Source organism: Glycomyces tarimensis, assembly GCF_054776215.1.
On record NZ_BAAHCB010000002.1, the window covers coordinates 181076 to 237087 of the forward strand.

The 56012-nt window shown below is 70.2% G+C and carries 55 protein-coding genes and 2 pseudogenes (1 of these 57 cut by a window edge); 20 read left to right on the plus strand and 37 right to left on the minus strand.

Annotated features, from left to right (window positions below; genetic code table 11):
* Positions 1 to 39: 39 nt before the first annotated feature.
* From ACYVK3_RS02925 to ACYVK3_RS02935, 3 genes are all read right to left on the minus strand, one after another.
* Positions 40 to 1161, minus strand: a complete 1122-nt coding sequence (locus ACYVK3_RS02925) for a GuaB3 family IMP dehydrogenase-related protein (RefSeq protein ID WP_460495755.1) — start codon at positions 1159 to 1161, stop codon at positions 40 to 42.
* Between the two features lie 26 nt (positions 1162 to 1187).
* Entirely contained in the window at positions 1188 to 2678 is a 1491-nt protein-coding gene (gene guaB / locus ACYVK3_RS02930; protein ID WP_460495925.1) for an IMP dehydrogenase, read from the minus strand.
* A 171-nt stretch (positions 2679 to 2849) separates the two neighbouring features.
* Entirely contained in the window at positions 2850 to 3014 is a 165-nt protein-coding gene (locus ACYVK3_RS02935; protein WP_460495756.1) for a hypothetical protein, read from the minus strand.
* A gap of 122 nt (positions 3015 to 3136) precedes the next feature.
* On the opposite strand from ACYVK3_RS02935, the gene ACYVK3_RS02940 reads away from it, so the two are divergent.
* Positions 3137 to 3517: a DUF5319 family protein gene (locus ACYVK3_RS02940; protein ID WP_460495757.1), complete on the plus strand. Its 381-nt coding sequence runs from the start codon at positions 3137 to 3139 to the stop codon at positions 3515 to 3517.
* Entirely contained in the window at positions 3514 to 4653 is a 1140-nt protein-coding gene (locus ACYVK3_RS02945) for an amidase (protein WP_460495758.1), read from the plus strand. Before ACYVK3_RS02940 ends, ACYVK3_RS02945 begins: the two co-directional genes overlap by 4 nt.
* Here ACYVK3_RS02945 and ACYVK3_RS02950 read toward each other — a convergent pair.
* A complete protein-coding gene (locus ACYVK3_RS02950; RefSeq protein WP_460495759.1) occupies positions 4636 to 5256 on the minus strand; it encodes a helix-turn-helix transcriptional regulator in 621 nt (206 codons plus the stop codon). The genes ACYVK3_RS02945 and ACYVK3_RS02950 overlap by 18 nt on opposite strands.
* A gap of 191 nt (positions 5257 to 5447) precedes the next feature.
* Between ACYVK3_RS02950 and ACYVK3_RS02955 the strand changes: the two genes are divergently transcribed.
* Positions 5448 to 7187: a P-loop domain-containing protein gene (locus ACYVK3_RS02955; protein WP_460495760.1), complete on the plus strand. Its 1740-nt coding sequence runs from the start codon at positions 5448 to 5450 to the stop codon at positions 7185 to 7187.
* Positions 7188 to 7398: 211 nt separating this feature from the next.
* On the opposite strand, the gene groL is transcribed toward ACYVK3_RS02955, so the two are convergent.
* Positions 7399 to 9045 carry a chaperonin GroEL gene (gene groL / locus ACYVK3_RS02960; protein WP_460495762.1) on the minus strand — a complete coding sequence of 549 codons (1647 nt, stop codon included), beginning with the start codon at positions 9043 to 9045 and terminating at the stop codon, positions 7399 to 7401.
* A 70-nt stretch (positions 9046 to 9115) separates the two neighbouring features.
* Entirely contained in the window at positions 9116 to 9415 is a 300-nt protein-coding gene (groES, locus tag ACYVK3_RS02965) for a co-chaperone GroES (RefSeq protein ID WP_026924764.1), read from the minus strand.
* Between the two features lie 229 nt (positions 9416 to 9644).
* Here groES and ACYVK3_RS02970 point away from each other — a divergent pair, with 229 nt between their 5' ends.
* On the plus strand, positions 9645 to 10829 hold the full coding sequence (locus tag ACYVK3_RS02970; RefSeq protein ID WP_460495763.1) for a class I SAM-dependent methyltransferase: 1185 nt from the start codon (positions 9645 to 9647) through the stop codon (positions 10827 to 10829).
* A gap of 194 nt (positions 10830 to 11023) precedes the next feature.
* Here the strand turns inward: ACYVK3_RS02970 and ACYVK3_RS02975 are convergent, their stop codons facing one another.
* Positions 11024 to 11413 (minus strand): Rid family hydrolase, encoded by a 390-nt coding sequence (locus tag ACYVK3_RS02975; protein WP_460495764.1) that lies wholly within the window; start codon positions 11411 to 11413, stop codon positions 11024 to 11026.
* Positions 11414 to 11550: 137 nt separating this feature from the next.
* On the opposite strand from ACYVK3_RS02975, the gene ACYVK3_RS02980 reads away from it, so the two are divergent.
* Entirely contained in the window at positions 11551 to 11991 is a 441-nt protein-coding gene (locus tag ACYVK3_RS02980; RefSeq protein WP_460495765.1) for a DoxX family protein, read from the plus strand.
* On the opposite strand, the gene purE is transcribed toward ACYVK3_RS02980, so the two are convergent.
* The 3 genes from purE to ACYVK3_RS02995 all read right to left on the minus strand — a co-directional run bounded on the left by purE (position 11988) and on the right by ACYVK3_RS02995 (position 14008).
* Positions 11988 to 12506, minus strand: a complete 519-nt coding sequence (purE, locus tag ACYVK3_RS02985) for a 5-(carboxyamino)imidazole ribonucleotide mutase (RefSeq protein WP_460495766.1) — start codon at positions 12504 to 12506, stop codon at positions 11988 to 11990. The two genes, ACYVK3_RS02980 and purE, sit on opposite strands and share 4 nt — an antisense overlap.
* Before the next feature lie 46 nt (positions 12507 to 12552).
* Positions 12553 to 13683 carry a 5-(carboxyamino)imidazole ribonucleotide synthase gene (locus ACYVK3_RS02990; RefSeq protein WP_460495767.1) on the minus strand — a complete coding sequence of 377 codons (1131 nt, stop codon included), beginning with the start codon at positions 13681 to 13683 and terminating at the stop codon, positions 12553 to 12555.
* Between the two features lie 73 nt (positions 13684 to 13756).
* A complete protein-coding gene (locus ACYVK3_RS02995) occupies positions 13757 to 14008 on the minus strand; it encodes a helix-turn-helix domain-containing protein (protein WP_460495768.1) in 252 nt (83 codons plus the stop codon).
* Between the two features lie 53 nt (positions 14009 to 14061).
* Here ACYVK3_RS02995 and map point away from each other — a divergent pair, with 53 nt between their 5' ends.
* Entirely contained in the window at positions 14062 to 14835 is a 774-nt protein-coding gene (map, locus tag ACYVK3_RS03000) for a type I methionyl aminopeptidase (RefSeq protein WP_460495769.1), read from the plus strand.
* Position 14836: 1 nt separating this feature from the next.
* On the opposite strand, the gene ACYVK3_RS03005 is transcribed toward map, so the two are convergent.
* From ACYVK3_RS03005 to ACYVK3_RS03020, 4 genes are all read right to left on the minus strand, one after another.
* Positions 14837 to 15466 carry a GNAT family N-acetyltransferase gene (locus ACYVK3_RS03005; RefSeq protein WP_460495770.1) on the minus strand — a complete coding sequence of 210 codons (630 nt, stop codon included), beginning with the start codon at positions 15464 to 15466 and terminating at the stop codon, positions 14837 to 14839.
* Between the two features lie 37 nt (positions 15467 to 15503).
* Entirely contained in the window at positions 15504 to 16742 is a 1239-nt protein-coding gene (locus tag ACYVK3_RS03010; RefSeq protein WP_460495771.1) for a molybdopterin molybdotransferase MoeA, read from the minus strand.
* Positions 16743 to 16803: 61 nt separating this feature from the next.
* On the minus strand, positions 16804 to 17694 hold the full coding sequence (locus ACYVK3_RS03015; protein WP_460495772.1) for a UTP--glucose-1-phosphate uridylyltransferase: 891 nt from the start codon (positions 17692 to 17694) through the stop codon (positions 16804 to 16806).
* Positions 17695 to 17754: 60 nt separating this feature from the next.
* The gene (locus tag ACYVK3_RS03020; protein WP_460495773.1) at positions 17755 to 19797 is read right to left on the minus strand and encodes a diguanylate cyclase; all 2043 of its coding nucleotides are present in this window, start codon (positions 19795 to 19797) and stop codon (positions 17755 to 17757) included.
* Positions 19798 to 19964: 167 nt separating this feature from the next.
* Here ACYVK3_RS03020 and ACYVK3_RS03025 point away from each other — a divergent pair, with 167 nt between their 5' ends.
* Positions 19965 to 20576, plus strand: a complete 612-nt coding sequence (locus ACYVK3_RS03025; protein ID WP_460495774.1) for a 5-formyltetrahydrofolate cyclo-ligase — start codon at positions 19965 to 19967, stop codon at positions 20574 to 20576.
* A 104-nt stretch (positions 20577 to 20680) separates the two neighbouring features.
* Positions 20681 to 20998 carry an FmdB family zinc ribbon protein gene (locus ACYVK3_RS03030; protein WP_460495775.1) on the plus strand — a complete coding sequence of 106 codons (318 nt, stop codon included), beginning with the start codon at positions 20681 to 20683 and terminating at the stop codon, positions 20996 to 20998.
* Positions 20999 to 21005: 7 nt separating this feature from the next.
* On the opposite strand, the gene ACYVK3_RS03035 is transcribed toward ACYVK3_RS03030, so the two are convergent.
* From ACYVK3_RS03035 to ACYVK3_RS03050, 4 genes are read right to left on the minus strand one after another with little or no spacing between them, the layout of a single operon-like run.
* Positions 21006 to 21953 (minus strand): complex I subunit 1/NuoH family protein, encoded by a 948-nt coding sequence (locus ACYVK3_RS03035; RefSeq protein ID WP_460495776.1) that lies wholly within the window; start codon positions 21951 to 21953, stop codon positions 21006 to 21008.
* Complete coding sequence (locus tag ACYVK3_RS03040) at positions 21946 to 22530, minus strand: NADH-quinone oxidoreductase subunit C (RefSeq protein WP_460495777.1); 585 nt, start codon at positions 22528 to 22530, stop codon at positions 21946 to 21948. Before ACYVK3_RS03040 ends, ACYVK3_RS03035 begins: the two co-directional genes overlap by 8 nt.
* A complete protein-coding gene (locus ACYVK3_RS03045; protein ID WP_460495778.1) occupies positions 22523 to 23050 on the minus strand; it encodes an NADH-quinone oxidoreductase subunit B in 528 nt (175 codons plus the stop codon). Before ACYVK3_RS03045 ends, ACYVK3_RS03040 begins: the two co-directional genes overlap by 8 nt.
* A complete protein-coding gene (locus tag ACYVK3_RS03050) occupies positions 23041 to 23409 on the minus strand; it encodes an NADH-quinone oxidoreductase subunit A (RefSeq protein WP_460495779.1) in 369 nt (122 codons plus the stop codon). The genes ACYVK3_RS03045 and ACYVK3_RS03050 overlap by 10 nt, the downstream gene beginning before the upstream one ends.
* A gap of 429 nt (positions 23410 to 23838) precedes the next feature.
* Between ACYVK3_RS03050 and ACYVK3_RS03055 the strand changes: the two genes are divergently transcribed.
* The 5 genes from ACYVK3_RS03055 to ACYVK3_RS03075 all read left to right on the plus strand — a co-directional run bounded on the left by ACYVK3_RS03055 (position 23839) and on the right by ACYVK3_RS03075 (position 28820).
* Positions 23839 to 24432, plus strand: a complete 594-nt coding sequence (locus ACYVK3_RS03055) for an RNA polymerase sigma factor (RefSeq protein WP_460495780.1) — start codon at positions 23839 to 23841, stop codon at positions 24430 to 24432.
* Positions 24432 to 25313 carry a hypothetical protein gene (locus ACYVK3_RS03060; RefSeq protein WP_460495781.1) on the plus strand — a complete coding sequence of 294 codons (882 nt, stop codon included), beginning with the start codon at positions 24432 to 24434 and terminating at the stop codon, positions 25311 to 25313. Before ACYVK3_RS03055 ends, ACYVK3_RS03060 begins: the two co-directional genes overlap by 1 nt.
* 269 nt (positions 25314 to 25582) lie before the next feature.
* Entirely contained in the window at positions 25583 to 27373 is a 1791-nt protein-coding gene (locus ACYVK3_RS03065; RefSeq protein ID WP_460495926.1) for a 2-oxoacid:acceptor oxidoreductase subunit alpha, read from the plus strand.
* Entirely contained in the window at positions 27366 to 28388 is a 1023-nt protein-coding gene (locus tag ACYVK3_RS03070) for a 2-oxoacid:ferredoxin oxidoreductase subunit beta (protein WP_460495782.1), read from the plus strand. The genes ACYVK3_RS03065 and ACYVK3_RS03070 overlap by 8 nt, the downstream gene beginning before the upstream one ends.
* A 42-nt stretch (positions 28389 to 28430) precedes the next feature.
* Entirely contained in the window at positions 28431 to 28820 is a 390-nt protein-coding gene (locus tag ACYVK3_RS03075) for a phage holin family protein (protein ID WP_460495783.1), read from the plus strand.
* A gap of 23 nt (positions 28821 to 28843) precedes the next feature.
* On the opposite strand, the gene ACYVK3_RS03080 is transcribed toward ACYVK3_RS03075, so the two are convergent.
* Positions 28844 to 29584, minus strand: coding sequence for an IclR family transcriptional regulator (locus tag ACYVK3_RS03080; RefSeq protein ID WP_460495784.1), 741 nt, complete (start codon positions 29582 to 29584; stop codon positions 28844 to 28846).
* A 564-nt stretch (positions 29585 to 30148) separates the two neighbouring features.
* Between ACYVK3_RS03080 and ACYVK3_RS03085 the strand changes: the two genes are divergently transcribed.
* The 5 genes and pseudogenes from ACYVK3_RS03085 to ACYVK3_RS03105 form a co-directional block, all read left to right on the plus strand.
* Positions 30149 to 31363, plus strand: coding sequence for an MFS transporter (locus ACYVK3_RS03085; RefSeq protein WP_460495785.1), 1215 nt, complete (start codon positions 30149 to 30151; stop codon positions 31361 to 31363).
* 12 nt (positions 31364 to 31375) lie between these two features.
* Positions 31376 to 32368 carry a polyprenyl synthetase family protein gene (locus tag ACYVK3_RS03090; RefSeq protein ID WP_460495786.1) on the plus strand — a complete coding sequence of 331 codons (993 nt, stop codon included), beginning with the start codon at positions 31376 to 31378 and terminating at the stop codon, positions 32366 to 32368.
* A gap of 10 nt (positions 32369 to 32378) precedes the next feature.
* Positions 32379 to 32870 carry a DUF1990 family protein gene (locus tag ACYVK3_RS03095; protein WP_460495787.1) on the plus strand — a complete coding sequence of 164 codons (492 nt, stop codon included), beginning with the start codon at positions 32379 to 32381 and terminating at the stop codon, positions 32868 to 32870.
* A gap of 219 nt (positions 32871 to 33089) precedes the next feature.
* Positions 33090 to 33656: a hypothetical protein gene (locus tag ACYVK3_RS03100; protein WP_460495788.1), complete on the plus strand. Its 567-nt coding sequence runs from the start codon at positions 33090 to 33092 to the stop codon at positions 33654 to 33656.
* Between the two features lie 99 nt (positions 33657 to 33755).
* Positions 33756 to 33959 (plus strand): annotated as a pseudogene (locus ACYVK3_RS03105) (hypothetical protein); the annotation flags it as partial.
* A 159-nt stretch (positions 33960 to 34118) separates the two neighbouring features.
* On the opposite strand, the gene ACYVK3_RS03110 reads toward ACYVK3_RS03105, so the two are convergent.
* From ACYVK3_RS03110 to ACYVK3_RS03185, 16 genes and pseudogenes are all read right to left on the minus strand, one after another.
* Complete coding sequence (locus ACYVK3_RS03110) at positions 34119 to 35984, minus strand: HNH endonuclease signature motif containing protein (protein ID WP_460495789.1); 1866 nt, start codon at positions 35982 to 35984, stop codon at positions 34119 to 34121.
* 452 nt (positions 35985 to 36436) lie between these two features.
* Positions 36437 to 37975, minus strand: a complete 1539-nt coding sequence (gene nuoN / locus ACYVK3_RS03115; RefSeq protein ID WP_460495790.1) for an NADH-quinone oxidoreductase subunit NuoN — start codon at positions 37973 to 37975, stop codon at positions 36437 to 36439.
* On the minus strand, positions 37968 to 39509 hold the full coding sequence (locus ACYVK3_RS03120; protein WP_460495791.1) for an NADH-quinone oxidoreductase subunit M: 1542 nt from the start codon (positions 39507 to 39509) through the stop codon (positions 37968 to 37970). Before ACYVK3_RS03120 ends, nuoN begins: the two co-directional genes overlap by 8 nt.
* A complete protein-coding gene (gene nuoL / locus ACYVK3_RS03125; protein ID WP_460495792.1) occupies positions 39506 to 41407 on the minus strand; it encodes an NADH-quinone oxidoreductase subunit L in 1902 nt (633 codons plus the stop codon). Before nuoL ends, ACYVK3_RS03120 begins: the two co-directional genes overlap by 4 nt.
* Before the next feature lie 10 nt (positions 41408 to 41417).
* Positions 41418 to 41717: an NADH-quinone/ubiquinone oxidoreductase subunit 4L family protein gene (nuoK, locus tag ACYVK3_RS03130; RefSeq protein WP_460495793.1), complete on the minus strand. Its 300-nt coding sequence runs from the start codon at positions 41715 to 41717 to the stop codon at positions 41418 to 41420.
* Positions 41714 to 42493 (minus strand): NADH-quinone oxidoreductase subunit J, encoded by a 780-nt coding sequence (locus tag ACYVK3_RS03135; RefSeq protein ID WP_460495795.1) that lies wholly within the window; start codon positions 42491 to 42493, stop codon positions 41714 to 41716. The genes nuoK and ACYVK3_RS03135 overlap by 4 nt, the downstream gene beginning before the upstream one ends.
* The gene (gene nuoI, locus ACYVK3_RS03140) at positions 42490 to 43056 is read right to left on the minus strand and encodes a NuoI/complex I 23 kDa subunit family protein (protein WP_460495796.1); all 567 of its coding nucleotides are present in this window, start codon (positions 43054 to 43056) and stop codon (positions 42490 to 42492) included. Before nuoI ends, ACYVK3_RS03135 begins: the two co-directional genes overlap by 4 nt.
* Before the next feature lie 2 nt (positions 43057 to 43058).
* Positions 43059 to 44444 carry a complex I subunit 1/NuoH family protein gene (gene nuoH, locus ACYVK3_RS03145; RefSeq protein ID WP_460495797.1) on the minus strand — a complete coding sequence of 462 codons (1386 nt, stop codon included), beginning with the start codon at positions 44442 to 44444 and terminating at the stop codon, positions 43059 to 43061.
* The gene (locus ACYVK3_RS03150; RefSeq protein ID WP_460495798.1) at positions 44441 to 46918 is read right to left on the minus strand and encodes an NADH-quinone oxidoreductase subunit G; all 2478 of its coding nucleotides are present in this window, start codon (positions 46916 to 46918) and stop codon (positions 44441 to 44443) included. Before ACYVK3_RS03150 ends, nuoH begins: the two co-directional genes overlap by 4 nt.
* A gap of 1 nt (position 46919) precedes the next feature.
* Entirely contained in the window at positions 46920 to 48254 is a 1335-nt protein-coding gene (gene nuoF, locus ACYVK3_RS03155) for an NADH-quinone oxidoreductase subunit NuoF (protein WP_460495799.1), read from the minus strand.
* A gap of 2 nt (positions 48255 to 48256) precedes the next feature.
* Positions 48257 to 48943, minus strand: a pseudogene (nuoE, locus tag ACYVK3_RS03160) (NADH-quinone oxidoreductase subunit NuoE); the annotation flags it as partial.
* The gene (locus ACYVK3_RS03165; RefSeq protein ID WP_460495800.1) at positions 48940 to 50286 is read right to left on the minus strand and encodes an NADH-quinone oxidoreductase subunit D; all 1347 of its coding nucleotides are present in this window, start codon (positions 50284 to 50286) and stop codon (positions 48940 to 48942) included. The gene ACYVK3_RS03165 and the pseudogene nuoE, both read right to left, overlap by 4 nt.
* Positions 50283 to 51017, minus strand: a complete 735-nt coding sequence (locus ACYVK3_RS03170; RefSeq protein ID WP_460495801.1) for an NADH-quinone oxidoreductase subunit C — start codon at positions 51015 to 51017, stop codon at positions 50283 to 50285. Before ACYVK3_RS03170 ends, ACYVK3_RS03165 begins: the two co-directional genes overlap by 4 nt.
* Complete coding sequence (locus tag ACYVK3_RS03175) at positions 50948 to 51583, minus strand: NuoB/complex I 20 kDa subunit family protein (RefSeq protein WP_460495802.1); 636 nt, start codon at positions 51581 to 51583, stop codon at positions 50948 to 50950. The genes ACYVK3_RS03170 and ACYVK3_RS03175 overlap by 70 nt, the downstream gene beginning before the upstream one ends.
* 2 nt (positions 51584 to 51585) lie before the next feature.
* Entirely contained in the window at positions 51586 to 51945 is a 360-nt protein-coding gene (locus ACYVK3_RS03180) for an NADH-quinone oxidoreductase subunit A (protein ID WP_460495803.1), read from the minus strand.
* Positions 51946 to 51948: 3 nt separating this feature from the next.
* Entirely contained in the window at positions 51949 to 53268 is a 1320-nt protein-coding gene (locus ACYVK3_RS03185; RefSeq protein ID WP_460495804.1) for a geranylgeranyl reductase family protein, read from the minus strand.
* A gap of 416 nt (positions 53269 to 53684) precedes the next feature.
* Between ACYVK3_RS03185 and wrbA the strand changes: the two genes are divergently transcribed.
* Positions 53685 to 54311 (plus strand): NADPH-dependent FMN reductase family protein, encoded by a 627-nt coding sequence (gene wrbA / locus ACYVK3_RS03190; RefSeq protein WP_460495805.1) that lies wholly within the window; start codon positions 53685 to 53687, stop codon positions 54309 to 54311.
* 54 nt (positions 54312 to 54365) lie between these two features.
* Here wrbA and ACYVK3_RS03195 read toward each other — a convergent pair whose 3' ends face one another.
* The gene (locus ACYVK3_RS03195; protein WP_460495806.1) at positions 54366 to 54824 is read right to left on the minus strand and encodes a MarR family winged helix-turn-helix transcriptional regulator; all 459 of its coding nucleotides are present in this window, start codon (positions 54822 to 54824) and stop codon (positions 54366 to 54368) included.
* 82 nt (positions 54825 to 54906) lie between these two features.
* Between ACYVK3_RS03195 and ACYVK3_RS03200 the strand changes: the two genes are divergently transcribed.
* Entirely contained in the window at positions 54907 to 55761 is an 855-nt protein-coding gene (locus ACYVK3_RS03200) for a dioxygenase family protein (RefSeq protein ID WP_460495807.1), read from the plus strand.
* Positions 55762 to 55771: 10 nt separating this feature from the next.
* Here the strand turns inward: ACYVK3_RS03200 and ACYVK3_RS03205 are convergent, their stop codons facing one another.
* A protein-coding gene (locus ACYVK3_RS03205) for a class I SAM-dependent methyltransferase (protein WP_460495927.1) crosses the window boundary here: on the minus strand, positions 55772 to 56012 show its 3' end. It continues 398 nt past the right edge of the window; 241 of the gene's 639 nt are visible here — the last part of the coding sequence; the start codon falls outside the window, past its right edge; the stop codon is at positions 55772 to 55774.

The window sequence follows — 56012 nt, forward strand, 5'->3', positions numbered from 1 at the left end:
GGTCGGCGGGACCCGCGTTCGCGTTCGCGTTCGTTGACGCTAGGTGGTGACCAGGCCGGCCTTCTGGAATTCCTTGACACCCGTGTAACCGGTCTTGGCCATGGCGCGGCGCAGGCCCCCGAAGAGGTTCTGGCTGCCGTCCGAGGAGGTCGACGGCCCGTACAGGATCGCCTCCAGATCGGGCACCTCGATGTCGCCGGCGTCGCCCTGGCGGAAGCGTCCGCGCGGCAGCTTCGGGTGCGAGGCCGCCGAGTGCCACCACGCGCCCGCCGCCGGCGACTCGGCCGCGTCCGCGAGGATCGAGCCGAGCATGACCGCGTCCGCGCCGCACGCGATCGCCTTCGCGATCGAGCCGGAGTCGGTGATCTCCCCGTCGGCGATCAGGTGGACATAGCGCCCGCCGGTCTCGTCGAGGTAGTCGCGCCTGGCGGCGGCGGCCTCCACGATCGCCGAGGCCATCGGCACATCGATGCCCAGGACGGTGTCGGTGGTCGACCAGTCGTCGGAGCCGACGCCCACGATGACGCCGGCCGCGCCGGTGCGCATCAGGTGCATCGCGGTCTTGTAGTTCGTCGCCCCGCCGACCACGACCGGCACGTCCAGGTCCGCGATGAACTGCTTGAGGTTGAGGACGTCGCCGTTGCTGGAGACGTGCTCGGCCGACACGATCGTGCCCTGGATGACCAGCACGTCCACCCCGGCCTCGACCGCGAGCGGCGCCAGCTCCTGGGTGTGCTGCGGGCTCACCCGCACCGCGGTGGTGACGCCGCCGGCGCGGATCTCCGTGATCCGCTCGGCGATGAGCTCGGGCTTCACCGGCTCGGCGTACATCTCCTGGAGCCGCTCGATCGCCGTCTCGGCGGGCGTCTCCTCGAGTTCCTTGAGCAGCGACGTCGGGTCGACGTAGCGGCACCAGAGCCCTTCGGCGTTCAGCACGCCGAGGCCGCCGAGGCGCCCCATCTCGATGACCGAGGCCGGGCTCATCGTCGCGTCCGACGGGTGCCCGACCGCCGGGATCTCGAACCGGTAGGCGTCCATCTGCCATTCGGTCGAGACGTCGTCGATGTCTCGGGTACGTCGGCTCGGCACGAGCGCCACTTCGGACAGCCGCCAGCCTCGCGCCACGATCTTGCCGGGGCCGATCTCGACCAATTCCCGCACAGGTCCTCCTCCTACCGAGTTCCCGACTACCGAGTGTGGTAGTTGGGCGCTTCCACAGTCATCTGGATGTCGTGCGGGTGGCTCTCCTTGAGTCCCGCAGCGGTGATCCTCACCAGACGCCCGCGCTCATGCATCGCCTCGATCGTACCGGCACCGGTGTAGCCCATCGCGATCCGCAGGCCCCCTACCAGCTGATAGACCACCTGTGCGAGAGTCCCTCGATAGGGCACCTGGCCCTCGACGCCCTCGGGCACGAGCTTGTCGTTCGTCTCGACCGCGTCCTGGAAGTACCGGTCCTTCGAGTACGACTTCGCCTGGCCGCGCGTCTGCATCGCGCCGAGCGAGCCCATGCCCCGGTAGGACTTGAACTGCTTGCCGTTCATGTAGATCAGCTCGCCGGGGCTCTCGGCGCAGCCGGCGAACAACTGGCCCATCATGACCGTCGAGGCGCCGGCGACGATCGCCTTGGCGATGTCGCCGGAGTACTGGATGCCGCCGTCGGCGATGACCGGCACGCCGCGCTCCTTGGCGACGCGGACGGTGTCCATGATCGCCGAGACCTGCGGCGCGCCGACACCGGCGACGACGCGGGTGGTGCAGATGGCGCCGGGGCCGACGCCGACCTTGACGCCGTCGCAGCCGGCGTCGATGAGCGCGGCCGCGGCCTCGGCGGTGACGATGTTGCCGCCGACGATGTCGACCCGGTCGCCGAAGTCCTTGGAGATCGACGCGATCATGTCGATCACGCCGCGCGAATGCCCGTGCGAGGAGTCGATGACCAGCAGGTCGACGCCCGCCTCGACGAGCTGCCCGGCGCGCGCGTACTGCTCCTCGCCGACGCCGATCGCCGCGCCGACGCGCAGCCGCCCGGAGTCGTCCTTGGTCGAGTTCGGGAACTCCTCGCGCTTGGCGAAGTCCTTGACGGTGATCAGGCCCCGCAGGTGCCCGGTCTCGTCGACGATCGGGAGCTTCTCGATCTTGTTCCGCTTGAGCAGCTCGAGCGCCTCGTCGGAGGAGACGCCCTCCTGCGCCGTCACGAGGTCGCGGCTCGTCATGACGTCGGCGACCTTGACGGACTGGTCGGATTCGAACCGCATGTCGCGGTTGGTGACGATGCCCACGAGCAGGCCCTCGTCGTCGACGACGGGCAGGCCGGAGATGCGGTAGCGCCCGCACAGCTTGTCGACCTGTTCGAGCGTGTCACGGGGCGAACAGGTGACCGGGTCGGCCACCATGCCGGACTCGGACCGCTTGACGAGGTCGACCTGCTGGGCCTGCTCCTCGGCGGGCATGTTGCGGTGCAGGATGCCCAGGCCGCCGAGGCGGGCCATGGCGATCGCCATGCGGGCCTCGGTGACGGTGTCCATCGCACCGGTCAGCAGCGGCACCGAGAGGCGGATGTTGCGCGTGATGTTCGAGGACGTGTCCACCTCCGCGGGAACCACGTCCGATTCACCGGGCAGCAGCAGCACGTCGTCGTAGGTCAAGCCGAGCGGGATGCCGCCGGTCGCGCCCATCGGCACCGTGGTGCCTCCGACGCGGACTCCGGTCGATCCCTCGGCTCCTTGAATCCCAAAATCCCCTGAGAACGCCATGGGCCAATGGTAGTGGGGTTACCGGTGTCTCCCGACGTCGCACACCGCGTCCGAAGGTGTGATTCGCGGCGGGGCCGGCCCCGCCGCGCCCGTCTACTCGAAGAGGTCCCCGGCTTCCTCGGCGACCGTGTCCCACGCCTCGGACGCCTCCGCGGTGACGTCCTCGAAGATCTCGACGGCCTCCTCGGGCAGCGCCTCGACGGCGTCCATGCCGGCGTCGAAGACCGCGTCCTGCGCGTCATCGATGAAGTCGTCCATCGGTGCCTCCTGCTATAGGTCAATGTGCCTGCGGCTCATATTAGAGCGTTCGGTCAATGATCACGGTCCGCCGAGAGGCGCTACCGGGTGGTGAACAGGCGTTCGGGCGATAGGCTGGAGGGGTGCATGAGGAGCCTCGCGACCCGTTCGCCGACGATCCCGACCACACGGACGCGTCCATGCTGTTCGAGCCGGAACTGGACGACGCCGACCGCGCCGACCTCTTGGAGGATCTGCACGAACTCGAGCTGTTCGAGAAGGTCCTGCAGCCCCTCGGGTTCCGCGGCGTCGTCGTCGACTGCGCCGACTGCGACGAATCCCACTACTTCACGTGGGGGCTGCTGATGTCGAACCTGCGCGGACTGCTCCAGGAGAACAGCGCCCAGGTCCACGAGCCCGCCTACGACCCGGACCCGGCGCACTACGTCACCTGGGACTACGCCCGCGGGTTCTCGGACTGCTGGCTCAGGACCCACGGCGGCGCCGAAGGCACCGGCCAGTGACCGGCCCGTTCGTCGGCTGGGTGACCCTCCGGGAACCCGACTTCACGCTGACCGGACCGCTGTCGGGCCTGCGCCTGGCCGTCAAGGACGTGTTCGACGTCGCCGGGATGCCGACCGGCGCGGGCAATCCGCGCTGGCTGGAGACGCACGACGTTCCCCAGGACGACTCGGTGGCCGTCGCACGCCTGCGCCGGGCCGGCGCGAGCGTCGTCGGCAAGACCATCACCGACGAGCTGGCCTGGAGCATCAACGGCACGAACGCCCACTACGGCGCGCCCGACAACCCGGTGGGACCCGGCCGGATGCCCGGCGGCTCGTCGTCGGGCTCGGCCTCCGCGGTGGCGCTCGGACTCGCCGACATCGGGCTCGGCACCGACACCGGCGGCTCGATCCGGGTCCCCGCCTCGTACTGCGGCCTGTTCGGCCTGCGCCCCACCCACGGCCGCGTCCCGCTCGACGGCGTCGTGCCGCTGGCGCCGTCGTTCGACACCGCCGGCGTGCTCGCCAGGGACGCCTGGACGCTGCGCGCGGCGATGGAGGCGCTGTTCGACGCCCCGAACGACCCGGCCGCGATCACGCGCCTGCTCGCTCCCCGAGACATCTGGGACACAGTGGAACCGGCGGTCGCCGAGGCGCTGCTGCCCGCCGTCGAGCGCTTCGGGCTCAAGGTCGACCGCGAGCCGCTGTTCGACGACCCCGAGGAACTCGCGCGGGCGAGGACCGACTACGGAGTGCTCCAGCCGCTCGAGGCGAACGCGATCCACCGGGCGTGGATCGAGGCCGCCGAGCCCGAGTTCGGTCCGGGCGTCGCGCGCCGGTTCGCCTTCGCCGCCACGGTGACCGACGCGATGGCCGAGGCCGCGTCCCGCCACCGCGAACGGGTCGCCGGCCTGCTGGCCGAACGCTTGGATGACGGCGCCGCACTCGCGCTGCCGGCCGCGCCCGGTCCCGCACCGAAGCTCGGCGCCGAGCCCGATCGCGAGGCCATCATGCGCCTGACGTGTCTCGCCGGCCTCTCCCGCGCTCCTGCCGTCGCCCTGCCGGTGGGCGACGTCGCGGGTCTGCCGGTGGCTCTCCAGCTCGTCGCCGCTCCCGGGGGCGACGAGGCGCTGCTGGAACTAGCAGACCAGGCCTGAGCGGAACGCCTCGGCGACGGCGTGGGCCCGGTCGCGGGCGCCGAGCTTCTTGAACATGCGCCGCGCGTGGGTCTTGACGGTGTCCTCGGAGACGAACAGTTCCCTGCCGATCTCGGCGTTCGACTTGCCCTCGCTCATGCCGCGCAGCACCTGGAGTTCGCGCTCGGTCAGTTTCATGCCCGCGAGCCTCGAGCGCTGGCGCGGCACGGACTCGGTGGTGCGCACGAGGGCGGGCGAGGCGAACATGATGGCCTGGGCGAGCGCGACGAGCAGGTCGTCGCAGTTGTTGGAGGGCGTGCGGATGACACCCCGGGCGCCCGCGGCGACGACCATCGCGGCGGTGCGGGGGTCCGCCGCGCCCGACAGGAGGACGCCGGTCCGAGGGGACCGGGCTCGGACGGTCTTGGTGAACTTGACGGGATCGGGGGCGGCGAGCCCGACGTCGACGAGCACGACGTCGACCTGGCGCCTGCCGAGCTCGACGAAGAGCTCGGTGGAGCCCTCGACGGTCTTGACCGCCTGGGCCAGGCCCATTCGGGTCGCGCAGGCCGAGATCTTCTGCCCCGCTTGAGGAGTCTTAACACAGACCAGTACGGTTCTCACTTTGTTCTACCTTTCACTGCGGAAGGCCGAGCGTGTCTCTTAGACGGAGAACGCAGCTCTCCCACCGCCATGACGCGACTTGGCGCAGATTTTTTCGAGTGACTTTTCGAGGTTTCCGGGATGAGGTGTGGGCGCATACTGTTCGGGCTCGGATCCCCGACGACCTCGCCCCCCGGTGGGAGACTGAGCACATGACACAGCGAAGAGGCGGACAGCGGCACCGCAGGGCCGAGTCCCGCACGATTGATGATCATGATTCATATCCACCTCGCCATGACCTGTCTAACGAACTAACGGGCCTGGAGGGTGCGAGTTACGGCCGATATAAATCGTTGCGTGGCAAATGGCGGACATCCGGTGCGGTACTGGACATCGTGAAAGTGCAGTCCGACCCGTTCGCACCGCCGAGCCGCGTCGCGCTGGCCTTCGATCCCGAGCAGGCCGACCTGGAGGCGGAGTGGTTCGCCTCCGAGGCGCGCCGGCGCGCGATCGCGGCGATGCTCGCGAAGCGGCTGCGCGGGGCGTGCGGCACCAGGGATCTGCGGATCGACGCCGGCGGGCAGGAGATCCTGCGCCGGTCCTCGTGCGAGGTCGGGCCGGACGGCTCGGTCGTCTTCCGGCTCGGCGCCCAGTTCCCCGGGCGCGGCAGGCGCATCGACGGCAGGGGCGCGGCCCGGCTGCTGTGCGAGACGCTGCCCGACGCCGCCGACGAAGCGCTCGATGTGAGCGAAGACGAAGCCGCGCAGTGGGTCCGCGGCGCCGACGACACCGAGGCACTGCGCCGCCAGGTCGCCGAGCGCGGCCTGGTGGCGTTCGTCGCCGACGGCGCGATCCTGCCGCGCCGCTCGGGCGTCGACGACCGGCCGATGGCCGGCGGCGTGCCGTTCGCCTCGCCGGAGTCGCTGGCCGTCCACTTCGACCTGCCGCACGCCGGCCGGGTTCGGGGCATGGGCGTCAGCCCGGGCGTGACCTTGATCGTCGGCGGCGGCTTCCACGGCAAGTCGACGCTGCTGCGCGCCTTGGAGGCCGGCGTGTGGGACCACGTGCCCGGCGACGGGCGCGAACTCGTCGTCGCCGACGCGTCCGCGGTGAAGATCCGCGCCGAGGACGGCCGGGCCGCGACCGGCGTCGACGTGCACGCCTTCGTCGACCATCTGCCCTCCGGCGACGACACGCGGCACTTCACGACCGAGAACGCCTCGGGCTCGACCTCGCAGGCCGCCTCGATCGTCGAGGCGCTCGAAGCGGGCTCGCGGCTGCTGCTCATCGACGAGGACACCGCGGCGACGAACCTGATGATCCGCGACGCGCGCATGCAGGAGCTCGTCGCCAAGGACCGCGAGCCGCTCACGCCGCTGGTGGACCTCATCCGGTCGATGGCCGACGACCACGGGGTGAGCACCGTACTCGTCATGGGCGGCTCGGGCGACTACATGGACGTCGCCGACCGGGTCGTCATGATGGACGCCTACCGCCCCGAGGACGTCACGGCCAGGGCGAAGGCATTGGCGGGCAAGCCGACCGGTCGCGTGGCCGAGGCCGACGCGTTCGCGATGCCGCGCCCGCGCGTCATCGGTCCGGACTCGGTGTCCTCCGAGTCCCGCGGCAAACAGAAGATCCGCGCCGGCGGCACCGACTCGCTGCGGTTCGGGGACTCGGACGTGGACGTGCGCGCGGTCGAGCAGATCACCGACCAGTCCATGACCGCCGGCATCGGACTGGCGATCGAGGCGGCGAAGCGGCGGGGATGGATCGACGGGGAGGCCACGGTCTCCGAAGTGATGGACCGGCTCGACGAGGCGCTCGAGGCCGACGGCGTGGCCGAGCTGCTGCGCGTCAGGAACGTCGATCTGGCTCTCCCGCGGCGCCACGAGGTGGCCGCGGCGCTGAACCGTATGCGGGCGTTGCGGATTCACCACTACGGCGAATGAGGCCCGTGCCGCTTGACCGCTCGCGGGCCGTGCCGAGGAGGGGACGAAAAGTGCCTTCGCGGCTCCGATCCCCAAAGGCCGCGAAGGCACTTGAACTCTATCGGGTTCCCGACAGTCACGCGAGGAACTGTCGGGATGTTGACACTAGCGGGTTGGCGACGGCAACAGGGCCGCCGACGGCGTCGGCGGCCCTGCGACACGTGCGATGGAGCTAGAAGCCCGGTCCGTGCTGGTGCGAGTGCCCGTGGCCGTGCGAGTGGCCGTGGCCGTGCTCGTCCTCCTCGTCCTCGGGCTTGTCGACGATCGTCACCTCGGTCGTCAGCAGCATGCCCACGATCGAGCCGGCGTTCAGCAGCGCGTTGCGCGTCACCTTCACCGGGTCGATGATGCCGGCCGCCACCAGGTCCTCGTACTCGCCGGTGAGGGCGTTCCAGCCCTCGCGAGTACCGCGGTTCTCGACGGCCTCGACGATCACGTCGCCGCGGGCGCCGGAGTTGACCGCGATGCGGCGCAGCGGCTCACCGAGCGAGTCGGCGACGATCTTGACGCCCACGCGGGCCTCGGGGTCGTCGAGGTCGATCTTCTCCAGCGCCGAGGCGGCGTGGACGAGAGCCGCGCCGCCGCCGGCGACGATGCCCTCCTCGACCGCGGCCTTGGTCGCCGAGACGGCGTCCTCGATGCGGTGCTTGCGCTCCTTGGCCTCCACCTCGGTGGCCGCGCCGACCTGGATCACGGCGACGCCGCCGGACAGCTTGGCCAGGCGCTCCTCGAGCTTCTCGCGGTCCCACGAGGAGTCGGTCTGCTCGGCCTGCTTCTTGATCTGCGAGATCCGGGCGTCGACGTCCTCGCGGGAGCCGGCGCCGTCCACGATCGTCGTGGCGTCCTTGTCGATCGTGACGCGCCGGGCCGAGCCCAGGTGCGACAGGTCGGCCGACTTCAGGTCGAGGCCGATCTCCGAGGAGATCACCTCGGCGCCGGTCAGCGCCGCGATGTCGCCCAGGATCGCCTTGCGGCGGTCGCCGAACGCCGGGGCCTTGACCGCGCACGCCTTCAGGGTGCCGCGCAGCACGTTCACCGTCAGCGTGGCCAGGGCCTGGCCGTCGACGTCCTCGGCGATGATCAGCAGCGGCTTGGAGGCCTCGATGACCTTCTCCAGCACCGGCAGCAGGTCCTCGATCGAGGAGATCTTGCTGTTGGCGATGAGGATGTACGGGTCCTCGAAGACCGTCTGGCGCGACTCCTGGTCGTTGATGAAGTTCGGCGAGATGAAGCCCTTGTCGAACTGCATGCCCTCGGTGACCTCGAGCACGGTCTCCAGGCCGGAGCCGTCCTCGATCGAGATGACGCCGTCGACGCCGACGGTGTCCATCGCCTTCGCGATGAGCTCGCCGATCTCCGGGTCCTGCGCCGAGATCGACGCGACCTGGGCGATGTTCTCGTGGTCGGAGATGTCGACGGCCTGGTTGAGCAGCTCGGCGGAGACGGCCTGCGTGGCCACCTCGATGCCCTTGCGGATCGCCACGGGGTTGCCCCCGGCGGCGATGGCCTTGATGCCGGCCCGGCTCATCTTCTGGGCCAGGACGGTGGCGGTGGTGGTGCCGTCGCCGGCGACGTCGTTCGTCTTGGTGGCGACCTCCTTGACCAGCTGTGCGCCGAGATTGGCGTACGGGTCCTTGAGGTCGATCTCCTTGGCGATGGTGACGCCGTCGTTGGTGATGATCGGCGCTCCGAAGGAGCGCTCGAGGACCACGTTGCGGCCCTTCGGGCCCAGCGTGACCTTCACGGTGTCGGCAAGCTCGTCGATGCCGCGCAGCAGTTCGCCGCGCGCGTCCTCGGCGAAGTTCAGAATCTTCGACATGGAATTCCCTTCCTCGGTCGAGCGGAGTACACGAAAGGGCCCCTACACGAGGGAGGGGCCCCGGGCGTCGTTACTGCTCGACGACCGCGAGCACGTCGCGGGACGACAGAACGAGGTATTCCTCGCCGGCGTACTTGACCTCGGTACCGCCGTACTTGGAGTAGATGACCACGTCGCCGACGTTGACGTCGACGGGGATGCGGTTGCCCTTGTCATCGAAGGTGCCAGGACCGACGGCCAGGACGGTGCCCTCCTGGGGCTTCTCCTTGGCGGTGTCGGGGATGACGATGCCGGAAGCAGTGGTGGTCTCAGCCTCATTGGCCTGGACGACGATGCGGTCGCCCAGCGGCCGGATAGCAGCCTTGCTCACTTGGTCTTCTCCTCATGTGTCAGTTGCGGTAAACCGCCACGACAGCGCGGGTCTCGTCGTCGCGGGTGCCGAGGCACCGGCCCGTGGCTACTGGCACTCTCCCGTGGGGAGTGCCAATCCGATGCTAACACTTAGCAATCTCGGTCTGCGAGTGCTAAGGCAGAGGAAAGTTCGCGCAGGTGGGGGCGTCAATGTCGAGGCGCCGCCCGGATGAGGAATCATTGGTTTCGTGGATACCAGCCTGCTCGCCGCATTGCAAACCGACCCCGCACTCCAGCGGCGCGCGGCCGAAGCGCTCGAGCAGCACGGGGACCGGGCGGCGCTGCGGCTGCGCGACGCCGGCACCGGCCCGGAGCTGGCGGCCGCGGCGCTGACCCTGGCGGATCTGCGGCGGCAGGCGAAGGGCAAGTTCGGCGAGCGGGCCGGGCGCATGTACTTCACCAGGCCGGGTCTGGAGCAGGCCACGCGATGGCCGGTGGCCGAGCGGAGGGCGGCCAGGTTCGCGGCGGGCGCGGGCCGGGTGACGGACCTGTGCTGCGGGATCGGAACCGACGCGCTGGCGTTCGCGGAGGCGGGCCTCGAGGTGGAGGCTGTCGACGCGAGCGAGGAGACGGCCGCGGTGGCGAGGGCGAACGCGGCGGCGCTGGGTCTGGACGTCGCGGTGCGGGTGGGCGACGCACTGGAGGCCGGCCTCGGTGATGCGGTGTTCGCAGACCCGGCCAGGCGGGTCAGTGCGGCTCAGTCGGCGAGGCGGGGCGGCTCGACGCGGTCGTTCAACCCGGCGGCGTACTCGCCGCCGCTGGACGCGCTGCTGGGGCGCCTGGAGGGGGCCCGGTTCGCGGCGGTGAAGCTGGGGCCGGGCATCAAGCACGAGTGGGTGGACCGGGAGGGCGCCGAGGCCGAATGGGTCTCGGTGGACCGGGACGTGGTGGAGGCGTGCCTGTGGCTGGGACAGGCCGCGGAGGCGCGGCGGAGGGCCAGCGTGCGCAAGGAGGGCGTGTGGCACGAGATGACCGGCTCGGGCACGGACCGGGCGGAGACGGGCGAGGTGGCCCAGTACCTGTACGAGCCGGACGGGGCCGTGATGCGGGCCGGCCTGGTGGCCGAGCTGGCCGACGAGCTGGGCGCGCACACCGGGCACGAGGACATCGCGTACCTGTACGGCGATGACCTGCACCCGACGCCGTTCGCGAGGGCGTGGCGGGTCCGTGAGGTCTGGCCGCTGCATCCGAAGAAGCTCAAGACGCTGCTGGCGGAGCGAAAGATCGGCCGGCTGACGATCAAGCAGCGGGGAACGGGCATTGTCCCGGCGGATCTGAGAAAGCGGCTGAAGCTGCAAGGCCCGGAGGAAGCGACGCTCGTGGCGACCCGCCTGGGCGAGCGCCACGTGGCGATCCTCTGCGACGAGGCCTGAGAGCGTTCCGCCCCCGGTTCCTCGGCGCGCCCACGATTCGATTGCTCGAGTCGGGTCCGTGTGTCGCGGCAGCGGTCGAGCCGTTCATGCCAGACTGCCTCTTTCGCCGCTGCGTGGCTCCCGTTCCGGATCGGTCCGCACCTCCCGCTGAGAACGCTCATCCGGAAACGCCCAGTGTCGCGTTGCCGACACGTCTACTTCAGGCGGGCGGTGAGGTCCACTTCCACCAGCTGGTCCCGGTAGCCGAGGGCGGCCACGCCGACCACGGTGCTCGCGGACTTGAAGGCCGGCCCCAGGTCCGTCGCCTCGGCGAGGCGGTGCCAGGCGTCCCCTACCGTCTTGCTGTCGTCGCTCACCACGTAGACCACCGAGCGGACCACGTCCCGGGGCCCTGCCCCGACCGACGCCAGCGCGGCCACGGCGTTCGCGGCCACCTGGTCGATCTGGCGGTCGAGGTCGCCCACGCCCACCACTCGCTGATCCCCGTCGACCGGGCACTGCCCGGCCAGGTAGGCGATCCTTCCCGGCTCGGCGATGGTCACGTGCTCGTACCCGCCGGTGGGGTGCAGTTCCTCTGCTGACATGTCCCGAGGCTATCGACGGCTCGCCTCGGCGCCAAGCGGATTAAGGCCGCGGTACAGGCCGCCGCAATCCGTCTTGACGGTGTCAAGATTGGGAGCTAGCCTTCGCTTGTCACTGTCAAGATCAAAGGAGGCCGTTCATGGCACCGCTCATCGCGCTCATCGCGGGGACCACCGCCGCCCGCCTCGCGGGTTTCCTCGGCGTCGGGCACTTCGACTCGTGGCCGAACTCGGTCGGCCTCGGCGTGGCGGCGATGTTCCTGCTCACGGGCATCGTCCACTTCGTGCCGAGCTTCCGCTCGTGGATGATCGCCATGGTCCCGCCGCGGCTGCCGGCGCCGGCGATGCTCGTCACCGTCACCGGCGTCCTCGAGCTGGCGGGCGCGGTCGGCGTGCTCGTCCCGGCCACGTCGACCGCCGCCGGAATCGGCCTCGCGCTGCTGCTCGTCGCGATGTTCCCCGCGAACGTCCACGCCGCGAGGAACGGCGTTCCCATGCGGGGCAGGCCGGCCACGCCGCTGCCGCCGCGCACCGCCCAGCAGGTCCTCTACATCGCCGCCGCGCTGATCGCGGCGCTCTAGCCCTCGGGGTGGCTCAGCTTGTAGCGCAGGTTCGAGTCCTTTTCGGACACCATGCGTTCCATGTCCACCTGGAAGTTCGACATCCGCTCCCGCAGCGCCTCGTCGGTGGCCGCCAGGATGCGCACGGCCAGCAGGCCCGCGTTCCGCGCGCCGCCGATCGAGACGGTCGCGACGGGGACCCCGGCGGGCATCTGGACGATCGACAGCAGCGAGTCCATGCCGTCGAGGTGCCTCAGCGGCACGGGGACGCCGATGACGGGCAGGGGCGTCGAGGAGGCGACCATGCCGGGCAGGTGCGCCGCGCCGCCGGCGCCGGCGATGATCACCTGGAGGCCCCGGGACGCGGCCGAGTCGGCGTAGGAGAGCATGCCGTGCGGGGTCCGGTGCGCCGAGACGACCCGCACCTCGAAGGGGACCGCGAAGTCCGCGAGCGCGGTGGTCGCGGCCTCCATTGTGGGCCAGTCGGAGTCCGACCCCATGATCACGCCGACGCGGGCGCGTTTCTGCTCAGCCATGGCCACAGCCTACTGGTCCCGCTCGGCGGGGCCTGCGAGCCGTGATTCAGCCCCGCTCGAGCCACTTCGCGGCTCGCATGGCGCGGGAGCGCAGGTCGTCCACGTCGTCGCCGCGCACGGTCACGTGTCCGATCTTGCGGCCGGGCCGGACCGCCTTGCCGTACAGGTGGACGTGCGCGCCGGGGTCCTCGGCGAGGAGGTGCTGGAGCCGCTCGTCCAGGCGCGGGCCGCCCGCCTCGCCGCCGAGGACGTTGGCCATCACCGTCACCGGCGCGGTGAGCGCGGTGGAGCCGAGCGGGTAGTCGAGCACGGCCCGCAGGTGCTGCTCGAACTGCGAGGTCTCGGCGCCCTCGATGGTCCAGTGGCCGGAGTTGTGGGCCCGCATCGCCAGCTCGTTGACGAACAGGCCGGCGGAGGTCTGGAACAGCTCCACGGCGAGCATCCCGCACACGTCGAGCTCCTCGGCGATCGTGCGGGCGATGTCGGCGGCCGCGGCGGCCGTCGCCGGGTCGAGGTTCGGGGCCGGGGCGACGACCTCGGTGCAGATGCCGCCGCGCTGGACGGTCTCCACGATCGGGTACACGGCCGTCTCGCCGCGCGGGGATCGCGCGATCTGGACCGCCAGTTCGCGCTGGAGCGCCATGCGCTCTTCGGCGATGAGCCGGATGCCCGAGGCGAGGACGTCCTGGGCGTCGCCGGGCCTGTCGACCATCCACACGCCCTTGCCGTCGTAGCCGCCGGTCGCGGCCTTGAGCACGCACGGCAGGCCGAAGGACTCGACGTCGGAGATCGAGCCGACCGCGCGCCACCGGGGCTGCGGGAGGCCGAGCTTGCCGACGCGCTCGCGCATGGCCTGCTTGTCCTGGGCGAACAGGAGGGCCTCGGGCCTGGGCTGGACGTCGACGCCGTCTTCGACGAGGGTGCGCAGCGCCTCTTGGGGGACGTGCTCGTGGTCGAAGGTGACGACGGTGGCGCCGTCCGCGAAGGCGCGCAGGTCCTCGACGTCGCGGAAGTCGCCGAGGCGGACGTCGGCGGCGACGGCCGCGGCGCTCTCGGCGGGGTCGGCGGCGAGCACGCGCAGGCTCTGGCCCAGGGCGATCGCCGCCTGGTGGGTCATGCGGGCGAGCTGCCCCGCGCCGATCATGCCTACTGTCGGGAGTTGGGTCGCGGCATCCACGGCCAGAGCCTAACCCGTGCCCCGCCTGGAGCCGGAGCGATCGGCGCCGCTCGTGACCTGCGTCGTGGGCGGATCATCGGACGTTTATGGTGTCGGGGCCGACCAGATCGTCGGCCGAGATGCCGAGGGCGCGGCACAGCGACATGATGGTGAAGAACGTGGGCGTGGCGATGCGCCCGGTCTCGATCTTGCGCAGTGTTTCCGGGGAGATGCCGGCCTCGGCGGCGACGGCGGCGGGGCTCCGCGAACCTCGTGCCGCGCGCAGCGCCCGACCGAGCGCGCGCCCGCGCTCGTGATCGTCGGGTGTCAGCGGCGGTCGAATCATACCGGTATTATAGTACCGGTATACAAATACCTCCCACTGTTGAAGGGCCCTTCATGATCGAGCTGTACTCGCCCGCGGAGATCGAGCGGATGCGGCCCGCCGGCCGCTTCGTCGCGCGGACCCTCACCGAGCTCGCCGCGGTCGCCGACGTCGGCGTCAACCTCCTCGAGCTCGACGAGCTGGCCGCCCGGCGCATCAAGGAGGCCGGCGCGGTCTCCTGCTACATCGACTACCACCCGTCCTTCGGCGCCCGTCCCTTCGGGAAGGTGCTGTGCACCTCGGTCAACGACGCGGTCCTGCACGGCCTCCCGCACGACTACAAGCTGCGCGACGGCGACCTGCTCAGCCTCGACTTCGCCGTCAACGTCGACGGCTGGGTCGCCGACTCGGCGCTGAGCGTCGTGGTCGGCACGCCGCGCGAAGAGGACCTGAAGCTCATCGACACCGCCACTCGGGCCCTGGAGGCCGGGATCGCCGCCGCCACGCCGGACCACAAGATCGGCGACATCTCGGCGGCCATCGCGGCAGTGGCTCGGTCAGAGGGGCTGCTCATCAACACCGACTTCGGCGGGCACGGCGTCGGACGCGAAATGCACGGCGATCCGCACATCGCCAACGACGGACGGCCCGGGCGCGGCATGCGGCTGAGGCCCGGCCTGGTCATCGCCATCGAGCCGTGGTTCCTCCACTCCACCGACAAGATCCGCTACGACGCCGACGGGTGGACGCTGCGCAGCGCCGACGGCTCGCGCGGCGCGCACATGGAGCACACCATCGCGGTCACCGAAGGCGAGCCGATCATCCTGACCGACCGCTCCGCACTGTGAGCTAGTGGTTCGACCCGGCGCGGCGCAGACGCTCCATGCGGTCGATCATGCGCTCGGTGGCGATCTCCTCGGCGGTGACGGCGTAGCCGTAGTGGTCGCGCCAGCCGCCGTCGATGTAGAGGTACCGCTTGTGCAGGCCCTCCCGGCGCAGCCCGAGCTTCTCGGCGATCCGGTTCGACGGGCCGTTCTCGGGCCGGATGTTCACCTCGATGCGGTGCAGCCGCCCCACCGTCAGGGCATGGTCGATGACGATGGCCAGGGCGGTGGCCGTGATGCCCTTGCCGGCGTGTCCGCGGTCGATCCAGTAGCCGGCGTACGCCGAGCCGAAGGCGCGGCGCACGATGTTGCCGACGGTCAGGCCGCCGACGAGGTCGCCCTTCCAGCACACGGCGAGCGGCCAGCTCGTGCCGTCCTTGACCGAGCGCTTGAGCCCGCGCAGCATCGAGCGGAACGCGGCCGGAGAGTGGGCCTCGTACCAGGTGGTGCCGGTGCCGGGCTCCCAAGGGGCGAGCCAGGCCTCGTTCGAGCGGCGCAGGTCCGACCAGCGTCCCGCGTCGCTGCGGCGGAACGGTCTCACGCTCACGTCGCCGTGGCTGAGCGTCACCGGCCAGCCGGGGTTGGAAAGGGTCATCTAATTCGATCCAAAAGCTGTGCGTGTAGGCAAGATGTCATCGGTTTCGGTCGAGCAGCAGCACGTCTACGGTGGACCCGGCGGGCACCCGGGTGGCGTTCTCGCCGATCGTCATCAACCCCGTCGATTCGGCGAGTCCGGAAAGCGTGTAGGAGGTCGAGCCCAACGGGGCCACCGTGTAGCCGCCGCCGCGCCGCTCGGCCACGCGGACCGGACGGAACTCTCGCAATCCGTTCGGTGAGGATACGGGCTCGGTGAGGTTGGCCCGCACGCTGGGCCGGAACACGGGCTCCGCGCCGGCGAGCCGCTGGATGAGGGGGCGGGCGATCGTCTCGAACGCGATCATCGCCGAGACGGGGTCGCCGGGCAGGCACACGATGGGGACCTCCTCGGGCCCGATCGTGCCGAAACCCATGGTCTCGCACAGGTAGACGGCGACCGGATCGAAGGAGACCGCGCCGTCGCGGGAGAGGGTGCGGCGCACCATGTCGCCGGGGCCGGTGCCGGTGCCGCCGGTGGTGATGACGAGGTCGGCGCGGAGGATCTGGTCGTCGAGGACGGTGCGCAGCGCGTCGGGCTCGTCGTCGCAGATGCCGACGCGGTAGGCGTGGGCGCCGGCCTCGGAGGCGGCGGCGGTGACCAGGTGGGAGTTGACGTCGATGAGCTGGCCCGGCTGGGACGGCCGGCCGGTGTCGACCAGTTCGTCGCCGGTGGCGATGACGACGACCCTCGGGGTGGGCCGGACGACGACGTCGGCGACGCCGGCGGCCGCGAGCAGGCCGATGAGCTGGGGAGTGATGCGCCGCCCCTCGTGGGCGAGGATCTCCCCGGAGGCCCGCTCCGAACCCAGGCGGCGCACGCCGTGGCCGCGCCGCGGGACCTGCCGGACCTCGACGGTGGCCATGCCCTCGTCGGTCCAGGCCATGGGCACCACGATGTCGGCGCCGACCGGGAGCGGCGCCCCGGCGGCCACCGAGAAGCAGGTGCCCTTGACGAGGCGGACGGGGCGCCACGACGAGGCCGCCAGGTCGCCGAGGACCTTGAGGCCGACCCCGCGTTCGGGACTGGCCCCGGCGAGGTCCTCGGCGGCGGCGGCGTAACCGTCGATCGCGGCGTAGTCGAACGCCGGCAGCGGCCCGGGCGTGGTGACGTCCTCGGCGAGGACCGACCCGGTGGAGCGGGTCATGTCGATGTCGGTGGGCGGCAGGGGGCGGACCAAGGCCAGCGCCTTTGACAGGAAATCCGCTAGTGGCGTAGCTTCGCCGCTCCCCTTCACTCCTCAACCCCCCGTTTGTCGAGTCCCCACCGGTATCGCACGCTGCTGAACTGCGCAGTCGCTAGTCCAGTGTCGCACTGAATTCGCGGAGCCAGGCGTTGAAGCCTGGCAAGTCGTCGCGCTGGCTGGCGAGTTCCACCAGCGTCTGGAGGTAGGGCACGGGCTGGCCGGTGTCGAAACGCCGACCGCGGAAGATCACGCCGTGGACGGGGGTCCCGTTGGCGCGCATGGTGTCCATGGCGTCGGTGAGTTGGATCTCGCCGCCGCTGCCGGGCTCGGTCTGGTCGATGACACCGAAGATGGCGCCCGGCAGGACGTAGCGCCCGATGAGGCTGAGGTTCGACGGTGCGTCCTCCACAGACGGCTTCTCGACCAGGCCGGTGACCTCCACGACGTCGGCGTCGCCGGTCGGCGCGACCGAGGCGATGCCCCAGCGGGAGACGTCCTCCTCGGGGACCTCCATGAGGGCCAGGACGATGCCGCCGGTCTCCGCCTGGAGGTCCATCATGCGCGGCAGGAGCTGGTCGTCGAGGTCGCAGAACTCGTCGCCGAGGAGGACCGCGAAGGGCTCGTCGCCGACGTGCGCGGAGGCGCGCCCGACGGCGTGGCCGAGGCCGAGTGCGCGGCCCTGGCGGATCGCGGTGATCTCGGCGATGCGCTCGGGGGCGCGGATGGCCTCGATGAGGTCGTGCTTGCCCTTGGCGGTCAGCGCCTCTTCGAGGTCGGGCCGGACGTCGAAGTAGTCGACGATCGAGTCCTTGCCGCGGGCGGTGACCAGGACGACGTCCTCGGCTCCGGCGGAGGCGGCCTCTTCCACGATGTACTCGAGGACCGGCTTGTCGACGATCGGCAGGAGTTCCTTCGGAACGGCCTTGGTGACGGGGAGGAATCGAGTGGCGTTGCCTGCAGCGGGAATGACGGCCTTGGTGGCGCGACGCGTGGTTTCAGACATAGGGCGAGCGTATCGTGACCACGTACAGTCAGATGTTCGCCACCCGGCTACCAGGCATGGCTACGCGACGGCGATCCGCCAGGTGTCCCGACCCGCCGCCTTGGCGGCGTACAGCGCTTCGTCCGCCGCGGCCATCGCCTCGGCGGCGGTCTCGGCGTGCTCGCCGAGGACCGCGATGCCCACCGAGACGGTGACGTGCAGCTCCAGTCCGCCGTCGGCGTCGTTGACCTTGAACGGGCGTCCGCTGACGGCCTTGCCGAGGCGTTCGGCCACGACCGCGGCCCCGTCGGCGTCGGTCTCGGGCAGCAGCACCATGAACTCCTCGCCGCCGTGGCGGAACGCCAGGTCGACCTCGCGGATCTGCCCGGTGATGCGCCGCGACAGCTCGACGAGCACCTGGTCGCCGACGGGGTGCCCGTAGCTGTCGTTGACGGCCTTGAACAAGTCGAGGTCGATCGCCAGCAGCGCCGAGTGCCGCCGGTAGCGGCGGACGCGCTCGGCCTCGCGGCGCAGCGAGGTCTGCATGAAGCGGTAGTTCCACAGGCCGGTGAGCGGATCGGTCAGGCTCAGGCGCTGGGCCTGGCGGTGCAGCAGGACGTTCTCGACGGCGACGGCGGCCTGCCCGGCGAAGGTCTTCAGCGTCTCGACGTCGCCCTCCTCGAAGTCCTGCCCGGCGATCCGGTCGTAGAGCACCAGGACGCCGAGGATGGCCTGCTCGCCGGGCACGGGTTCCTCGTCGCTCCAGGCGCGCCTCGCGCCCGGGTGCTCCGGGTCGAGCAGTCGGCGACCGCCGCTGAGCTCGGGCTCGGCGGGCCGACGCACGCCGCTGAGCTCAGGCTCCACGGACGGACGCCCGCTGAACGGCACGGCGATGATCGTCTGCGCGTCCGGCTCGGTCTCGGTGCGCCGCCAGCTGCCGAACTTGCCGTCGTAGACGCGCCCGTGCGCGGGCATGCCGGTGGCGGCGATCGCCCCGATGATGCCCTCGCCGACGAGGACCGTCGCCGCCTCGTCCAGACCGAGCTCGCCCTCCCCGGCGCGTTGCCTGAGCCGGTCGGGCTCGTCGACGTCGACCAGCACGATGAGACCGGCCTCGGCGTTCGTGGCGACCATCGCGGTGTCGAGGATGACCTCCAGGATCCGGTCGAGGTCGAGCGTGGCCGTGAGCGTCTGTCCGATGCGCCCGAGCTGGCCGCGCATCTGGTCGCGAGAGGCGGTCAACGCCTGCACGTACGCCTGCGTCTGAGCGGTCATGCGGTTGAACGTGAGCGCGAGCTGCGCGACCTCGTCGCGGCCGTGGACGGGCACGCGCGCGTCCAGGTCGCCGTCGCTGACGCGCTCGGCCGCGGCCGACAGCTCGGCGAGGGGCCGCGTCGTCGAACGCGAGAGCCACGCGGCCAGGCCCATCGCGCACACCGCCGAAGCGGCCACCATCGCGGCGAGCGTCCAGTACATGGGGGTGATGTCCGTGGAGGCGGTGCCGATGCGCAGCGGCAGGAACGCGTCGGTGAAGACCCACTGACCCGCGTCGACGCCGCCGGCGGACAGCAGCCGACCGCGCCCGTCCTGAAGGATCAGGTCGGCGTCGGCGGCGCTGGCGAGCGAGGCGAGGAAGTCCCGGTCGATCACGCGGAAGGCGGTGAACACGGACGTGGTGCCGTCGGTGTTCTCGACGAGGGCCTGGGCGCCGAGGGCGACGATCGGCTCGCCGGCGCCGTGGACGACATCGCCGCCGCAGTCGATCCAGGCGCCTGCGGGAGCCTGGGCCCCCACCCCGGTGCCGGGCGTGTCGCCGGCCTGGTCGATACCGGCGAAGACGACGCCGTCGACGACGGCCCGGTCGACGACGAGGCGGGCCATCTCGACGCCGTTCTCGGTGCCGCCGCTACGGTGATTGAGGGCCACCGCGGCCGCGGAGGCCTGGATTCGTTCGCAGATCGTGCCGAGGGTGGAATCGACCATGACGACCGCCGAGTCCGCCAGCGCCGAGCCGCGGGAGTCCGCGAGATGGGACATGATGGCAGCAACGAACACGGCCCCCACCAGGACCGGCCCGAGCACGACGACGAGGAACGCCGTGGTGAGCCGTGAGCGCAGCGACACCGAAGCCCCCTCAAGTTCACTCCCTAGAAGACTACCTAGAGCTACCGACTGGACACGACATGGCATGGCCGCCGAGTGAGGTCTGCCCGAAAAGACGACCCTGAGCCGACGTTCAGGGGAATCTATGCTGGTGAACAGCGATCACAGTGAGGGATATCGTGACTACAGTGAAGGATACCGTTCGAACGCGGCTCTTGGGCGCACGAAAGGCCATGTCGCCCAAGGATCGTGAGACCGCCGACCAGGCAACGTGGAACGCGTTGCGGGACTTGCTCGGCGAGGTCGTCGCGAAGGGCGCGACCGTGGCCGCGTACCGGCCCTTCGGCGCCGAGCCGTGCGCGACACTGCGGCCCGAGCTGCCTGAGCGCCTGGCGGAGCAATACGAGGTCATGCTGCCGGTGACGTTGGCGGACAACGACCTCGACTGGACGATCCTCGGAGCGGAGGTACGCCGGCCCGAGGCGCCCGCTCAGCCGTGGAGCGGCATGGCGCTGACCGGCCCGAGGGGCACCGAGGGCGTCGCGGCCACCTGCGGGACCGAGGCCATCCGCGGGGCCGAGGCGGTGCTCCTCCCCGCCCTCGCGGTCTCACCGGACGGGGTCCGGCTGGGCCGCGGCGGCGGCTCCTACGACCGGGCGCTGGCGCGGCTGCGACCGGGCGTGCCGGTGGTGGCGCTGCTGCGCGACGGCGAGTCGGGCGTCGAGGTCCCGGCCGAGCCGCACGACCGCCCGGTGACCGGAGTGATCACCCCCGGCGGGGGCTTCCTCGCGGTCGGATAGCCCGCTCACGCGCCGGCGGGAACGGTTTAGCACTCTTGGCCGCTGAGTGCTAATCTCGATGCGGGCCGGGCGTCGACCTGGCCATCGACCGTTGGAGGAGTGACGTGCCTGTCTACGAATACCGCTGCAAGGAGTGCGGTTACGAGTTCGACCAACACCAGTCGTTCACCGAAGCCCGCCTGTCCGACTGCCCCGCCTGCGAGGCGAAGGGCACGCTGCGCAAGGTCTTCGGCAACGTCGGCGTCACCTTCAAGGGCAGCGGGTTCTACCGCACCGACTCCCGGTCCACCGGTTCGAGCTCGCTGAGCTCCAACGGCTCCCAGAACGGCGCGAAGACGACCGAGCAGTCGGAGTCGAAGAGCTCGGAGTCGAGCAAGAGCGAGGCCAAGCCTGCCGCGAAGACCGAGTCGAAGGCCGCCTGAGCGGTCCTCAGACCAGGACCACGACCGTCGTCAGCACCAGCTGCGCGAGCGCGAGCGGCACCAGCCCTTTCCAGCACAGCGCCTGGATCTGATCGACGCGCAGCCGCGGCCACGACACGCGCAGCCAGATGACGACCAGCGACAGCGCCCCGGTCTTGAGCAGCGTCCACAGCCACCCGAGCGACTCGGGTCCGGGGCCCTTCCAGCCGCCGAGGAACAGCACCGAGGTGAGCGCGGCGATCACGACGATGCCGACGTACTCGGCGAGCAGCAGCAGCGCGAACCGCAGCCCGGCGTACTCGGTGAGGTAGCCGAAGACCAGCTCCGAGTCCGCGACCGGCGCGTCGAACGGCGGACGCCGGATCTCGGCGAGCCCGGCGGTGAAGAACACGACCGCCGCCGGCGCCTGCCACAGCAGCCACCACGGGTTCCAGGCCTCGACGATGGCCGGGAGGCTCAAGGTCCCGGCCGCGACCGCGATCGACGCCGCCGCGAGCACGAGCGGCAGTTCGTACGCCATGAGCTGCGCTGCCCCGCGCAGCGCGCCGACGAGCGTGTACTTGTTGGCCGAGGCCCACCCGGCCATGAGCACGGCCAGGACGCCGATGCCGACCAGCGCGAGCACCACGAACAGGCCCATCTCCAGGCTGGAGCCGACCAGGTCGCCGGGCCCGAGCGGGATGAACAGCAGCACCAGCAGGTACGGCAGCAGCGCGACGGCGGGCGCGAGTTTGAACACGGGCTTGTCGGCGGCCTCGGGGACGAGGTCCTCCTTCTGCGCGAACTTGACGCCGTCGGCGATGAGCTGGGCCCAGCCGTGGAAGCGCCCGGCGTGCATGGGGCCGAGGCGGCCCTGCATGTGGGCCATGAGCTTGTGCTCGGTCTGCCCGACCAGGAGCGGGAGGACGAGGAACGCGGCCATGACGCCGACGAGTTTGACGGCGATCTCAAGCATCGGGCTCCTTCATCCAGCCCTCGGGAACGCCGGGCGGCCGCTTCGGCGCTCGCTTCCGCGGGACGTCACCTTGGCGATGCTTGCGAGCCGAGCCTTCGCTCGGGCCGCCGCCGGGCTCTTTCTCGCCCGGCCAGGGCTTGACGACGCGGGAGGCGAGCACGAAGTCCTTGCGCAGCGGATGCCCCTCGAACTCGGGCGGCAGCAGCAGCGGCGCCGGGTTCGGGTGGCCGGCGAAGTCGACGCCGAACATCTCGCGGGTCTCGCGCTCGTGCCAGGAGGCGCCCGGGTACAGCCCGGTGACCGTCGCGACCGGGCCGGCGGCGAGCGTGCGCAGCAGGACGCCGCGGCGTTCGGCGATGTTCCACAGATGCGCGACGATCCGCATCCCGTCGCCGGTGTCGAAGGCGGTCTCGTCGACCGCCGAGAGCCAGTCGAAGAAGTCGCAGCCGAGGTCGTCGCGGCAGGACCGCACGGCCTCGTACCACGATTCGGGCTCGATGTTCACCACCGCGCGAGGGCCGTCGGCGGCGGTCTCGACGCCGAGCGCGGTGCCGACCCGCTCGTGCCAGTCAGGCATCGCGCCTCCTGAGCGGCGCACGCAGGTTCCTCCGGAGGGGCTCGGCCCCGATCTGCCGCTGGAGGCGGTCGATGCCGTACAGCAGCGCCTCGGGCCGCGGCGGGCAGCCGGGCACGTACACGTCGACGGGGATGATCTGGTCGACGCCCTTGGTGACGCAGTAGGAGTCCCAGTAGGGGCCGCCGGAGTTGGAGCAGGCGCCGAAGGAGATGACGTACTTCGGCTCGGGCATCTGGTCGTACAGCCGTTTGATCGCCGGGGCCATCTTGTCGGTCACGGTTCCGGAGACCACCATGAGGTCGGCCTGCCTGGGCGAGTGCGCGAAGGGGATGACGCCCAGGCGCATGAAGTCGTGGCGGCTCATCGACGCGGCGATGAACTCGATGGCGCAGCAGGCCAGTCCGAAGTTGAACACCCACAGCGAATAGCGGCGGCCCCAGTTCAGGATGAACCGGATCGGCTCGCCCATGACGCCGGCGCTCTCCCCCGGCTTGGCCGGGAACGGCAGTTTCACTGCCATCGCAGCACTCCCTTCCTCCAGGCGTAGGCCAGGCCGAGTGCGAGCACCCCGACGAAGACGCCCATCTCGGCGGCGGCGACCGGCCCGAAGCCGATGAACACGGCCGCCCACGGGAACAGGAACACCGCCTCCACGGCGAACAGCACGAACAGGAACGCGTACACGTAGTAGCGGATCTGCACCTGCGCCCAGTCGCCACCGACCGGGTCGACCCCGCACTCGTAGGTCATCGCCTTCGCCTTGGACGGCGCGCTCGGGCGCAGCAGCCGGTTGGCCGTCATCGCCGCCGCCATGAACGCGAACCCGGCCAGCAGCAGCACCCCGAAGACCGCGTAGTCGCCGAGAAGGGAGGAGTCCATGCCCACACCTTAGTGCCAGGCACTCTTCGAGGGAAGCCGTGCGACACCGGCATCGATCGGAGCCCGAATATTCTCCGCCGGACCCGCAACCGGGGCGGGTCCACGTGCGTGTAGGTGTTCGAAGAGGAATCTCGGAGCGTCCTACGCTTTTGGACTCCCCGCCGCCCGGCGAGCCGCCCGCTCACACGGCTCGCGAACGCCACTGTAAGGAACGCAGACCGCATGACCGCCGCCAGCGCACCGACGCGACGCCGCCGCGCACACACGCGTCGCCGCTGCGTACATCGCCGCTCACCCGGCGCCTCGGCGGTCGGAGCCACCCCGCCTCCCTCGCTCGCGGATTCGAACGCGACAATGAGTGCCGCCGGGTTCGTCCGCCCGGACAACCCAACTGCTGCCCTTGTCCCCCCTACACGTGCTGGAGCGGATGTGCGAACGGAGGCGGAGTTCACCGACCTCTACGAGAATCACTTCTCGGAGCTCGCTGCCCAGGTGTGCGCGTATCTCGGCGACTCGACCGAGTCCCAGGACCTCGTCCAGGAGGCGTTCTTGCGGGCCTGGCAGCGCTGGGACAAGGTCGGCGGCTACGAGGAGCCGGTCGCGTGGGTCCGCCGCGTCGCCTGGAACCTCGCCACGAGCCGCCACCGCCGCAACCAGGTGGTGCGCAAGTTCCTCCAGAAGTCGCCGCCGCCGGAGTCCGCGCCCGCCGCCGGCCCCGACCACGTCGCTCTGGTGGCCGCGCTCCAGCAGGTTCCCGCCAAGCGCCGCAAGGCCCTGGTCCTGCACTACATGGCGGACATGTCCATCAGCGCGATCGCCCAGTCCACCGGCGCCCGCGAGGGCACCGTCAAGTCGTGGCTCCACCGCGGGCGCAAAGAACTCGCCGCGCTGCTCTCCGACGAGTCGCCCGCCAAGGCCGACCCGGACACCATGCCGATCCGCGTCCGTCCCCGCAAGCCCACCGGCACCGCGAAGGTCCCCGGCACCGGCGGGCACCGAGCATCCGTGAAGGAGGACCGCTGATGAGCGCCGACCAGTACGGCGAGGACGCCACCGAACCGCGTGACGACGCGATCGCGGCCGCCTTCGCCGCCTACAGGGCCGACGCCCCGTCCGCCTTCCCGCCGCCGTCCGTGGACGACCTGATCATGTCCGGCCCGGCCGCGCTGCGGCGGCGCCGCATCGTCTCCTTCGCGGCCGTCCTCGGCGCGTGCACCGCCGTCACCGCCGGCGGCTTCGCCGTCGCCCAGACCATCGGCTCGACCCCGAAGGAGCCCGAGCCGAGCGCCCCGCCGAGCGCCGTCCACGGCAGCCCCTCCTCCGAGGAGAGCGAGGGCACCGAGCTGGGCGCCCCGCTCACTCCCGAGGCCGAGGACGAGCCGAGCTCGGAGGACGCCGAGATGCCGGTCGGCGACGGGCACGAGCAGGAGCTCGTCATCGGCGACTGGGACGGCGTCTGCGCCGGCGGATCCTTCGACGTCGACCTGGACACCTGGGAGTTCGCCGAGGACACCGAGTGGACCGTCGCGGCCGACGCCGCCGGGGACCTCGACGCGGACGGCACCGCCGAAGCGGTCCTGGCGCTCACCTGCGCCGACAGGACCGCCGTCGCGGCGTTCACCGCGCGCGAAGGCGGCCTCGAGCCGCTCGCGTGGGTGTGGCAGCCAGACGAGTCACAGCAGTTCTCCGAGATCGCCGGCATCGAAGCCGGGGTGATTACACTCCAGGGGCTCGGCGCCGCCTCCGAGACATGGACGGTGCGCTATGAGTGGGACGGCGAGGCCTTCGTCGCGATCGACGACGAACCCTCGACCGAACCGAGCTCGCCCGCGACCACGGCGACCCCCGGCCCGGGCGAGACTCAGACCACACAGGCGACGCCGACCGACTCCGGACAGGGCTGAGCCCGCCGCGCGGGCCCCTTCTCCCACAAGGTGAGAGCCAAGCCGCCCGGGTGTGTCGCCTACGTCGCGACTGGACGCACGGTTGGCGCTGGTGCGCCACCCCCGCGTAGCATCGCAATCAAGCACACATGGCGGAGCCCGTCTCCGGCAGCCCGAAACACACCGCATGCCCGCGCGTGCTCCAAAACCCGCAAGAGGAGAACTAGGTGAATACCGTCCGGCAGCTCGACCGGGTCGTCATCCGCTTCGCAGGGGACTCCGGTGACGGGATGCAACTCACCGGCGACCGATTCACGGCAGAGACCGCCAAGCTCGGCAACGACCTCTCCACCCTCCCGAACTATCCCGCCGAGATTCGCGCCCCCGCCGGAACGCTCCCGGGCGTCTCCAGCTTCCAGATCCACTTCGCCGACTCCGACATCCTCACCCCCGGGGACGAGCCCGAGGTCCTCGTGGCGATGAACCCGGCCGCGCTCAAGGCCAACCTGGGCGACCTCAAGGCCGGCGGCGTCGTCATCGTCAACACCGACGAGTTCACCAAGCGCAACCTCACCAAGGTCGGCTACGACGCCAACCCGCTCGAGGACGGCTCGCTGGACGACTACCAGCTCATCGAGGTGGCGCTCACGAGCCTGACCATCGGCGCGCTCGAGGCCTACGACATCGGCAAGAAGGACGCCGCGCGAAGCAAGAACATGTTCGCGCTGGGCCTGCTGTCGTGGATGTACTCGCGCACCACCGAGGTCACCGAGGAGTTCCTCCAGAAGAAGTTCGCGTCCAAGCCGGCGATCGCCGAGGCGAACATCGCCGCGCTCAAGGCCGGGTGGAACTACGGCGAGACCGCCGAGTCCTTCGCCGTCCAGTACGAGATCCCGCCGGCCGTGCTGCCCGCGGGCACGTACCGCAACATCACCGGCAACCAGGCCCTGGCCTGGGGCGTCATCGCCTCCGGCGTCGCCGCCGACCTGCCGGTGTTCCTCGGGGCCTACCCGATCACGCCGGCCAGCGACATCCTCCACGAGCTGTCCAAGCACAAGCGCTTCGGCGTCACCACCGTGCAGGCCGAGGACGAGATCGCCGCCGCCGGCGCCGCCCTCGGCGCCTCCTGGGGCGGGGCGCTCGGCGTCACCACCTCCTCGGGCCCGGGCATCGCGCTCAAGTCCGAAACGATCTCCCTGGCCGTGTCCCTGGAGCTGCCGCTGGTCGTCATCGACGTGCAGCGCGCGGGCCCCTCGACGGGCATGCCGACCAAGACCGAGCAGGCCGACCTCATGATGGCCATGTTCGGCCGCCACGGCGAGGCGCCGATCGCGGTCGTCGCCCCGCAGTCGCCCTCGGACTGCTTCGCGGCGATGCTCGAGGCCACCCGCATGGCGCTGCACTTCCGCACGCCGGTGATGCTCCTGTCGGACGGCTACATCGCCAACGGCGCCGAGCCGTGGAAGCTGCCGGACCTGACCGAGCTGCCGGACCTGTCGGTCGACTTCGCCACGGAGTTCAACGACACCGACTCGAGCGGCAACGACGTGTTCCTGCCGTTCAAGCGCGACCCCGACACGCTCGCCCGCCCCTGGGCGGTCCCGGGCACGCCGGACCTCCAGCACCGCATCGGCGGGATCGAGAAGGCCGACGGCACCGGGGACATCTCCTACGACCCGGCGAACCACGATCACATGGTCCGCACCCGCGCCGCCAAGATCGCCGGCATCCCCGTGCCCGACCTCGAGGTGGAGGGCCCCGGCGACGCCGGCGTGCTCGTGCTCGGCTGGGGCTCGACGTGGGGCCCGATCGGCGCGGCCGTCCGCGGCCTGCGCGACCGCGGCATCGCGATCGCCCGCGCGCACCTGCGCCACCTCAACCCGATGCCGGCCAACCTCGGCGAGGTCCTGTCCCGCTACGACAAGGTCGTCGTGCCCGAGATGAACCTCGGGCAGCTCTCGATGCTGCTGCGCGCGAACTTCCCGGGCACCAACATCACCGGCTACAACAAGGTGCGCGGCCTGCCGTTCACCTCCAACGAACTGCAGGACGCCCTGGAGGAGGTCATCAAGAATGGCTGACGCTGTCAAGTTGGACGCTCCGAAGCTGAAGGCCAAGGACTTCAAGTCGAGCCAGGAGGTGCGCTGGTGCCCCGGCTGCGGCGACTACGCCATCCTGGCCGCCATGCAGTCGTTCCTGCCCGAGCTGGGCCTCGAGCGCGAGAAGATCGCGTTCGTCTCCGGCATCGGCTGCTCCTCCCGCTTCCCGTACTACCTGAACACGTACGGCATGCACTCGATCCACGGGCGCGCCCCGGCGATCGCCACGGGCCTGGCCACGAGCCGCCAGGACCTGTCGGTGTGGGTCGTCACCGGTGACGGCGACGCGCTGTCGATCGGCGGCAACCACCTCATCCACGCGCTGCGCCGCAACGTGAACCTGAAGATCCTGCTGTTCAACAACCGGATCTACGGGCTCACCAAAGGCCAGTACTCGCCCACCTCCGAGCCGGGCAAGCTCACCAAGTCCACGCCGCTGGGCTCGGTGGACGCCCCGTTCAATCCGCTGTCGCTGGCGCTGGGCTCCGAGGCGACGTTCGTGGCCCGCACGCTCGACTCCGACCGCGCTCACCTCCAGCAGGTGCTGCGTGCCGCCGCCGAGCACGAGGGCTCGGCGTTCGTCGAGATCTACCAGAACTGCCCGATCTTCAACGACGACGCCTTCGAAGTCCTGAAGAACCCGGAGACGCGCGACGAGGCGCTCATCCGCCTCGAGGACGGCGAGCCGATCAGGTTCGGCGACCGCGTGGTGGTGCAGTCCGGCTACGGCCTCCAGGTGAAGGACGCGGCCGAGGTCGAGGAGTCCGACGTCGTGGTCCACAAGTCCGACGTGGACGACCCTGCGTACGCGTTCGCGCTCTCGCGGCTGTCGGGCACCGAGCTGGACCACACGCCGATCGGCGTGTTCCGCAACGTGCGGCGGCCCACCTACGACGCACAGGTCCGCCGGCAGGTCGACGAGGCCGCTGCGGGGGTCGATCGCCGCGTCGCGCTGGACCGCCTGATGAACTCCGGGGACACCTGGACGATCCTTTAAGGACGAACGGCGCGGCGGCCCCGTCTCTGACAGGATGACGGGATGCGAATCATCGTCAAGATCGTGGTCACCGGCGCGTCGTTCTGGATCGCCTCCTGGCTGCTGGCCGGCATCGAGATCGGCACGTCCGCCGACTCGCTGTGGCACCGGGTGCTCACGCTCGGGGTCATAGCGGTGCTCTTCGGTGCGGTGAACGCGGTCCTCAAGCCGATCGTGCAGACCCTCGGGTGCGGCTTCTACCTCCTCACGCTCGGCCTGTTCGGCTTGATCGTCAACGCCGCGCTGTTCATGCTCGTGGCGTGGCTGGCCGAACGGTTCGACCTGGTCTTCGGCGTCGACAACTTCGGATGGGCGATCCTCGGATCGCTCGTGGTGACCGTGACATCGTGGGTGATCAACCTGGTCCTCCCCGACCGGATCGCCTCCACCTGAGCCGGGACGGGCTTGCGGCACCGCTACAGCAGAGGCTGGAGCTCCACGGCCGCGCGGCGCAGCCGCTTGGTCAGCAGCGGCCAGAACCGCCCGATGTCGGACAGCGGCATGGCCGCGGCGAGGACGACGCGCTCGCTGGGCTTCTCGTGCTCGCGCACGACCACCGCGGCGCAGCCGACGCCCTCCTGGAACTGGCCCATCTCGGCGTACACGCCCGACTCGCCGTAGACCATCAGGTCGTGTTCGAGCGCGTCGGGTTCCGTGAGCGTTTTGCCGGTGAAGCGGCGCATCCCCGCGGCCCTGAGGAACATGGCCCGCTCGGTGAACTTGAGCGTGGCCAGCAGGGCCTTGCCGAGCGCGGTGGCGTGGGCCCCGTCGTCGAAGCCGACGATGAGGTCCTCGACGTGCGGGGACCGGTTGCCCTCGGTCACCGAGGTGACGGCGGGCCGGCCCTCCACGAACCTGGCGACGAATGTGGAGTACCCCGTCTCGGTCGACATGCGGCGCATGAACTCCCCGCAGGTTCGCGGCCCGGCCATCGCCTGGGTGAGCTCGGAGTAGCGGTCGGAGACCTCCAGGCCCAGGGAGTAGCGGCCCGCGTCGTCGCGCCGCAGGTACCGCTCGTACACAAGGGTGCGCAGCAGGTTGTAGGCGGTGGCCCGGTTGAGATCGCACTCGTAGGCGATGCGCTGGGCCGACACGCCGCCGGAGTGCTTGCCGACGAATTCCATGATCCGCAGCGCCCGCTGGACACTCTGGATCATCTTGGTCGGCTCATCGCTGTTGCGAGGCCGAATGCCACTGTGTTTTCGCAGCTTGTCCTTGGGTCGCCGCTGCTCCACCATGCTGCCGCTCCGTTTGCCACTCGATGGGTCCGCGACCCCGGCATCGGGCCCGAGGACCCGCCGAGAGCCGCCTGGCCCGGGAATCTAACTATATAAACAAGAGCTGCTTGCGTCAGCCACCGACAACGGGCAGTATCAACGTGTCAGCACCGTTCGAAACTCGGTTTTCAGCCGAGTGCCGAACAATATCCCGCGGCGGCGGCGTCGAGTCCCCACCAACTTCCACGTCGTTGCCGCGGTCATACAAACCAAATAGTCGAAGTGCGGCGGTTCCCTCCCACCAGGGCCGGCGCACTTCGTCGTTTCCGGCCTTCGCCCCCCGCGCAGCCTCGTTTCGGCCGGTGAGGCCGCACCCACATTCCCACGCGGCACGCCTCGGCGTCAAGACACTTCACCCGAACACATGACATACCGGCGCAAGTACGAACCACTGCGAACAAAGACTCTTGGGGCCCTGGCGCGGCCGGGAGTACGGTTGCCAGCGTGCCAGCCACGACCGCTCCGAAGGCCTCATCGACCGTCGCGACCGCGTTGAGCGTCAACGTCGCCGCCGTGATGCCGGTGTTCCTCTTCGGCGGCCTGGCCGTCCAGATCATCGACGAGCTGCGCATGAGCGTCGGCTCCATCGGCCTCGTCTCGGGCCTCTACTTCGCCGCCAGCTCCCTCACGGCAGTCCCCGCCGGACACCTCGTCGAGCGCTTCGGCGCGCCGAACACGGCACGCTTCGCCGTCGGCCTGGCGGCCGCCTCGATGGCGGCGGTCGCCGCGTTCGCGCACGACCCGGTGGTCCTGACCGCCCTGATCGTCCTCAGCGCCCCGGCCAACGGCCTCGGCCAGCTCGCCTCGAACGCGGTGCTGTCGAACTGGGCGCCCAAGCGGCGCAAGGGCATCCTCTTCGGCGCGAAGCAGGCGTCGGTGCCGCTGTGCACCATGCTCGCGGGGCTGAGCGTCCCGGTGATCGCACTGACCCTCGGCTGGCGGTGGGCGTTCGTCGCGGGCGCCGCCGTGGCCCTGCTCGCGCTCATCCCCCTGACCGGCCTCGGCCGTCCCGCGCTCCCCGGCCATGTCGGCAAAGGCCGGGCCCTGGACCGGCGCCTGCTCGTCTTGGCGGCGGCCACCTTCATGGGCGCGGTCGCGGCGACCCCGCTGGGGTCGTTCCTGACCACCTACGCCGTGCACATCGGCGCCTCGGAGTCGTTTGCGGGGCTCAATCTGACCATCGGCGGCCTCGCCGGCGTCATCGCCCGCACCACGGTCGGCGCCATCGCCGACCGCCGCGTCGGCGGCGAGTTCGGCCTCATCGCCGTCATGCTCCTCGGCGGCTGCGTCGGCATCGCGGCGCTCATGGCCGGCGAGACGTGGCTGCTGCCGGTGGGCACGGCCGCGGCGTTCGCGCTCGGGTGGGCGTGGCCGGGCCTGATGAACTTCGCCGTCACCAACCGCTACCCCCACGCGCCCGCGGCGGCCACGTCGATCACCCAGACCGGCGTGTACGCCGGCGGCGCGGTCGGGCCGATCGCGTTCGGCCTCATCGTCGACCACGCCGGCTGGAACACCGGCTGGAGCGTCGTCCTCGCCGCGATGGCCGCCGCGGCGGTGTTCATCCTCATCGGTGCCCGCCTGTCCGGCGAGCGAGGCGCTGGGACCCATGCGACTGTCCGTTCCCGCCCCGTCCCCGATTCGGGGACCACACGATAAGGTGAGCCTGTGGTGACCACCGGAAGTGCCCAGACCGCGTTGAGCTTTACCGACGAGGCCTTCGCCGAGCAGATGCGACAGTCCCTCGACGCCGTGGAGGAGCGACTCCTCAAGGCCGTCGACACGGACCAACCGCTGCTGCGCCAGTCCGGTTCCCACCTCATCACCGCCGGCGGGAAGCGCTTCAGGCCCATGCTGACCCTCGCCTGCTCGCACCTGGGCGACCCCGGTCGGGCCGGCATCCTCGAGGCGGCCGTCGCGCTCGAGCTGACGCACCTGGCGACGCTCTACCACGACGACGTCATGGACGAGGCGGCCGTGCGCCGCGGCGCGGCCAGCGCGAACGCCCGCTGGGACAACTCGGTGGCGATCCTGACCGGCGACTACCTGTTCAGCCAGGCCGCGCAGATCATGGCCGACCTCGGGCCCGAAGCCGTCAGAACCCAGGCGTCGACGTTCGCGCGACTCGTGCGGGGCCAGATCAACGAGACGATGCCCCGGCCCGACGGGATCGACGCCGTCGAATGGCACCTGCAGATCCTCTCGGAGAAGACCGGCTCGCTCATCGCCACGTGCGCGAAGTTCGGGGCGTGGTTCTCGGGCGCGAGCGAGCGGACCGTCGCCATCGCCGAGGAATTCGGCGAGGTCATCGGCGTGGCGTTCCAGATCGCCGACGACATCATCGACGTCGCCTCCGACACCTCCGGCAAGACCCCCGGCACCGACCTGCTCGAAGGGGTGCCGACACTGCCGGTGCTGTACGCCCTCGCGGGCACCGACCCGGCCGATGCGCGGCTGCGCGAACTGGTCTCGGGCCCGGTGGCCGAGGAGGACCTGCCCGAGGCCCTGGCGCTGCTGCGCGGCTCGACCGCGCTCGAGGAGGCCGGGGCGATGCTCCACCAGTACCAGGAGCGCGCCAGAAGCCTCGCCTCGTCGCTGCCCGAGGGCCACGCCCGCCAAGCACTGGTCGACATCTGCGAATACATGGTCGAGCGGGACGCCTGAGGCGTCCCGGATGCGCATCGAGGTCAACTACCCCGAAGTCGGCGCCACGCAACGGGAGCCGCTCCCGGCCGGCTACCGGCACCTGCGCCGCGAGACGGTCCTGGAGGCGCCGCTCGCGCAGGCGGCCGAGATCCTGATGACCTGGGGGCTGCACGAGCGCTGCGGCTACCGTCCGATCGCGACCGCCCCGCGCGCCGCCCCAGGCGTGAAGGTGCGACTCACGTTCGCGTGGACGAGGATGCCGTGCCAGGTGGTGTGGGCCCTTGAGAACGGCGAGCGGTGCGGCTTCGCTTACGGCTCCATGGACGGCCACCTCGAACGCGGCGAGGCCGCCTTCGTCCTCGATTCCCAGGAAGAGCGGCGCACCCGGTTCACCGTCACGTCCTTCTCGAAACCGGGCCACTGGACCACCAGGCTCGCCGCTCCCGCGGCCCGGCTCCTGCAATCGCGCTTCACCGACCGGTTCCTCAGCGAGATGCGCCGAGCCTGCCGGACCGCCTAGAGCGGGACACCCGCCTCGAAGTGGGCGCGGCACCGGCCCAAGACCTCCATCATGTCCGCCTCGCCGTCGAACTCGATCCAGACCGGCATCGCGGCCGCGCGTCACCTTCGGCCGAACGGCCGAGGGCGCCGGTGGTGGCCGTTCGATAAGGTGCATGAAGCCGCCCCGGCCCATGACGCGACGGCGGGACCTCCGCCGCCCCGGTTTCTTAGGAGCGCAGTGATCGACAACCACTCAGGGCCCTTCTCGACCAGACCGAACACCGTACGGCTTGCGCAGGCCCTGATATGGCTCCAGTTCACGGCCATCATCGGGCTCTACACGCTCGGCCTGAACTTCGTGCTCGCCGCCACCACGGCCGCCGCGAGCGACGAGACGACCACCGAGGTCCTCCTCCACGGCGGTGTCGAGCGGTGGGCGCTGGTGGCGACCTCGATCGCGGTGACCGGCTCGCTGCCGATCATCGCGGTGCAGCTCGGGCGCCGGAACGAGTCGGCGATCCGGGCGGCGTGGTACGCGCTGGCGTTCGTGCCGTTCTGCATGTACGTGTGGGTGGCGGCGCGCGCCTACATGGCGACCTTCCCCGACGGGCCGGAATTCTTCATCAGTGCGACCGCGATGCTCGTGGTCTGCGCCTCGATGCCGGCGACGATCCTGCTGTGTCTGGCCACGCCCTCCTCAAGGGCCTGGTTCGCGTCCGCGCACCTGGAAGAAGAGCTGATCGAGGCCGAGGCCGAGGCCGAGGCCGCCGACGCGCTGGAGCTCGCGGGCAGCGCGACTCGCTGAGGACGGCGGCGATCTGGCAGGATCGTCCTCTATCCACAAGTCATCCACAGGCCGGCGCACAGCGTGAGCTCGACTGCCGCACCGTCGGAGGTCCAAAAGGCGCCCAACCGGCTCCACGGCCTCGGCGAGCGGGCCTTCACAGCGTTGAAGAAGTGGCGTGTGCTGCGAAAACTCCGCTGCGACGCCTACAGGGCCGTTGAGCGCGGCAATGACCGCTCGTGCGTCGGCGGGAAGGACAGTGTCGGCCCCCAGGGCAAGCGACGGAGCAGGCGTAGAGGCAGGCGCGTAGGGACAGGCGCGTAATAGCAGGCGCGTAGGGGCAGGCGTAGGGGCAGGCGTCGGTGTAGTTCCGGGACAGCCGGAGGGGCAGGCGTCGGTGTGGTCGGCCGGGGTTGCCCGCTGAGCCCGGCAATGGCCGCGGGGGCGTTGGCGGGAACGGGCGGACGTGATGGTCGCCCTGCACTATGGGCAGCGACAAAAGCAAGTGGCGGCTGGGCTGGGGCGGTCTGGCGGCGCGGAGGTGGTCGGTGGTGCCGTGCCGGGTGGGGTCGGATTGAGGCTGGCCTGGTGGCGGGTATTCGCGTTGCTGGTGGTCCGGTTCGGGCTCCGTGCATGGGAATGGGCTCGAAGCCGTTGTCGGTTTCGAGCTGGCGACCTATGAGGTGCCTTCCCCGCCACGGCATCCCGCAGCGGGCAGATTAAGAAGGGCGGCGGTCCGTAGTCCGGTGCCGGTGCGGCGCTGGCGAGGTCGCAAGCCCGCCTCGGTTCAGTGAGTGGTGTGGAAGTCTCGTATCCCGGTTCCGGTTCCGGTTCGGGTGCCGGTGCTGAAGCCGGTTCGGGTTCGGTCTCGGGTTGGGGTGCGGGTGTGGTGAAGCGTGCTCGCGCTTTGGCGCGGGCGGTTTTCGCGGCAGCCAGCGCGTCCTCCAAGTCGGCCTGTTCGGCAGCCGCTTCGAGGTCCGGTTTCAGGGTCTCCGACCATTCCTCGGGGTACAGGCCGGTGGGGAAGGCGTTCGCGATGTCCTCGGCGAAGTCGGCATCCAAGTCCGTGTCGGTGCGCCAGTCGGCGCAGCCGCATGTGAGGTCGGGGTCGGTGTCCTCGTGCCCCTCATGGTGGACGATCAACGCTTTGCCCGGTCCGGTCTTCTGAATCGACCAGCCGGGGGTGTGGACGCGGCCGTGGTGGAACCGGCACAGCAGGACCAGGTTCGCCGCCACCGTCGGCCCACCATTCGCCCAGTGGCGGATGTGGTGGGCCTCGGTCCACTGCACCGGAGCGAGACAGCCGCTCCACGCGCACCCGCCCGGCTGCTCCAACTCCAACTTCCGCCGCAGCGCCGAGTTCGGCAGGCGCAGGGCCCGACCGAGTTCGATCGCCTCGCCAGTCCGGTAGTTGAACACGTTGGGGATGACCAGGCCCTCGCAGGCGAGCAGGCGGGCCTTCCCCAAGGAGATAGGGTCGCCCTCCAAGGTGGCCACTCGTCCGGTGTCTTCCCCGGCCAGGGTCTCGATGTCGACTGACAGGTGGAGCGTGGTGGTGTGCCCGTGCCGCTTGGCCGCGTTCGGGTCCGCCCCATGTGCCGCGAGCACCTGATGGAACGCCTCGGCCCGCCGGTTCGCCGCAGGCGGCAGGCACCCGTCCTCGTCGACCTCATCCTGACGCGGCGGCGGCACGGCCGTCGTCAACAGCTTCGCGAACAACTTCCCGGTATCCGCCGACAGCAGCCCGGAGAGGACGAACATGCCGTTCTCAGTCTCCACCAGATCCAGCCGTTGCAACGACTGCTGCCCGAGCCCGTCCAACAGCTCCTCACCGGAGTCAAGCGCGGCTTGAAGTTCGTCGAGCTGGGCGTGCACGTCCTTCACCGTCGCGTGGATGCAGTACTGCGCGATCAAATGCTCAGGCGTCGGGCAGAGGATGTCCGCGTCGAACGGGGACGGCACCGGCTCCTTGTAAGGCGTCCGGGCGTACACCCGGAAGGCCTTGGTCGCGTCCAGGCGGCGCACGGCCGCCGCGACCCGGTCAATCCGCGCCGCAGCAGAGGTAGCGGTCTCGGCCAGGACGGTGAACTTCCCTGCCGTGCGGGCGATCGCCGCCAGATCAGCAGCCGTGCGCAGGTGGAAGTCGAAGGTCGACACCAGCCACTCCCGCAAGGCCGAGAAGCCATCGCAGTCGCGGTGGATATTCCACGCTTTCGCCTCGATCACCCGGCGCAGGACCTCGGCGTGCACGGAGTTGATCAGGGAAGCGGCCTCATCGAGATCAGTGTGGATGGCCGCTGCCCGCTCGGTCCGCTCGGTCCTGCTGGGCTTCATGCTCGCCTTGGCCATCTCACACCTCCCTCGATCATTGGGGTCTCGTACGAACCTGCTGTTTCCGCTGGTTCGTGCTATACCTCTATTATCCCAGGTCACAAGGCTTCTGTCATCACCCATTAGGGTGGGAAAACCCTCACGTTTCCGCCGCCCGGAACCACGAGCAGCCCTGCCCCGCAAGACAAACCGGACACCACACGGCCCGCCCGCGCAGAGACCCGCGCCCACACCCCACCGGCACGCCCGCCGACCCGACCTCCACAAAGAACAGACCTCGCCGTCGCTGACGCCTTTAGGGCAGCCCGACCATCAGTCCCACACCGTTCCCGCCAGCGCCCCACCTTCCATTGCCGGTCTCCCCAGGCGCGAGCCACCACGCCACTCCCCTCCACCCCAAAGGAACAGCCGGGCCCACCCACTGGGTGAACCCGGCTGCCGATGTCCAATCCGATATGCGGCCCTGCGCCCTAGGTCCCCAGGAACGTGCTGGCCTGGTCCACGACCTCCAGCAGGTATCCGGGAGCCACGCCCAGCAGTACCGTCGCCACAACCCCGGCGGCCACCACGGTTCCGGCCATCGGGCTGGGCAGGTTCACCGTCGGCGCATCGGGCGCGGGCTCGTTGAGCCACAGCAGCACCACTACGCGCAGGTACGGGAATGCCAGGATCGCCGACGACACCACGCCGACGATCACCAGTCCGACCTCACCGGCCTCGAATCCGGCGCTGAACAGGCTGAACTTGGCCGTGAAGCCGCTGGTGAACGGGATACCGGCCAGCGCCAGCATCAGCACCGTGAAGATCAGTGCCATGCCCGGCGAGTTCTTGCCGAGCCCCGCCCAGCGGGACAGGTGGGTGGCTTCATCGTCGCCGTCGCGGACCAGGCTCACCACCGCGAACGCGGCGATCACCGTGAACCCGTAGGCGGCGAGGTAGAACATGGTCTGCCCGACGGCGTCCCCGAGGGCGATGACGCCGATCAGGAGGTATCCGGCGTTGGCGATCGAGCTGTAGGCCAAGAGCCGCTTGATGTTCCTCTGGGTCACGGCGAAGATCGCGCCGCCGATCATCGTGGCGACCGCGATGACCACCAGGATGGTGTGCCAGTCCCAGGCGGAGGACTCGAGCCCGACGTTGAAGACCCGCAGGAGCCCGCCGAAGGCCGCGACCTTGACGCAGCCGGCCATGAGGGCCGTCACGGGGGTCGGGGCGCCGGTGTAGACGTCGGGGGTCCACATGTGGAACGGGACGGCGGCGGCCTTGAACAGCAGGGCCACCGCGATCATGCCGACGCCGATGTAGAGCAGGATTCTCGGCTCGTCGGAGCTGACGCCGGCCTGGTTGATGCCGGCGAGGTCGACGGTCCCGGCGAAGCCGTAGAGCATCGCCATGCCGTAGACGAAGAACGCCGACGCGAAGGCGCCCAGCAGGAAGTACTTGAGGGCGGCCTCCTGGGAGACGAGGCGGCGGCGCTTGGCCAGGCCGCACAGGAGGTAGAGCGGGAGGCTCAGCATCTCCAGGGCGACGAACAAGGTGAGCAGGTCGCCGGCGACGACGAACATCATCATGCCGCCGATGGCGAACAGCGTGAGCGGGAAGATCTCGGTGGCGCCGGGTTCGCGCCGCTGGGCGATGTCGGCGGCGGAGTCGGCGACGACGGCGGCCTCGGAGACGAAGTCCCCGCCTCTGGTGGTGCGCTGCTCGGCGAGGAGCAGGACCGCCACGATCGCCAGGATCGCGATGGTCCCCTGGAGGAACAGGCCCGGGCCGTCGAGCGAGACCGATCCGATGGCTGTGTCGCCGATGGCGAACGCGGTGGCGCTCTTGCCCTTGTTGAGGACCACCGCGATGAACGCGGCGGCGAGCGCGAGGACCGCGAGGCCGACTTGGAAGGGCAGGCGCCGTCGCTTGGGCAGGGTCGCCTCGAGGAGGAGGCCCGCGAAGGCCGCTCCGAAGACGATGATCATGGGCGACAGGCCGGCCCAGTCGATTTGCATGTCACTCATTGGTCTCTCCGGCGGCTGGTGCTTCGGCGGGCGCGTCTTGGACGAACTCGAGGGTGTTGTCCACGGCCGGTTCGATGGTGTCGATGAGCGGCTGCGGGTAGAACCCGAAGCCGATGATCGCGATGACCAGCGGCGCGACGAGGGCCTTCTCGCGGATGGTCAGGTCGCGCTTCATCGCGGGCATCTTGTCGAGGGCCGGGTTCCGGTCGCCTTGCATGGTCCGCTGGTACATCCACAGCACGTAGGCGGCCGCGAGGATGATGCCGAGCGTGGCGACGACCGCGACCGGTTCGTTGGCGGTGAAGGTGCCGAGCAGGACCAGGAATTCGGAGATGAACGGGGCCGTGCCGGGCAGGGACAGCGATGCGAGTCCGGCGAACAGGAAGACGCCGGCCAGCAGCGGCAGGGTCCTGGCGGCCCCGCCGTAGTCGCCGATGGCGCTGGAGCCGCGGCGCAGCGCCAGCATGCCGACCACGATGAACAGCAGGCCGGTGGCCAGGCCGTGGTTGAACATGTAGAGGACCGCACCGGTGGCGGACGCCTGCGTGAAGGCGAAGATGCCGACGCCGATGAATCCGAAGTGGGCGATCGAGGTGTAGGCGACGAGGCGTTTGAGGTCGGTCTGGCCGATCGCGACGAGCGCCGCGTAGATGACGCCGATGACGCTCATGGCGATGATCCACGGCGCGAACGTCTGGGTGGCGTCGGGGAACAGCGGGAGGCAGTATCGCAGGATCGCGAAGGTGCCGATCTTGTCCATGACGCCGACGAGGAGCGCGGCGATGGCCGCGGGGGCGGCGCCGCCCGCGTCGGGCAGCCAGGTGTGGAACGGGAAGAACGGGGCCTTGATCGCGAAGGCGATGAAGAAACCGAGGAACAGCCAGTTCTGGAGCGACCCGGCTTCCATCGGCGCGGATTCGACGAGGGTCTGCCAGTCGAAGGTGCCGCCGTTGGTGACCCACAGGCCGATGACGGCGACGAGCATGAGCAGGCCGCCGAGCAGCGAGTACAGGAAGAATTTGACGGCGGCGTACTGCCGGCGGGTGCCGCTGCCGTAGGAGCCGATGAGGAAGTACATCGGCACGAGCATGGCCTCGAAGAAGAAGTAGAACAGCAGCACGTTGGAGGCCAGGAAGGTCGCCAGCATGGCCGCTTCGAGGGCGAGGATGAGCGCGAAGAACGTCGGCACCGAGCGCTGCACGGCGTCGAGGTCCCTCCAGGCGGCGAGGATCGCGATCGGGGTGAGCCCGGCGGTGAGGGCGACCAGGAGCAGCGCGATGCCGTCGACGCCCCACGACAGGTTGAGGTCCCAGGCGCCGATCCACGTGTAGGACTCGGTGAGCTGGAGCCATGGGGCGCCCGCGCCGTAGTCGAAGTTCAGCGCCACGATCGCGGTGATGACCGCGACCGCGCCGGAGAAGCCCAGCGCCGTCCATTTCGCTATGTCGGCCTGCTCGCGCCGCACGGACGCGACGATGAGCGCGCCGATCAGGGGCACGACGACCAGGGCCGACAGCAATGGGAGCTCGTTCATTGGATAACCACCACCATGAGCGCGGCCACCACGATGACGGCGCCGGACAATATGGACAGGGCGTAGGAGCGGACGAAGCCGGTCTGGAGTTGCAGCAGGCGCCGGGAGGAGCCGCCGACGGCCGCGGACAGGCCGTTGACGACGCCGTCGACGCCGCGGGCGTCCACGGCGACCGAGGCGTTGGCCGCGAAGCGGCCGGGGGCCTCGAACAGGCCGCGGTTGACGGCCTCGCCGCCGAGGTCGGCGCGGGCGAACCGGACGGGCCAGGCGGCGGCGCGCGGCGTCTGGTCGGTGCCGCGGCGGAACAGCAGCCAGGCGAGGGCGGCGCCGAGGACGACGACGGCGGTGGTCGCGACGGTGACCTGCAGGTGCGTCAGGTGCCCGTGCGGCTCTTCGTGTGCGCCGAAGACGGGGACGAGCCAGTCGACGACGGCGGTGGCCATGAGGCCGCCGGCGACGAGTGAGCCGAGACCGAGGACGACGAGCGGCCCGGTCATGATCGCCGGGGACTCGTGCGGGTGGACGTCGTCGGTCCAGCGCTTGGGTCCGTGGAAGGTGAGGACGAACAGCCGGGTCATGTAGAACGCGGTGAGCGCGGCGCCGAGCAGTGCCGCTCCCCCGGCGGCCCAGCCTTCCCAGCCGGGGCGGGCGAAGGCGGCGGCGATGATCGGGTCCTTGGTGAAGTAGCCGCTGAAGGGGATGATGCCGATGATGGCGAGCCATCCGGCGGCGAAGGTGGCGTAGGTGATCGGCATGACGCGCCACAGCCCGCCGAAGCGGCGGATGTCGGTCTGGTCGTTCATGGCGTGCATGACCGAGCCGGAGCCGAGGAACATGCCGGCTTTGAAGAAGCCGTGGGCGAGCAGGTGGATGATGCCGAGCGCGAACGCGCCGCCGCCGAGGCCGACGGCGAGGAACATGTACCCGATCTGGGAGACGGTCGACCAGGCGAGGACGCGTTTGATGTCGTCCTTGGCGCAGCCGACGATCGCGCCGAACAGGAGCGTGAGCGCGCCGATGAGGACGACGGCGGTCTGCACGGTCGCGTTGAGCTCGAAGATGACGTGCGAGCGGGCGATGAGGTAGACGCCGGCGGTGACCATGGTGGCGGCGTGGATGAGCGCCGACACCGGCGTGGGGCCTTCCATGGCGTCGGGGAGCCACGTCTGGAACGGCCACTGGCCGGACTTGCCGCAGGCGGCGACGAGCAGGAGCAGGCCGATGCCGAGGCTCATGCCGTCCGAGAGCGTGCCCGCCTCGTTGAAGACGGTGGCGAAGTCGAGGCTGCCGACGGCGCCGACCATGAGGAACATGGCGAGCAGGAAGCCGACGTCGGCGACGCGGTTGGTCAGGAACGCCTTCTTGCCGGCGGTGGCGGCGGCGGGTTTGGTCTGCCAGAACGCGATGAGCAGGTACGAGGCGAGGCCGACGCCCTCCCAGCCGATGAACGTCATGAAGTAGTTGCCGCCGAGGACGAGGATGAGCATCGCGGCGACGAACAGGTTGAAGTAGCCGAAGAACCTGCGGCGGCCGGCGTCCTCGGCCATGTAGCCGACGGCGTAGACGTGGATGAGGAAGCCGACGCCGGTGATGAGCAGGCAGAACACGGCCGAGAGCGGGTCGAGCAGCAGGCTCGCCTCGATCTGGAGCTCGCCCACCGAGATCATGGTGAACAGGTCCGTGGCGGCGCTCTTGTTCTCCAGGCCGCCGAGCGAGGCGAACATGCCGAGCGCGAGGGCGAACGCGGCGCCGACGGTGGCGACGCCGATCCAGTGTCCCCACCGGTCGGCGCGGCGTCCGGCGAGGAGCAGGATCGCGGCGCCGAGCGCGGGCAGGGCGATGAGCAGCCACGTCAAGGAGAGCAGCCCGGTGGCGGGCGCGTACGTTATGTCGTCCACTGAGTCCTCACTAGGCCTTCAGGAGGTTGGCGTCGTCGACCGAGGCCGAGCGTCGGGAGCGGAAGATCGCCATGATGATGGCGAGGCCGATGACGACTTCGGCGGCGGCGACGGCCATGACGAAGAACGCCATGACCTGGCCGTCGATGGTGCCGGTGGTGCGGGCGAAGGTCACCAGGGTCAGGTTGCCGGCGTTGAGCATGAGCTCGACGCACATGAACACGACGATGGCGTTGCGCCGCACGAGGACGCCGACGGCGCCGATGCTGAACAGCGCGGCGGCGAGGATGAGGTAGTGGTCGGGGCTCATCGCTCGTCCCTCCCCTCGGTGCGTTTGGGGGCCGCTTCGGCGGGCGTGAGCTGCCGCGGCGGCACGTATTCGGACAGGCTCTGCGGCTCGATGCCGCCGTCGGGCCGCAGCGCGGGCGTCGCGGTCGAGTCGGAGGTGGCGAACACGCCGGGCCCGGGCCTGGGCCCGGGGTAGTTGCCGGGCGCGAACCGCTCGCGGCTCGCTTCCTTCTGGCCGCGCGAGCCGCCCTTGCGGGCGACGTGCGCGAACATGAGCGCGCCGACGGCGGCGACGGTGAGGACCCCGGAGACCACCTCGAACGGGAAGATGTAGGTGGTGAACAGGGACTCGGCGATGGCGGCGACGTTGGACTCGCCGCCGGCGCCGGCCACGGTGGGCGGGCCGTCGGCGATGGTGAGCCCGGAGACGGCGTGGGCGAGACCGGAGGCGAGGAGGGCGGCCAGGCCGATGCCGAGGCAGATGGCGAAGAACCGCTGCCCCCGCAGGGTCTCGAACATGGAGTCGCGCGAATCTCGTCCGAACAGCATGAGCACGAACAGGAACAGCATCATGATCGCGCCGGTGTAGACCATGATCTGTACGAAGCCGAGGAACGGCGCGGACTGCATGATGTAGAAGACCGCGAGGCAGATCATGGTGAGCGCGAGCATGAGCGCGGCGTGGACGGCCGAGCGCGCGAGGACGAGGCCGATGGCCCCGCCGAGCGCGAGCGGCGCGAGGATCCAGAACGCGACGGACTCGCCGGTCGAGACGGACTGGGCCAGGTCGACGATCACTGCTGGCTCCTCTCCTTGTGCGCGAGCATCTCGGTGAGGGAGAACTCGGCGCCGGCGCTGGGACCCGGGTTGTCGGGGCCCGAGGCGTAGTAGTCCTTCTCGCTCTCGCCCAGACGCATCGGGTGCGGCGGCTGCTCCATGCCCTCGTTCAGGGGCGCGAGGAGCTCTTCCTTGGTGAAGATGAGGTCGCGCCGGTCGTCGCGGGCGAGCTCGTACTCGTTGCTCATGGTGAGCGAGCGGGTCGGGCACGCCTCGACGCACAGCCCGCAGAAGATGCAGCGGGCGTAGTTGATCTGGTAGGTCTTGGCGTACCGCTCGCCGGGCGAGTAGCGCTCGGCCTCGGTGTTCTCGGCGCCTTCGACGTAGATGGCGTCGGCGGGGCACGCCCAGGCGCACAGCTCGCAGCCGATGCACTTCTCGAGGCCGTCGGGGTGACGGTTGAGGACGTGCCGGCCGTGGTAGCGGGCCTGGACCTTCGGGGGCTCCTCGGGGTATTCGACCGTCACCTTCGGTTTGAACATGTGCGAGAAGGTGACACCGAAGCCTTTGGCGAAACCGGACATCTCTACTCCTCCTTCTCTCTCGGCGACGCTTGCGAGCCGTTGTCGGTCGCTGTGGGGGAAGCTTGGTTGCCGCTGAAGGGCTCGCGTTCGCGCCCGCCGGTGCCGCCGTCGACGGCGGCGCCCGCCGGCTCCTTCGGCTCCAGCTCGGTGAGTCCGCGCGGGCTCGGCGGGACGGCGAGGTCGAGCGGCGGCACGGGGAAGCCACCGAGCCCGGTGTCCGCCTCCGCCGGCGGCTCGTAGGGTTTCCTGGTGGGCCAGAAGAAGATCAGCGCCATCACGACGATGGCGGCGCCGCCGGCGAACGCGATGCGGGTCGGCAGCTCGTTGGTGGTGTCGAGCCCGATGTTCATGGCCGCTAGGACCATGACCCACACCAGGCTGACGGGGACGAGGACCTTCCAGCCCAGGCGCATGAACTGGTCGTAGCGCAGTCGCGGCAGGGTGCCGCGCAGCCACACGTAGAAGAACAGGAACGCCAGGACCTTCCCGAAGAACCACACCAGCGGCATCCAGCCCTCGTTGGCGGCCGGCCACCACGAGCTGGGGAACGGTGCCGCCCACCCGCCGAGGAACAGCGTGACGCACAGGGCCGACATGGTCACCATGTTCACGTACTCGGCGAGGAAGAACGACGCGTACTTGAGGCTGGAGTACTCGGTGGCGAAGCCGGCGACGAGCTCGGATTCGGCCTCGGGCAGGTCGAACGGGGCCCGGTTGGTCTCACCGACCATGGCGATGACGAACACGATGAAGCTCGGGGCCAGCACGATGAAGTACCAGCCCGGGAGCGTCAGTTCGAGGCCGGCGAGGCTGATCGGGATGCCGTCGGCCTGGGCCTCGACGATGCCGCCGGTCGACAGGAGCCGCGACTGGAAGAACACCGCGAGCACGGCCAGGCCGAGCGCGATCTCGTACGAGATGACCTGCGCGGCCGCGCGCAGCGAGCCGAGCAGGGCGTACGCCGAGCCGGACGACCAGCCGGCGAGGACGATGCCGTACACGCCGAGCGCCGAGCAGGCGAGGATGAGCAGCACGCTCACCTCGAAGTCGGTGAGCTGCAGCTCGGTGGCCTGACCGAACATCGAGACCTCGGGGCCGAACGGGATCACCGCGAAGGCGGTGAACGCGCACGTGACGGCGATGAGCGGCGCGGCGATGAAGAGCACCTTGTCGGCCGTCCTCGGCATCGTGTCCTCTTTGAACGCGAGCTTGAGGCCGTCGGCGAGGGACTGGAGGAGCCCGAAGGGGCCGTTGCGGTTCGGCCCCGGACGCACCTGCATGATCGCGACGGCGCGTCGCTCGAACCAGATGGTGAACAGCACCAGCAGGACGAGGACCACGAACAGGGCGACGCCCTTGATCAGCATCAGCCACAATGGGTCGTTCATCGTTCGGCCGCCTCCTTCGGGGCGTCCGCGCCGGCCGGGGCCGGCACGTTCGGGTAGGCGCGGATGGTGACCACGTCGCCGGCGCCGGCGCCGAGGTGGCGGTAGATGCCGCGGCCCGGAGCGTTCTGGGGCAGCCACACCACGCCTTCGGGCATGTCGGTGGTCTCCAGCGGCAGGGTGATCCCGCCGATGGCGGTCGCGACGGTGACGCCGCCGCCTTCGCTCGCGCCGATCGCCTTCGCGGTGGCGGCCGAGAGCCGCACGACCGGGTCGGGCGCGCATCCGGCGAGGTGCGGGTTGTTCTCTTGGAGCGAGCCGCCGTCGAGCAGCTGCCGCCAGGTCGCCAGGATCGCCTTGCCCTCGCCCTTCGCCGCGGCCTTCGAGCCGTCGATCGGCTCGAGCTTGGCGGGCTTGTCGAACTGCCAGTCGGGGGCCGGCTGGCGGGTGAGCGGGTCGGGCAGGCCGGCCAGTTCGGCACGGACCAGCCGCGTGTCGGCCAGACCGAGCTCGTGGCCCATCGCCTGCGCGAGCACGTCGAGGACGGCGTGGTCGCTCATGAGGTCGGATTCGAGGACGGCCTCGAAGGTCCGCAGGCGCCCCTCCCAGTCGAAGTAGGCCCCCGCCTTGTGGTTCGCGGTCGCGACCGGCAGGATCACGTCGGCGACCCTGGTGACCGCCGAGTGGCGGATCTCCAGCGAGACGACGAACCGCGCGGCGTACAGGGCCGCCTCGACGGCGGGCCCGTCGGCGAAGTCGTACGGGTCGACGCCGCCGACCAGGAGTCCGTCGAGCTCGCCGTCGGCGGCCGCCTGGAGGATCTGCCAGGCGTGCCGGCCGTCGGTCCCGGGCAGCGCGTCGACGCCCCAGTACGCGGCGAGCTGCTCGCGGTCGGCCTCGTAGTCGGCCAGGGCGCCGCCCGGCAGCAGGTTCGGCAGGCACCCGGCCTCGACCGCGCCCCGGTCGCCGGCGCGGCGCGGGATCCACGCGATCCGGGCCCCGGTCGCTTGGGCGAGCTTGACGGCGGCGGAGAAGGCGCCCTCGACGGTGGCGAGGCGCTCGCCCAGGAGGATCACGGCGCCCTCTTCGTTCAGGGCGTCGTGGACGACCCCGGAGTGGCGCCACGAGTCGAGCAGTTCGGCCTCTTCGCCGGGGAGCCCTTCGATGAGGTTCGCGTGGAGCTTGCGGGTGCCGCGGGTCGCGAACGGGGCGAGCACGTGGACGCGCTGGCCCCTCGCGCGCACGGCCTTGCGCATGCGCAGGAACGCGATCGGGCATTCCTCTTCGACCTCGAGGCCCGCGACGAGCACCGTCGGGGCGTGTTCGAGGTCCTCGTAGGTGACCGCACCGCTGGAGGGGTAGACCCCGGCGACCGAGTGCGCCAAGAACTCCGATTCCTCAGTGGAGTGCGGTCGGGACCGGAAGTCGATGTCGTTGGTCCCGAGGGCGACGCGCGCGAACTTGGCGTAGGCGTAGGCGTCCTCGACGGTGAGCCGGCCACCGGTCAGGACCCCGACGCCGCCGGCGGCCTCCCCGAGCCCCTTGGCGGCGCGCCGCAGCGCCTCGGGCCAGGACGCCTCGCGCAGCGAGCCGTCGGCCTCGCGCACGAGCGGCTTGGTGATCCGGTCGGCGGCGTCGATGTACGACATCGCCCAGCGGCCCTTGTCGCAGTTCCACTCCTCGTTCACCGCCGGGTCGTTGCCGGCCAGGCGCCGCAGCACCTTGCCGCGCCGGTGGTCCGAGCGCTGCGAGCACCCGGCCGAGCAGTGCTCGCACACGCTCGAGCTGGAGACCAGGTCGAACGGGCGCGAGCGGAAGCGGTACTGGGTGCCCGTCAGCGCGCCGACCGGGCAGATCTGGACGGTATTGCCCGAGAAATAGGACTCGAACGGCTCGTCCTCGTAGATGCCGACCTGCTCCAGCGCGCTGCGCTCCATGAGCTCGATGAACGGGTCGCCGGCGATCTGCTCGGAGAAGCGCGTGCACCGCGCGCACAGCACGCACCGCTCGCGGTCGAGCATCACCTGCGAGGAGATCGGCAGCGCCTTCTTGAACTGGCGCTTGTTGTCCGGGTCCATGCGCGTCTCGCTGCGGCCGGTGCTCATCGCCTGGTTCTGCAGCGGGCACTCGCCGCCCTTGTCGCAGACCGGGCAGTCCAGGGGGTGGTTGATCAGGAGGAACTCCATGATCCCCTCCTGGGCCTTCGCCGCGACCTCGCTGGACTGCTGGGTCTTGACGACCATGCCCTCCATCGCGGTGGTCGTGCACGAAGCGGCGGGCTTGGGCATGCCGCGCCCGTTGCCCATGTCGGGCACCTCGACGAGGCACTGCCGGCACGCGCCGGCCGGCTCCAGCAGCGGGTGGTCGCAGAACCGCGGGATCTCGATGCCGAGCTGCTCGGCGGCGCGGATGATCAAGGTGCCCTTGGGGACAGTGATCTCGACGCCGTCGATGGTGAACGTGACCTGGTCAGTCATGTCAGTGCGCTCCGATCATGTCGGCGTCGAAGAGCGGGGTCTTGGTGCCTTCGATGAAGTCGAGGTAGTCCTGCTTGAAGAACTTCAGGCTGGACGTGACGCAGGAGGTCGCGCCGTCGCCGAGGCCGCAGAAGGACCGGCCCAGCAGGTTCCCGCAGGCGTCCTCGAGCAGCTTCAGGTCCGAGAGCTGGCCCTGACCGGACAGGAGCCGCTCGTAGACGCGGACCATCCAGTAGTTGCCCTCGCGGCACGGGGTGCACTTGCCGCACGACTCGTGGGCGTAGAACTTGATCCACCGCCAGCAGGCGACGACCGGGTCGTCGTGCTGGGAGTAGATCATCAGCGCGGTGGTGCCCAGGATGGAACCGGCCTTGGCGACGTTGTCGAAGTCGAGCGGCACGTCGATGTGCTCGGCCGCGAGCATCGGCGTCGACGAGCCGCCGGGCGTGAAGAACTTGAGCTCGTGCCCGTCCTCCATGCCGCCGGCCAGCTCGATGAGCTCGCGCAGCGTCGTGCCCATGGAGCACTCGTACTGGCCGGGATGCTTGACGCGCCCCGACAGCGAGTAGATCATCGTGCCGGCCGAGTTCTCCGAACCGATCGACTTCCACCACTCGGCGCCGCCGAGCACGATGTGCGGGACGGCCGCGATGGTGCCGACGTTGTTGATGCACGTCGGCTTCTGGTACAGCCCGTGCGTCGCCGGGAACGGCGGCCGCAGCCGCGGCTGGCCGCGCATCCCTTCCAGCGAGTCGAGCAGAGCGGTCTCCTCGCCGCAGATGTAGGCCCCGGCGCCGGAGTGGATGACCACGTCCAGGTCGAAGCCGCTGCCGAGGATGTTCTCGCCGAGGTAGCCGGCCGCCTTCGCCTCGCGGACGGCGTGGCGCAGGCGGCGGGCGGCGTGGACGGCCTCGCCGCGCACGTACACGAACGCGCGGCTGGCCTTGATGGCGTAGGAGGAGATGATGATGCCCTCGATCACCGAGTGCGGGTCGTTCATCATCAGCGGCAGGTCCTTGCACGTGCCCGGCTCGCCCTCGTCGGCGTTGACCACCAGGTAGTGCTCGTTGCCGTCGTCGGGCACGAACTGCCACTTCATGCCGACCGGGAAGCCCGCGCCGCCGCGGCCGCGGTGCCCGGACTCCTTCATGAACGCGACCAGTTCGGCCGGGCTGTAGCCCAGGGCCTTGCGCAGGGCCTGGTAGCCGTCGAGCTGCTCGTACACGTCGAGCTTCCACGCGCCCGGCGAGAGCCAGCGCTTGGTGACGACGGGCTTGAGCTTGCTGAGGACGTCTTCGCGGGGGCGTCTTGGACCAGGCACGGTTACTCGACTCACTTCGCTTCCTCTTTTTCGACGAGCGGCGCCTCGGGGTCGAAGGCGGGCGCGGTGATCCCGGCCTCTGCCGCGAGCCGCGCCCCGGCGAGGGTGGCCTCGCCCTGGGCGTTGCCTTCGAGGCCCGCTTGGCGCTCCTCCTCGAACCCGGCGAGCTGCACCGACATCTCGCGCAGCGTGCACAGCGGCGCGCCGCGGCTGGGGACGGGGCGCTTGCCCTCCTTGAGCTGGCGCACCAGGTCGAGGGACTCGGCCTCGTCCATGTTGTCGAAGAACTCGTAGTTGACGGTCACCACGGGTGCGTAGTCGCACGCGGCGAGGCATTCGGCGTGCTCGAGGGTGATGGTGCCGTCGGGCGTGGTCTCGTCGTGGCCGACGTCGAGCTCGGTGGCGAGGGCGTCGAAGATGCGCTGGCCGCCCTTGGTGTGGCACAGCGTGTTGGTGCAGACGCTGACGAGCCAGTCGCCGGCCGGTTCGCGCTTGTACATGGTGTAGAACGTCGAGACGGCCTGGACCTGGGCCTTGGTGAGGCCGAGGACCTCGGCGCAGAAGGCGATGCCCTCGTCCGAGACGTAGCCGTCGTGCGACTGCACCAGGTGCAGCAGCGGCAGCAGCGCCGAGCGCTGGCGGCCTTCGGGGTAGCGGGCGACGATGGCGCCGGCCTGTTCGTGGATCTGCTCCGGATAGCTCATCGGTCGCAACCTCCCATGACGGGGTCGAGCGAGGCGCCGCCCGCGATGACGTCGGCCAGCAGGCCGCCCTCGGCGAGTGCGGGGAGGGCCTGCAGGTTGACGAAGGACGGGTCGCGCATGTGGACGCGGAACGGCTTGGTGCCGCCATCGGAGACGGCGTGGATGCCCAGTTCGCCTCGCGGGGCCTCGATGGCCGTGTAGACCTGCCCGGCCGGCACCCGGAAGCCCTCGGTGACGATCTTGAAGTGGTGGATGAGGGCCTCCATCGACTGGCTCATGATGTGCCGGATGTGGTTGAGGCTGTTGCCCATGCCGTCGGCGCCGAGGGCGAGCTGGGCGGGCCAGGCGATCTTCTTGTCCTCGACCATGACCGGTCCCGGTCGGAGCTTGTCGAGCCCTTGGGAGATGATCTTGAGGCTTTCGCGGATCTCGCCGATGCGGAGGACGTAGCGGGCCCAGGCGTCGGCACCGGTGTGGGTGGGGACGTCGAACTCGTAGTCCTCGTAGCCGCAGTAGGGCATGGTCTTGCGCAGGTCCCAGGGCAGGCCGGCGGAGCGCAGGACGGGGCCGGTGACGCCGAGGGCGAGGCAGCCGGACACGTCGAGGTAGCCGACGCCTTGGGTGCGCTCCTGCCAGATGGCGTTGCCGCTGAGCAGGCCTTCGTAGTCGTCGAGGCCCTTGGGCATGTACTCCACGAAGTCGCGGATCATGCGGGCGGCGTCGTCGGGGAGATCCTGGGCGACGCCGCCGGGGCGGACGTAGGCCATGTTCATGCGCAGGCCGGAGACGGCCTCGAAGATGTCGAGGACCTTCTCGCGGTCGCGGAAGCCGTAGATCATCATCGACAGCGCCCCGAGCTCCATGCCGGTGGTGGCGAGCGCGACGAGGTGCGAGGCGATGCGGTTGAGCTCCATCATGATCACGCGGATCACGGTGGCGCGCTCGGGCACCTCGATGCCGAGGAGCTTCTCGACGGCGAGGCAGTAGCCGACCTCGTTGAAGATCGGGGCGAGGTAGTCGGCGCGGGTGACGAAGGTGCAGCCCTGGGTCCACGTGCGGTATTCGAGGTTCTTCTCGATGCCGGTGTGCAGGTAGCCGATGACGGGCCTCACGGAGCGGACGGTCTCGCCTTCCAGCTCGCACACGAGGCGGAGCACACCGTGGGTGGACGGGTGCTGGGGGCCGAGGTTGACGATGAGCCGTTCGTCGTTGACCGGGTCGACGGCGGCGACGAGTTCGTCCCAGTCGCCGCCGGTGACGGTGTAGACCCGGCCTTCGGTGGTGTCCCTCTCGGGCGCGAAGGCGTCGAAACTCTCGTCGGTGGTGTGGTCGGTGGCGGTCATCGGTACGACCTCCTCTCATCGGGCGGAGGTATGTGGGCGCCCTTGTATTCGACGGCGATGCCGCCGAGCGGGTAGTCCTTGCGCTGGGGGTGGCCCTCCCAGTCGTCGGGCATGAGGATGCGGGTGAGGTGCGGGTGTCCTTCGAAGACGACGCCGAACATGTCGTAGACCTCGCGCTCCTGCCAGTCCGCGGTCGGGTAGACCTTGGCGACGCTGGTGACCACGGGGTGGTCGGCGGACACCGAGGTCTCCAGGCGCACGCGCCGGCGGTAGGTCATCGAGGTGAGGTGGTAGACGACGTGGAGCCGGTTGGTCTGCGCCGGGTAGTCGACGCCGGAGACCGAGTTGCACAGCTCGAAGCGGAGGCTCTCGTCGTCGCGCATGGTCTCGCAGACCTGGGCGGTGCGGTCGGGCGCGATGTAGATGGTCAGTTCGCCGCGGTCGACGACGGCGGCGCGGACGACCTCCTCGCCGAGCAGTTCCCTGAGGGCGGCGAGGATCTCGTCGAAGTAGCCGCCGAGGGGCTCGGGGGTGGAGACGATCTCGCCGGCGGTGGGGTTGGCGCGGACGAGGCCGCCGAAGCCGGAGGTGTCGCCGGCGTCGGGCGCGCCGAACAGGCCGTGCTGTCGCTGCATGCCCACGGGCTGGACTTCGTCTTGGCTCACGGCTTCGCCACCGCCTTCCTGATGCGCAGTTGCTCTTCGGTGCCGTCCTCCACCGCTGCGATCCATTCCTTCTTGCGCTGCTTGTCGAAGCGGTAGGAGGAGGGCATCGCGCCGGGCTTGATGTCGGGCTCGGGGAGCTCCTTGAGGGCCTGGCGGCGCTGCTCGCCGAGGGGCTCGTGCTGGACCTTGTCGTGGAGCTTGAGGATCGCGTCGAGGAGCATCTCGGGTCGGGGCGGGCAGCCGGGCAGGTACATGTCGACGGGCACGACGTGGTCGACGCCCTGCACGATCGCGTAGTTGTTGAACATGCCGCCGCTGGTGGCGCACACGCCCATCGACAGGACCCACTTGGGCTCGGCCATCTGGTCGTAGATCTGGCGCAGGACGGGGGCCATCTTCTGGCTCACGCGTCCGGCGACGATCATCAGGTCCGCTTGTCTCGGTGAGGCCCTGAAGACCTCCATGCCGAAGCGGCCGGTGTCGTAGCGGGCCGCGCCGGTGGACATCATCTCGATGGCGCAGCAGGCGAGGCCGAACGTGGCCGGCCACATCGAGGCGCGGCGGGTCCAGTTCACCAGGGCCTCGACGGAGGTCAGGATGATGCCTTGCGGCAGTTTCTCTTCGATTCCCATTGCTAATCCCAGTCCAGTCCGCCGCGGCGCCACTCGTAGGCGTAGGCGACGAACAGCGCGACGATGAACATGAGGACGGCCCAGAATCCGAAGACGCCGAGCACGTCGTGGTGGACCGCCCACGGCACCAGGAAGATGATCTCGATGTCGAAGACGATGAACAGCATCGCGGTGAGGTAGAACTTCACCGGGAACTTGGTGGTGCCGGTGCTGTCGGGGGCGGGTTCGATGCCGCATTCGTAGGGGTCGGACTTGGCCCGGTTGACCCGGCGGGGCCCGGTGATGCGCGAGGCGACCACGGACACGATCCCGAATCCGAGTCCGATCGCGAACATGATGACGACCGGTACGTAGACTTCCACGGCTCAGGCCCTCCTTTCGGCGAAGCTTGCGAGCCGACCATTGGGGCGGCCCAGTGGGGGCGTGACGATCCGCATGCCGTTGACCAGCCTGTCGGCGAGGTCGCCGCCGGGCGAGTCGGTGAGGTTCGCCAGCAGTTTCAGGACGAACCGCATGAGCGCCGGGTGCTGGAGGCCCTGCTCGGTGCAGAGCCGCATGACCTCGGGGTGCCCGATGAGGTGCACGAACACCTCGCCCATGCGGTAGTAGGAGCCGAGCCGGCGGCTCAGCAGTTCGGGGTAGCGCCGCAGCTCGGCCTCGCGCCGGGGCGCGTTGGGCCGGCGCAGCGCGACGGCGGCGACCTCGGCGGCGATCTCGGCCGATTCGATGGCGTAGGCGATGCCTTCGCCGTTGAACGGGTTGACCATGCCGCCGGAGTCGCCGACGAGCATGAGTCCGCGGCTGTAGTGGGGGACGCGGTTGAAGCCCATGGGGAGGGCGGCGCCGCGGACGGGGCCGTCGGCGGCGTCCTCGTCGCGCAGGCCCCATGCCTCAGGGGTGGCGGCGAGCCAGTCGCGCAGGAGCGAGCGGTAGTTGGTCTTGCCGTAGCCCTCCGAGGAGTTGAGGACGCCGAGGCCGACGTTGACGCGGCCGTCGCCGAGGCCGAAGATCCAGCCGTAGCCGGGCTGAAGGACGTCGGGCTCGTCGGCGGTGCGCAGGGCCAGCCAGGACTCGAGGTAGTCGTCGTCGTGCTTCGCCTCGGACTTGTAGTACTGGCGCACGGCGACGCCCATGGGGCGCCTCGGGTCGCGCTTGATGCCGAGGGCCAGCGCCAGCCGCCCGGAGACGCCGTCGGCGGCGACGACGAGCGGGGCGCGGTAGGTCTCGGTGCGGCCGTCGACGCGGGCGGTGACCCCGGCGACGCGGCCGGCGAGGTCGAAGGCGGGCGCGGTCACCTGGACGCCGGTGCGCAGCTCGGCGCCGGCGGCGACGGCGCGCTCGACGAGGAGCTGGTCGAAGTCGTATCGGGTGCGGGTGAGGCCGTAGGCGGGGAAGGACTCCAGGACCGGCCAGTCGAGTTCGAGGACGGCGTCGTCGGCGACGACCCGCAGGCCGCGGTTGCGCATCCATCCGGCGTCTTCGGAGGTGTCGACGCCCATCTTGAGCAGGCCGGCGACGGCGCGCGGGGTGAGGCCGTCGCCGCAGACCTTCTCGCGGGGGAAGTCGGACTTCTCGAGGAGGAGTACGTCCAGCCCGCGGCTGGCGAGGTGGTAGGCCGCGGCTGCACCACCGGGTCCGGCGCCGACGACGATGACGTCGGCGGCCGGGGTTGCGTGAGTGGTCACAAGCGTCCTCTCAGGCGTTTGAGGCGGTGATCATTCTTACGAGCCACCCGCTTGTGAAGCTCTTCACAAGCGTTTGTCAGCAGTCTAGAACTCCGATATTCGCCCGGTCTCACTTAGGTCCGCCTAAGTTCGCGTCATGCGTGGTCACGGGGCGTACGGCTGTGCCATTACCTCCCTGCGGCAGGTGCGGGGCAAGCCATTGCCAACGGCTTCGAAGGCCGTGACGAAGCCTACAGTCACACAAGTTTGCAACTGTCAACCCCCCGAAGCGCTCGCGCGAGGAGCCGGGTGACCTGCGGCGACGTGTTGAGCGCCACAAAGATTCAAATTTGAATTATGTCCGGTATCGCGTTATGGTCATCTGGTGGTTCAAATCTGAACCATCTTGCCGCTCCACCGTTCATGAGGGAAGCATTATGTCCACCAACGCCGTCGAGCCCGTCAAGGTCGCGATCGTCTTCTACTCCGCCACCGGCAACGTCACGAGCCTGGCCCGCCAGCTCGCCGCGTCCGCCGAGAAGGCCGGCGCCGAGGTCCGCCTGCGCCGCGTCACCGAGCTGGCGCCGCAGGCCGCGATCGACTCCAACCCGGCATGGGCCGAGAACTTCAAGGCCATCTCCGCGGAGATCCCCGAGGCCGTCCCCGAGGACGTCGAGTGGGCCGACGCCGTGCTCTTCGGCTCCCCGACCCGGTTCGGCAACGTCGCCGCGCAGCTCAAGCAGTTCCTCGACACCCTCGGCCCGCTCTGGTTCCAGGGCAAGCTCGCCGACAAGGTCTACTCCGGTTTCGCCTCGGCCTCCGGCAAGCACGGCGGCAACGAGTCGACCCTGCTGGCGCTGTACAACACCGTCCACCACTTCGGCGGCATCCTCGTCGCCCCCGGTTACGCCGGCCAGGAGCTGTTCGCGAACGCCTCGCCCTACGGCGTCTCCCACTGGAACGGCTACGACATCGACGACACCACGCTGGCCGCCGCCGCCGCGCAGGCCGAGCGCGTCGTCAAGACCACCACGGCCCTCAAGGTCGGCCGCGCCGCCGCCTGATCGCGGCCTCCGGCTCCGTGCACCCGGCCGCTCGGCGGCCGGGTGCTCGCGTCTTCAGGACTTGAGGCGCGCCACCAGGCGCTTGGCCATCGCGCCGAGCTCGGCGGCCTCCCGCTCGTCGAGCTCGTCGAAGACCACCTCGCGGACCAGCTTGACGTGGCCGGGCGCGGCCGATGCGAGGCGGTCCCTGCCGTGGTCGGTGAGCCGGGCGAGGGTGCTGCGGCCGTCGGTCGGGCAGGCGAAGCGCTCGATGAGGTCGGCGTCCTCGAGCCGGCGGGCGACGTGGGAGAGCCGCGAGAGCGAGCCGTTGCACACGTACGCGAGGCCGCTCATCCGCATGGTCTGGTCCTCGGCGTGCTCGAGCGCGGCGAGGACGCCGTATTCGAAGTGGCTCATCTGCGAGTCGCGCCGCAGCTGTTCGTCGAGCGCGGCGGGAAGCCTGGTGACCAGGCCGATCACGGCCAACCAGGTCTCCAGCTCCTCGTCGTCGAGCCAGCGCACGTCATCGGTCATGCCAACAGCTTAACGGCGATGCTTGATGCATCAAGGAATACGCATATAATTCCGTTGAGGTTTCAATAAACTAGGAGTGGTCATGACCGCCCAGCCCGCAGCCGCGTTCGACGCCTTCCTCCAGACCACCGCGCCCCGCACGGCCGAGCGCCGCGCGTGGACGCCCGGCGACGGCCCGCTGCCGGCCCTGTACCTCAGCCACGGCGCGCCGCCGCTGTTCGACGAGGCCGAGTGGATGGACCGGCTGTTCGCGTGGGCCCACGGCCTGCCGCGACCGCGGGGCATCCTCATCGTCTCGGCGCACTGGGAGTCGGCCCCGCTCATGCTCTCCTCCCCCGAGGCGGCGACGCCGCTGGTCTACGACTTCGGCGGCTTCCCCGAGCGCTACTACAAGATGACGTACGCGACGCCCGAGGCGACGGCGATGGCCGACAGGGTGGCCGCCGCGATGCCGGACACCGAGCCGGTCCACCGGCACCCGAGCCGGGGCCTCGACCACGGAGCCTGGGTGCCGCTCAAGGTCATGTACCCCGACGCCGACATTCCGGTCCTCCAGTTGTCGATTCCGACGCACGACCCGGACCGCCTGATGGACATCGGCCGCCGACTCCGCCCGATGCGCGAGGAGGGCTACCTCGTCGTCGGCTCGGGCTTCATGACGCACGGGCTGCCGTACATCGACTTCTCCGACGACACGCCCGCCTGGTCGGCCGAGTTCGACCACTGGGCGGCCGAGGCGATCGAGCGCGGGGACATCGACACGCTGGCGTCGTACCGCTCCGAGGCCCCTGGGATGCCGTACGCGCATCCGACGGTGGACCACTACGTGCCGCTGTTCGTCGCCTACGGGGCGGCCTCGGACGCCGAGCGGCCCGCCGAGACCGTCATCGACGGGTTCTGGCTGGGCCTGTCGAAGCGCTCGTTCCAGCTCGCCTAGCGACCGAGGCTCATTTGAAGCCGCGGTGGAGGGCGACCGCGCCCCCGGCGAGGTTGCGCCAGGCGACTTTGCGGTATCCGGCCTTGACGATGCGCTCGGCGAAGTCGGCCTGGGCGGGCCAGTCCAGGGTCGACTCGGAGAGGTACTTGTAGGCCTCGGGATCGGAGGCGACGCGCGCGGCGAGCCGGGGCATCACGTGCTTGACGAACACGCCGTGCGCGGCCCGGTACGGCCGCCACGTCGGTCGGGAG

Coding starts and splice junctions, on each gene's coding strand:
- guaB (WP_460495925.1), bottom strand. CDS start 2,678: ATGGGCGCGACCGGCGGCATCCCGCTCGGCTTGACCTACGACGACGTG.
- ACYVK3_RS02935 (WP_460495756.1), bottom strand. CDS start 3,014: ATGGACGACTTCATCGATGACGCGCAGGACGCGGTCTTCGACGCCGGC.
- ACYVK3_RS02955 (WP_460495760.1), top strand. CDS start 5,448: ATGACACAGCGAAGAGGCGGACAGCGGCACCGCAGGGCCGAGTCCCGC.
- groL (WP_460495762.1), bottom strand. CDS start 9,045: ATGTCGAAGATTCTGAACTTCGCCGAGGACGCGCGCGGCGAACTGCTG.
- ACYVK3_RS02975 (WP_460495764.1), bottom strand. CDS start 11,413: ATGTCAGCAGAGGAACTGCACCCCACCGGCGGGTACGAGCACGTGACC.
- ACYVK3_RS02980 (WP_460495765.1), top strand. CDS start 11,551: ATGGCACCGCTCATCGCGCTCATCGCGGGGACCACCGCCGCCCGCCTC.
- purE (WP_460495766.1), bottom strand. CDS start 12,506: ATGGCTGAGCAGAAACGCGCCCGCGTCGGCGTGATCATGGGGTCGGAC.
- ACYVK3_RS02995 (WP_460495768.1), bottom strand. CDS start 14,008: ATGATTCGACCGCCGCTGACACCCGACGATCACGAGCGCGGGCGCGCG.
- map (WP_460495769.1), top strand. CDS start 14,062: ATGATCGAGCTGTACTCGCCCGCGGAGATCGAGCGGATGCGGCCCGCC.
- ACYVK3_RS03005 (WP_460495770.1), bottom strand. CDS start 15,466: ATGACCCTTTCCAACCCCGGCTGGCCGGTGACGCTCAGCCACGGCGAC.
- ACYVK3_RS03015 (WP_460495772.1), bottom strand. CDS start 17,694: ATGTCTGAAACCACGCGTCGCGCCACCAAGGCCGTCATTCCCGCTGCA.
- ACYVK3_RS03035 (WP_460495776.1), bottom strand. CDS start 21,953: ATGCTTGAGATCGCCGTCAAACTCGTCGGCGTCATGGCCGCGTTCCTC.
- ACYVK3_RS03040 (WP_460495777.1), bottom strand. CDS start 22,530: ATGCCTGACTGGCACGAGCGGGTCGGCACCGCGCTCGGCGTCGAGACC.
- ACYVK3_RS03045 (WP_460495778.1), bottom strand. CDS start 23,050: ATGGCAGTGAAACTGCCGTTCCCGGCCAAGCCGGGGGAGAGCGCCGGC.
- ACYVK3_RS03050 (WP_460495779.1), bottom strand. CDS start 23,409: ATGGACTCCTCCCTTCTCGGCGACTACGCGGTCTTCGGGGTGCTGCTG.
- ACYVK3_RS03060 (WP_460495781.1), top strand. CDS start 24,432: ATGAGCGCCGACCAGTACGGCGAGGACGCCACCGAACCGCGTGACGAC.
- ACYVK3_RS03065 (WP_460495926.1), top strand. CDS start 25,583: ATGCAACTCACCGGCGACCGATTCACGGCAGAGACCGCCAAGCTCGGC.
- ACYVK3_RS03070 (WP_460495782.1), top strand. CDS start 27,366: ATGGCTGACGCTGTCAAGTTGGACGCTCCGAAGCTGAAGGCCAAGGAC.
- ACYVK3_RS03075 (WP_460495783.1), top strand. CDS start 28,431: ATGCGAATCATCGTCAAGATCGTGGTCACCGGCGCGTCGTTCTGGATC.
- ACYVK3_RS03080 (WP_460495784.1), bottom strand. CDS start 29,584: ATGATCCAGAGTGTCCAGCGGGCGCTGCGGATCATGGAATTCGTCGGC.
- ACYVK3_RS03095 (WP_460495787.1), top strand. CDS start 32,379: ATGCGCATCGAGGTCAACTACCCCGAAGTCGGCGCCACGCAACGGGAG.
- ACYVK3_RS03110 (WP_460495789.1), bottom strand. CDS start 35,984: ATGGCCAAGGCGAGCATGAAGCCCAGCAGGACCGAGCGGACCGAGCGG.
- nuoN (WP_460495790.1), bottom strand. CDS start 37,975: ATGAGTGACATGCAAATCGACTGGGCCGGCCTGTCGCCCATGATCATC.
- ACYVK3_RS03120 (WP_460495791.1), bottom strand. CDS start 39,509: ATGAACGAGCTCCCATTGCTGTCGGCCCTGGTCGTCGTGCCCCTGATC.
- nuoK (WP_460495793.1), bottom strand. CDS start 41,717: ATGAGCCCCGACCACTACCTCATCCTCGCCGCCGCGCTGTTCAGCATC.
- nuoI (WP_460495796.1), bottom strand. CDS start 43,056: ATGTCCGGTTTCGCCAAAGGCTTCGGTGTCACCTTCTCGCACATGTTC.
- nuoH (WP_460495797.1), bottom strand. CDS start 44,444: ATGAACGACCCATTGTGGCTGATGCTGATCAAGGGCGTCGCCCTGTTC.
- ACYVK3_RS03150 (WP_460495798.1), bottom strand. CDS start 46,918: ATGACTGACCAGGTCACGTTCACCATCGACGGCGTCGAGATCACTGTC.
- ACYVK3_RS03165 (WP_460495800.1), bottom strand. CDS start 50,286: ATGACCGCCACCGACCACACCACCGACGAGAGTTTCGACGCCTTCGCG.
- ACYVK3_RS03170 (WP_460495801.1), bottom strand. CDS start 51,017: ATGGATCGCAGCGGTGGAGGACGGCACCGAAGAGCAACTGCGCATCAG.
- ACYVK3_RS03175 (WP_460495802.1), bottom strand. CDS start 51,583: ATGGGAATCGAAGAGAAACTGCCGCAAGGCATCATCCTGACCTCCGTC.
- wrbA (WP_460495805.1), top strand. CDS start 53,685: ATGTCCACCAACGCCGTCGAGCCCGTCAAGGTCGCGATCGTCTTCTAC.
- ACYVK3_RS03195 (WP_460495806.1), bottom strand. CDS start 54,824: ATGACCGATGACGTGCGCTGGCTCGACGACGAGGAGCTGGAGACCTGG.
- ACYVK3_RS03200 (WP_460495807.1), top strand. CDS start 54,907: ATGACCGCCCAGCCCGCAGCCGCGTTCGACGCCTTCCTCCAGACCACC.